This is a genomic window from Deinococcus malanensis, from assembly GCF_014647655.1.
Classification (GTDB): Bacteria; Deinococcota; Deinococci; order Deinococcales; family Deinococcaceae; genus Deinococcus; species Deinococcus malanensis.
The window spans coordinates 283,520-339,837 of sequence record NZ_BMPP01000002.1 but is presented as its reverse complement, the minus strand read 5'-3'; the positions used below and the strand labels follow the sequence as shown (position 1 = coordinate 339,837).

At 66.3% G+C, this 56,318-nt stretch carries 53 protein-coding genes, 1 tRNA gene, 1 pseudogene and 2 riboswitches (2 of these 57 running past the window's edge); of the genes and pseudogenes, 19 read left to right on the top strand and 36 right to left on the bottom strand.

Annotated elements, in window-relative coordinates; genetic code table 11:
- A protein-coding gene (locus tag IEY49_RS04030; protein WP_189004776.1) for a translocation/assembly module TamB domain-containing protein crosses the window boundary here: on the bottom strand, positions 1-961 show its beginning. Its footprint begins 9,575 nt before the window's first position; only the first 961 of its 10,536 coding nucleotides appear in the window; its start codon is at positions 959-961; its stop codon lies off the left edge, out of view.
- Between the two features lie 252 nt (positions 962-1,213).
- Between IEY49_RS04030 and IEY49_RS04025 the strand changes: the two genes are divergently transcribed.
- Complete coding sequence (locus tag IEY49_RS04025; RefSeq protein ID WP_189004768.1) at positions 1,214-1,477, top strand: acylphosphatase; 264 nt, start codon at positions 1,214-1,216, stop codon at positions 1,475-1,477.
- A 343-nt stretch (positions 1,478-1,820) separates the two neighbouring features.
- On the top strand, positions 1,821-2,153 hold the full coding sequence (locus IEY49_RS04020; protein WP_189004766.1) for an HNH endonuclease: 333 nt from the start codon (positions 1,821-1,823) through the stop codon (positions 2,151-2,153).
- A gap of 58 nt (positions 2,154-2,211) precedes the next feature.
- Here the strand turns inward: IEY49_RS04020 and IEY49_RS04015 are convergent, their stop codons facing one another.
- Complete coding sequence (locus IEY49_RS04015; RefSeq protein ID WP_189004764.1) at positions 2,212-2,769, bottom strand: P-loop nucleotide/nucleoside kinase family protein; 558 nt, start codon at positions 2,767-2,769, stop codon at positions 2,212-2,214.
- An 87-nt stretch (positions 2,770-2,856) separates the two neighbouring features.
- On the bottom strand, positions 2,857-3,300 hold the full coding sequence (locus IEY49_RS04010; protein WP_189004762.1) for an OsmC family protein: 444 nt from the start codon (positions 3,298-3,300) through the stop codon (positions 2,857-2,859).
- Positions 3,301-3,380: 80 nt separating this feature from the next.
- Between IEY49_RS04010 and IEY49_RS04005 the strand changes: the two genes are divergently transcribed.
- Positions 3,381-4,214, top strand: a complete 834-nt coding sequence (locus IEY49_RS04005; RefSeq protein WP_189004760.1) for an alpha/beta hydrolase — start codon at positions 3,381-3,383, stop codon at positions 4,212-4,214.
- Positions 4,215-4,296: 82 nt separating this feature from the next.
- Here IEY49_RS04005 and IEY49_RS04000 read toward each other — a convergent pair whose 3' ends face one another.
- Positions 4,297-5,745: an NAD-dependent succinate-semialdehyde dehydrogenase gene (locus IEY49_RS04000; protein WP_189004758.1), complete on the bottom strand. Its 1,449-nt coding sequence runs from the start codon at positions 5,743-5,745 to the stop codon at positions 4,297-4,299.
- A gap of 205 nt (positions 5,746-5,950) precedes the next feature.
- Between IEY49_RS04000 and IEY49_RS03995 the strand changes: the two genes are divergently transcribed.
- From IEY49_RS03995 to IEY49_RS03975, 5 genes are all read left to right on the top strand, one after another.
- Positions 5,951-6,712: a phage holin family protein gene (locus IEY49_RS03995; protein WP_189004756.1), complete on the top strand. Its 762-nt coding sequence runs from the start codon at positions 5,951-5,953 to the stop codon at positions 6,710-6,712.
- On the top strand, positions 6,712-7,425 hold the full coding sequence (locus IEY49_RS03990) for a hypothetical protein (RefSeq protein ID WP_189004754.1): 714 nt from the start codon (positions 6,712-6,714) through the stop codon (positions 7,423-7,425). Before IEY49_RS03995 ends, IEY49_RS03990 begins: the two co-directional genes overlap by 1 nt.
- Before the next feature lie 79 nt (positions 7,426-7,504).
- Positions 7,505-7,891, top strand: coding sequence for a Fur family transcriptional regulator (locus IEY49_RS03985; RefSeq protein WP_189004752.1), 387 nt, complete (start codon positions 7,505-7,507; stop codon positions 7,889-7,891).
- Positions 7,892-8,206: 315 nt separating this feature from the next.
- Positions 8,207-9,580, top strand: a complete 1,374-nt coding sequence (locus tag IEY49_RS03980; protein WP_189004750.1) for an O-acetylhomoserine aminocarboxypropyltransferase/cysteine synthase family protein — start codon at positions 8,207-8,209, stop codon at positions 9,578-9,580.
- Positions 9,577-10,581, top strand: coding sequence for a homoserine O-acetyltransferase family protein (locus tag IEY49_RS03975; RefSeq protein ID WP_189004749.1), 1,005 nt, complete (start codon positions 9,577-9,579; stop codon positions 10,579-10,581). Before IEY49_RS03980 ends, IEY49_RS03975 begins: the two co-directional genes overlap by 4 nt.
- A 216-nt stretch (positions 10,582-10,797) precedes the next feature.
- Here the strand turns inward: IEY49_RS03975 and IEY49_RS03970 are convergent, their stop codons facing one another.
- The 6 genes and pseudogenes from IEY49_RS03970 to IEY49_RS03945 form a co-directional block, all read right to left on the bottom strand.
- On the bottom strand, positions 10,798-12,108 hold the full coding sequence (locus tag IEY49_RS03970) for a glycosyltransferase family 2 protein (protein ID WP_189004747.1): 1,311 nt from the start codon (positions 12,106-12,108) through the stop codon (positions 10,798-10,800).
- A gap of 338 nt (positions 12,109-12,446) precedes the next feature.
- Complete coding sequence (locus IEY49_RS03965) at positions 12,447-13,334, bottom strand: bifunctional 5,10-methylenetetrahydrofolate dehydrogenase/5,10-methenyltetrahydrofolate cyclohydrolase (RefSeq protein ID WP_189004745.1); 888 nt, start codon at positions 13,332-13,334, stop codon at positions 12,447-12,449.
- A gap of 9 nt (positions 13,335-13,343) precedes the next feature.
- Positions 13,344-14,873 (bottom strand): bifunctional phosphoribosylaminoimidazolecarboxamide formyltransferase/IMP cyclohydrolase, encoded by a 1,530-nt coding sequence (gene purH / locus IEY49_RS03960; protein ID WP_189004743.1) that lies wholly within the window; start codon positions 14,871-14,873, stop codon positions 13,344-13,346.
- An 80-nt stretch (positions 14,874-14,953) separates the two neighbouring features.
- A riboswitch (ZMP/ZTP riboswitch) is annotated at positions 14,954-15,041 on the bottom strand.
- 71 nt (positions 15,042-15,112) lie between these two features.
- Positions 15,113-15,337: pseudogene (locus IEY49_RS21330) on the bottom strand (RidA family protein); the annotation flags it as partial.
- A 253-nt stretch (positions 15,338-15,590) separates the two neighbouring features.
- Positions 15,591-16,166 carry a hypothetical protein gene (locus IEY49_RS03950; RefSeq protein WP_189004741.1) on the bottom strand — a complete coding sequence of 192 codons (576 nt, stop codon included), beginning with the start codon at positions 16,164-16,166 and terminating at the stop codon, positions 15,591-15,593.
- A gap of 77 nt (positions 16,167-16,243) precedes the next feature.
- Positions 16,244-16,588, bottom strand: a complete 345-nt coding sequence (locus IEY49_RS03945; protein ID WP_189004739.1) for a winged helix-turn-helix transcriptional regulator — start codon at positions 16,586-16,588, stop codon at positions 16,244-16,246.
- 88 nt (positions 16,589-16,676) lie between these two features.
- Here IEY49_RS03945 and IEY49_RS03940 point away from each other — a divergent pair, with 88 nt between their 5' ends.
- Positions 16,677-17,297 carry a nitroreductase family protein gene (locus IEY49_RS03940; RefSeq protein ID WP_189004737.1) on the top strand — a complete coding sequence of 207 codons (621 nt, stop codon included), beginning with the start codon at positions 16,677-16,679 and terminating at the stop codon, positions 17,295-17,297.
- A gap of 73 nt (positions 17,298-17,370) precedes the next feature.
- On the opposite strand, the gene IEY49_RS03935 is transcribed toward IEY49_RS03940, so the two are convergent.
- Both IEY49_RS03935 and prfA read right to left on the bottom strand, forming a co-directional pair.
- Entirely contained in the window at positions 17,371-17,865 is a 495-nt protein-coding gene (locus tag IEY49_RS03935; RefSeq protein ID WP_189004735.1) for an NUDIX hydrolase, read from the bottom strand.
- The gene (prfA, locus tag IEY49_RS03930; RefSeq protein ID WP_189004733.1) at positions 17,852-18,952 is read right to left on the bottom strand and encodes a peptide chain release factor 1; all 1,101 of its coding nucleotides are present in this window, start codon (positions 18,950-18,952) and stop codon (positions 17,852-17,854) included. The genes IEY49_RS03935 and prfA overlap by 14 nt, the downstream gene beginning before the upstream one ends.
- A 196-nt stretch (positions 18,953-19,148) precedes the next feature.
- On the opposite strand from prfA, the gene IEY49_RS03925 reads away from it, so the two are divergent.
- Positions 19,149-20,111 (top strand): homoserine dehydrogenase, encoded by a 963-nt coding sequence (locus tag IEY49_RS03925; protein WP_189004731.1) that lies wholly within the window; start codon positions 19,149-19,151, stop codon positions 20,109-20,111.
- 66 nt (positions 20,112-20,177) lie between these two features.
- Here IEY49_RS03925 and IEY49_RS03920 read toward each other — a convergent pair whose 3' ends face one another.
- From IEY49_RS03920 to IEY49_RS03885, 8 genes are all read right to left on the bottom strand, one after another.
- Positions 20,178-20,606 carry a CoA-binding protein gene (locus IEY49_RS03920; protein ID WP_189004729.1) on the bottom strand — a complete coding sequence of 143 codons (429 nt, stop codon included), beginning with the start codon at positions 20,604-20,606 and terminating at the stop codon, positions 20,178-20,180.
- Positions 20,603-21,928: a glutamate-1-semialdehyde 2,1-aminomutase gene (hemL, locus tag IEY49_RS03915; protein WP_189004727.1), complete on the bottom strand. Its 1,326-nt coding sequence runs from the start codon at positions 21,926-21,928 to the stop codon at positions 20,603-20,605. The genes IEY49_RS03920 and hemL overlap by 4 nt, the downstream gene beginning before the upstream one ends.
- A gap of 127 nt (positions 21,929-22,055) precedes the next feature.
- The gene (locus IEY49_RS03910; protein WP_229780610.1) at positions 22,056-22,742 is read right to left on the bottom strand and encodes a hypothetical protein; all 687 of its coding nucleotides are present in this window, start codon (positions 22,740-22,742) and stop codon (positions 22,056-22,058) included.
- Between the two features lie 103 nt (positions 22,743-22,845).
- On the bottom strand, positions 22,846-23,463 hold the full coding sequence (locus IEY49_RS03905) for a thiamine diphosphokinase (protein WP_189004723.1): 618 nt from the start codon (positions 23,461-23,463) through the stop codon (positions 22,846-22,848).
- Complete coding sequence (locus IEY49_RS03900) at positions 23,460-24,476, bottom strand: ABC transporter ATP-binding protein (protein ID WP_189004721.1); 1,017 nt, start codon at positions 24,474-24,476, stop codon at positions 23,460-23,462. Before IEY49_RS03900 ends, IEY49_RS03905 begins: the two co-directional genes overlap by 4 nt.
- On the bottom strand, positions 24,473-25,984 hold the full coding sequence (locus IEY49_RS03895; protein ID WP_189004840.1) for an ABC transporter permease: 1,512 nt from the start codon (positions 25,982-25,984) through the stop codon (positions 24,473-24,475). The genes IEY49_RS03900 and IEY49_RS03895 overlap by 4 nt, the downstream gene beginning before the upstream one ends.
- 32 nt (positions 25,985-26,016) lie before the next feature.
- Complete coding sequence (locus IEY49_RS03890) at positions 26,017-28,233, bottom strand: phospholipase D-like domain-containing protein (protein WP_189004719.1); 2,217 nt, start codon at positions 28,231-28,233, stop codon at positions 26,017-26,019.
- Positions 28,234-28,356: 123 nt separating this feature from the next.
- Entirely contained in the window at positions 28,357-29,385 is a 1,029-nt protein-coding gene (locus tag IEY49_RS03885; protein ID WP_189004717.1) for a thiamine ABC transporter substrate-binding protein, read from the bottom strand.
- Positions 29,386-29,433: 48 nt separating this feature from the next.
- A riboswitch (TPP riboswitch) is annotated at positions 29,434-29,530 on the bottom strand.
- A gap of 56 nt (positions 29,531-29,586) precedes the next feature.
- On the opposite strand from IEY49_RS03885, the gene IEY49_RS03880 reads away from it, so the two are divergent.
- The 8 genes from IEY49_RS03880 (at position 29,587) to IEY49_RS03845 (ending at position 37,242) form a co-directional block, all read left to right on the top strand.
- Positions 29,587-30,771 carry a CynX/NimT family MFS transporter gene (locus IEY49_RS03880; RefSeq protein ID WP_189004716.1) on the top strand — a complete coding sequence of 395 codons (1,185 nt, stop codon included), beginning with the start codon at positions 29,587-29,589 and terminating at the stop codon, positions 30,769-30,771.
- Complete coding sequence (locus IEY49_RS03875) at positions 30,768-31,190, top strand: NUDIX domain-containing protein (protein WP_189004715.1); 423 nt, start codon at positions 30,768-30,770, stop codon at positions 31,188-31,190. Before IEY49_RS03880 ends, IEY49_RS03875 begins: the two co-directional genes overlap by 4 nt.
- Before the next feature lie 71 nt (positions 31,191-31,261).
- Positions 31,262-31,738, top strand: coding sequence for a MarR family winged helix-turn-helix transcriptional regulator (locus IEY49_RS03870; protein ID WP_189004714.1), 477 nt, complete (start codon positions 31,262-31,264; stop codon positions 31,736-31,738).
- Positions 31,735-33,336, top strand: coding sequence for an MDR family MFS transporter (locus IEY49_RS03865; protein ID WP_189004713.1), 1,602 nt, complete (start codon positions 31,735-31,737; stop codon positions 33,334-33,336). The genes IEY49_RS03870 and IEY49_RS03865 overlap by 4 nt, the downstream gene beginning before the upstream one ends.
- A gap of 175 nt (positions 33,337-33,511) precedes the next feature.
- Positions 33,512-34,780, top strand: coding sequence for an NAD(P)/FAD-dependent oxidoreductase (locus IEY49_RS03860; RefSeq protein ID WP_189004712.1), 1,269 nt, complete (start codon positions 33,512-33,514; stop codon positions 34,778-34,780).
- Complete coding sequence (locus IEY49_RS03855; protein WP_189004711.1) at positions 34,777-35,409, top strand: VOC family protein; 633 nt, start codon at positions 34,777-34,779, stop codon at positions 35,407-35,409. The genes IEY49_RS03860 and IEY49_RS03855 overlap by 4 nt, the downstream gene beginning before the upstream one ends.
- A gap of 151 nt (positions 35,410-35,560) precedes the next feature.
- A complete protein-coding gene (locus IEY49_RS03850) occupies positions 35,561-35,950 on the top strand; it encodes an NUDIX domain-containing protein (protein WP_308424636.1) in 390 nt (129 codons plus the stop codon).
- Between the two features lie 143 nt (positions 35,951-36,093).
- Entirely contained in the window at positions 36,094-37,242 is a 1,149-nt protein-coding gene (locus IEY49_RS03845) for a GGDEF domain-containing protein (protein WP_189004709.1), read from the top strand.
- A gap of 103 nt (positions 37,243-37,345) precedes the next feature.
- Here IEY49_RS03845 and IEY49_RS03840 read toward each other — a convergent pair whose 3' ends face one another.
- The 4 genes from IEY49_RS03840 to plsY form a co-directional block, all read right to left on the bottom strand.
- The gene (locus tag IEY49_RS03840; protein ID WP_189004707.1) at positions 37,346-37,975 is read right to left on the bottom strand and encodes a rhomboid family intramembrane serine protease; all 630 of its coding nucleotides are present in this window, start codon (positions 37,973-37,975) and stop codon (positions 37,346-37,348) included.
- 69 nt (positions 37,976-38,044) lie between these two features.
- Complete coding sequence (locus tag IEY49_RS03835; RefSeq protein ID WP_189004705.1) at positions 38,045-39,064, bottom strand: aspartate-semialdehyde dehydrogenase; 1,020 nt, start codon at positions 39,062-39,064, stop codon at positions 38,045-38,047.
- 162 nt (positions 39,065-39,226) lie between these two features.
- The gene (locus IEY49_RS03830) at positions 39,227-39,541 is read right to left on the bottom strand and encodes a hypothetical protein (RefSeq protein WP_189004703.1); all 315 of its coding nucleotides are present in this window, start codon (positions 39,539-39,541) and stop codon (positions 39,227-39,229) included.
- A gap of 116 nt (positions 39,542-39,657) precedes the next feature.
- Complete coding sequence (plsY, locus tag IEY49_RS03825) at positions 39,658-40,251, bottom strand: glycerol-3-phosphate 1-O-acyltransferase PlsY (protein ID WP_189004701.1); 594 nt, start codon at positions 40,249-40,251, stop codon at positions 39,658-39,660.
- A 98-nt stretch (positions 40,252-40,349) separates the two neighbouring features.
- Between plsY and IEY49_RS03820 the strand changes: the two genes are divergently transcribed.
- Positions 40,350-40,439, top strand: a tRNA-Ser gene (locus tag IEY49_RS03820).
- A 210-nt stretch (positions 40,440-40,649) separates the two neighbouring features.
- Here IEY49_RS03820 and IEY49_RS03815 read toward each other — a convergent pair.
- From IEY49_RS03815 to mutL, 12 genes are all read right to left on the bottom strand, one after another.
- A complete protein-coding gene (locus tag IEY49_RS03815) occupies positions 40,650-41,978 on the bottom strand; it encodes an alginate O-acetyltransferase AlgX-related protein (RefSeq protein WP_189004699.1) in 1,329 nt (442 codons plus the stop codon).
- An 883-nt stretch (positions 41,979-42,861) separates the two neighbouring features.
- Positions 42,862-44,130 (bottom strand): cation:proton antiporter, encoded by a 1,269-nt coding sequence (locus IEY49_RS03810; RefSeq protein WP_189004697.1) that lies wholly within the window; start codon positions 44,128-44,130, stop codon positions 42,862-42,864.
- Between the two features lie 12 nt (positions 44,131-44,142).
- On the bottom strand, positions 44,143-45,489 hold the full coding sequence (locus IEY49_RS03805) for an ArsB/NhaD family transporter (protein WP_189004696.1): 1,347 nt from the start codon (positions 45,487-45,489) through the stop codon (positions 44,143-44,145).
- Positions 45,490-46,066: 577 nt separating this feature from the next.
- Positions 46,067-46,405, bottom strand: coding sequence for a hypothetical protein (locus IEY49_RS03800; protein ID WP_189004695.1), 339 nt, complete (start codon positions 46,403-46,405; stop codon positions 46,067-46,069).
- A 237-nt stretch (positions 46,406-46,642) separates the two neighbouring features.
- The gene (locus IEY49_RS03795; RefSeq protein WP_189004694.1) at positions 46,643-47,863 is read right to left on the bottom strand and encodes an MFS transporter; all 1,221 of its coding nucleotides are present in this window, start codon (positions 47,861-47,863) and stop codon (positions 46,643-46,645) included.
- A 48-nt stretch (positions 47,864-47,911) separates the two neighbouring features.
- Complete coding sequence (locus IEY49_RS03790; protein ID WP_189004693.1) at positions 47,912-48,331, bottom strand: cobalamin B12-binding domain-containing protein; 420 nt, start codon at positions 48,329-48,331, stop codon at positions 47,912-47,914.
- A gap of 69 nt (positions 48,332-48,400) precedes the next feature.
- A complete protein-coding gene (gltX, locus tag IEY49_RS03785; RefSeq protein WP_189004692.1) occupies positions 48,401-49,840 on the bottom strand; it encodes a glutamate--tRNA ligase in 1,440 nt (479 codons plus the stop codon).
- A gap of 60 nt (positions 49,841-49,900) precedes the next feature.
- Positions 49,901-51,598: a thiol-activated cytolysin family protein gene (locus tag IEY49_RS03780; protein WP_189004691.1), complete on the bottom strand. Its 1,698-nt coding sequence runs from the start codon at positions 51,596-51,598 to the stop codon at positions 49,901-49,903.
- 84 nt (positions 51,599-51,682) lie between these two features.
- Positions 51,683-52,387: a hypothetical protein gene (locus tag IEY49_RS03775; RefSeq protein WP_189004690.1), complete on the bottom strand. Its 705-nt coding sequence runs from the start codon at positions 52,385-52,387 to the stop codon at positions 51,683-51,685.
- Between the two features lie 181 nt (positions 52,388-52,568).
- Positions 52,569-54,413: an ATP-binding protein gene (locus tag IEY49_RS03770; protein ID WP_189004688.1), complete on the bottom strand. Its 1,845-nt coding sequence runs from the start codon at positions 54,411-54,413 to the stop codon at positions 52,569-52,571.
- 138 nt (positions 54,414-54,551) lie between these two features.
- A complete protein-coding gene (locus tag IEY49_RS03765) occupies positions 54,552-55,016 on the bottom strand; it encodes a hypothetical protein (protein ID WP_189004687.1) in 465 nt (154 codons plus the stop codon).
- Positions 55,017-55,103: 87 nt separating this feature from the next.
- On the bottom strand, positions 55,104-56,318 hold the 3' portion of the coding sequence (mutL, locus tag IEY49_RS03760) for a DNA mismatch repair endonuclease MutL (protein ID WP_189004686.1). 441 nt of this gene lie beyond the right edge of the window; only the last 1,215 of its 1,656 coding nucleotides appear in the window; the start codon falls outside the window, past its right edge; the stop codon is at positions 55,104-55,106.

Below are 56,318 nucleotides of genomic sequence, written 5' to 3'. Positions count from 1 at the left end.
TGGCATAGCCCTTGACCCGCACGGTGCTCCAGCCGCCAGCGGTGACGCGCAGTTCCATGGGGCCTTCCCCGACCGTGTCCAGGGCTTGCGCCAGGCCCGAGACGGTCGGCCGGGCGTCGGCCGTGACCGTCCAGTTGCGCGCCTTGAGGTCCACGCTACCGTTTGCGGTGACGGGTCCATTCCAGCCGCGCCCGGCCAGCTTGAGGCCAATCTGGTCGCCGCGGTGTCTGGCGCTTCCGGTGATGTTCCGCACGACCACGAAGCGCGCGTCAGGAACCCGCAGAGCACCGCCGCGCAGGTTGAGGTCGCCGCGAATCGGGCCCTGGCCCACCAGATAGCGGCCCGTGATGCGCCCGGCGGTTACGCCCGGCCAGTAATGGTTCAGAACGCGGGCATCGGCGTCCACATCAATACGGTAAGTGTTGGCGCCGTTTTTTTCGCCGACCACCACATTGGCATTCAGCTCGCCCTCGGTGGTGCGGCCGCGGACAGCCAGCGCTCCATCCTGGGTGCGGGAGGCGCTGAACGAGCCGTTGGGTATATTCAGCCCCTGGCCGTTCACGTTCACCCGGGTGCCGCGAACGTCCACGCCGCCCAGAACAACCCTCCAGCCGCTGTTTTGCTGCTTGTCATTGCCCGCCAGCAACTCGCTCAGCTTCAGATTTACCGTTGCGTCGCGCACCGCCACATTCAGGCGCACCGTACGGGTTCGGGGATCAATAGCTGTGACCCGGACATCAGCCTGTTTTGCCTGAGCACTCAGCCCCGGCATGGTTACGCGGGCCCCCCGCAGGCTGGGAGACCACAGCGTACCGCCGACCCCCTCGGCGCTTATTCCCGCGTCCTGAGCCAGACGAGAGAGCGCCCAGCGTCCCAGCAAGGTGGGCGAATACGCTACCAGCGAGCCCAGCACGACAGTTACAAACAGGAGAATCCAAGGCCAGGCGGGCCGACGGCGCACGCTGGTATGCTCCTCGCCCGCTGAGGGGGTAGGCAGCTCAGGTGGCACAGAAGGTCCGGTGTTCACTTGTCACCGGCCCGCTGCGTCACACACAGGCAGAGTTTCTTGGTACGGTCCGGCATTCATTGCATTCTAGGGTTCCTCATATGAGGTGCGCTGTGCCTTTTCCTCACCCTCACGTCAGGCTTCACCTCCTTGACAGCGAAAGCCCGAGCACGCTTTGTCGTGCGCCGGGCGTTAGCATGGGCCGGTATGCGCCTCACCGCCCTGATTTCCGGCACCGTACAGGGCGTCGGATACCGCCGTTACGTCCAGCGATATGCCCGAGACCTGAAGGTCAGTGGGTACGCCGAGAACCTGTCTGATGGCCGCGTCGAAGTGGTGGCTGAGGGCCATGACCCCGATCTACAGCGGCTGCTGCACTGGATTGGCCGCGGTCCTCCCCACGCCCGCGTGCGCGAGGTGCAGACCCAGTACAGCGAGGCGACGGGCCTGCGCGACTTCCATGTGTACTGATAGTTGTAGGCGAGGCTAAGGCTTGACCCCGACAGAGGGTCAATGGAGTAAACCGGACGGAAATGTGCCCCGCCCATCAATGGAACGAATTATCAGTGTAAGCAGGCGGGGCCAGCAGTCCCGATTGGCCTGTCCGCTCACGAGAATGACCTTGAGACCAGAAGCCTCAGGCGAAAGGGTCAACGATATGGGTCCGAACAATCAGGTGAGGTTCCGGTGCTTTTCGCAACCAGGCCGAGCACAAAGCGGCTCCCGTGAAGACCTGGGCTGACCATACCTTACAGACAATCACGAAAAGCGGGCAGCCCGGCAGCACAGGCTCGTTTTACCCTAAGCTACGAGGATGGCCCGCCGTCAATCCAATTCCACCTGGCCCGATCCCACACCCGAGGCGGAGCCGCTCGCCTGTGCGCTGTGTCAGCGTGAAACCCCGGTCCTGACGCAGCACCATCTGATGCCGGTCCTGGCAGGGCGCCGCAAGGGCATGAAGGTTCAGGACCTGCCCACCGTGGGCCTGTGCTCGGCCTGTCACGGCTACGTTCACAACACGTTTTCCAATGCTGACCTGGCGGGACCCTACAGCTCACTGGAGGCCCTTCAGGAACACGAGGGGGTTATCAAATTCGTCAAGTGGGTCCAGAAACAGCCTGTATCCAGGGCAGTCAAGGTCAAGTAGAAGAGCCTGGTGCCTGGTTCCCGGAAGGGCAGGGGCGGGGCTGAAAAGCTCTGGCAATTCAGGTGGGTACGCCGGCATTACTGGCGATCAGCCGGGCCGCTTCAGCTGGGGAGACAACCGCCGTATCGATGCGCAGGGCGCCCGGCAGTGGCGGCAGGAGGCCCTGGGTATCCAGAGTCCGGCGCAACTGATCCGGGTCGCGCATTTTGGCCCGCTGTAGTCGCTCGGGCAGGGTAAGTCGGCGGCAGAGCTCATCCGTGTGGCACTCCAGCCAGACCGGGACGTATTTGGCCTGCCGCGCCTGAGCCACCTCCCGGATACGCTGCGCTGTGGCCGCACCCTTGTCCTGGGCATTGTGGTAAGCCGTAAAAATCTGCTGCACGTCGGGCAGAGCCATGCGCGCCGCCTGCAGCCCCAGGGCCCAGACCCGGGTTCCCAGTTCCTGAAGTTCCGCGGGAATGGGCCGCAGCCCGTCGGCACCGTACGGCTTGTACACTGCGTCGCGGAACAGGTGATTGTCCAGCAGCACCGCGCCGGTCAGCAGGGCAAGCTCCAGGCCGACGGTTCGTTTGCCACTTCCGGGCGCGCCGATCAGGTGATACACGACAGGAGACATGGAAGCAGGGTAGGGCTAATCTCTTCGCCACCTGCCAAACGGCGAGGGGCCCTGATATTCACCCAGGGCCCCTCGCGGTCAGGGGTGTTATTCGAGGACGGCTTCGTGGGTGATTTCCACGTTGCCTTTCATGACCCGGCTCAGGGGGCAGGCATCGGCAGCCTGGGCCACGTGCTTTTCGAATTCGGCCTGATCAATATTGCCGACCTTCCCGCGGATGGTCAGGCGCATGGTGCTGACCTTGAAGCCGGGGCCATCCTTGACCATTTCGCAGGAAGCCTCGGTGCGCAGGTCCTCGGGCTGATGGCCGTGCGCCGCCAGCATGGCAGAAAGCTGCATGGTGAAGCATCCGGCGTGGGCAGCGGCCAGAAGTTCTTCGGGGTTCGTGCCGGGGGCTTTGTCCTGCTCGAAGCGAGCCTTGAAGGAGTAGCCGTTTTCCTTCAGGGCGCCGCTTTCGGTGCTGACCGTCCCGTTACCGCTTTTCAGGTCTCCGAACCACTGGGCGTTTGCCTTTCTCGTGATGTCTGCCATGGTTCCCAGTCTGCGGGCTGCGGGTGATGCCTGGCATGGGGTGCTGTTTACCCGAACTTCATGCCCGGTACACTGCCGGGATGACATGGCAGCAGTGGAACGTGACCGGAGCACCTGTGGCCGGGTTCGTCTGGAATGCCCCCAACCCACGTGGGGCGGTGCTGCTCTCGCATGGCGTGGGCGAGTACTCCGGGCGCTATGTCGAGCGGTACCACGCCCTGATTCCGACCCTGGTCTCAGCGGGATTTACCGTCTATGCCTATGACCAGCGTGGCCACGGTCAGTCTGCCGGGCGGCGCGCCGTGGTGGATATGCGGGTGCTGGTCGAAGATCACCTGCTGGCGCGGGAGGCACTGCGCACCCAGAGTGGACCGCTGTTCGCCTTCGGACACAGCATGGGTGGCCTGGTCACGGCGGCCAGCGTGGCCCGTGATCCACGCGGACTAACCGGCGTGATCCTGTCCAGCCCCCTCTTGCTGGTGGGCGAGGATGAGTCGCCCCTTATGAAGAAGGTGGCTCCACTGCTGGCCCGCGTCGCGCCCGCACTGCCAGTCACGGCGCTGGACACGGGTGGGCTGTCGCGTCTGGCAGACGAGGTCAGCGCTTATCAGGCCGATCCCGGTGTGTATCAGGGAAGGGTACCGGCCCTGACTGGCGCGAGCATGCTGACGCTCAGCACGCGGCTGTGGGCGCTGTACGACCGCTGGACCCTGCCGACCCTGGTGATTCACGGCTCCGCCGACCGCATCACCGACCCACGCGGCAGTCAGCGGTTTGTGGACGCTATTGCCAGCACCGACAAGACCTTCGCGCGACTGGAAGGTGGGCACCACGAACTGCTCAACGATGAGTGCCGTGCCGAGGTCCGTGACCGGATCGTGGAGTGGCTCCAGGCGCGCAGCCCACAGGCATGACCCTCTGAGCTTCGGGCTGTCCCTGTTAAAAATGCAATAGAGGCGCACCTGACCGGCCGCCTCCATCTTCTTGAGTCCAGCGTTACACGCCCATCGAGATGAACTTGATTTCCAGGTACTCGTCCAGGCCCCAGTGCCCGCCCTCACGGCCCACACCGCTGTTTTTCATACCGCCGAAGGGCACGTTGGGCGCGCCGTTGCTGGGCCCACCGTCGTTGATCCCCACGATGCCGTATTCAAGTGCCTCGGCCACCCGCCAGGCCCGGCTCAGGCCGCGGGTAAAGGCGTAGGCCGCCAGACCGTATTCACTGTCGTTGGCCAGCCGCAGCGCCTCTTCCTCGGTGTCGAAAGGCACGATGGGCGCCACCGGTCCGAAAGTCTCTTCGCGCAGGATCAGACTGCCCGGGTCCACGTTGGTCAGAATGGTGGGCTCGAAGTACAGCCCCCCCGTGGCCCTGCCGCCCACCGTGGCGACCGCACCACGGTCCAGGGCGTCTTTCACGTGGGCCTGAATCTTGTCCAGTCCAGCCTGCTCCACCACCGGCCCGATACGGGTCTGGTCGTCCAGGGGATCGCCCAGCGTGAGCTTGGCAGTCCGGGCACTCAGCAGCCGGGTGAATTCCTCCATCACCGAACGCTGGACATAGATCCGGTTGGTGCAGATGCAGGTCTGCCCGGCGTTGCGGAACTTGCTGCTGACCACCTCACGTGCGGCACGTTCCAGGTCGGCATCCTCGAAAACCAGGAAGGGCGCATGGCCGCCCAGTTCCAGAGAGACGCGCTTCATGGTCCTGGCGGCCTGCTCGTACAGCAGCCGGCCCACCGGAGTGCTGCCGGTGAAGGTTAGCTTGCGCACTCGGCTGTCTTCCATAAACGGCACCGTGAATGCAGCGGCGTCATTGGTGGGCAGTACCTGCAATGTATTGGCTGGACCGCCGGCCTCCAGCCACAGTTCAGCCAGATACAGCGCGGTCATGGGGCTCTGCTCGGCGGGTTTGAGGATCATGACGCAGCCGGCGGCCAGGGCCGGGGCGGCCTTGCGGGTAATCATGCCGGCCGGGAAATTCCACGGCGTCACCGCGTACACGATGCCCACCGGCTCCGCACTGGAAAAACCCCGCTTGTTGCCCAGGCGCATGGCGATGCGCTCGCCGCCGATGCGGCTGGCTTCTTCCGCGCACCATTCGATAAAGCTCGCGGCGTAGTGCACCTCGCCGCGCGTCTCGGTGATGGGCTTGCCCATCTCCAGGGTCATCAGCCGGGCCAGCTCTTCTTTGTGCTCCAGCATCAGGTCATGCCAGCGGCGCAGCACCTGCCCGCGTTCGTAACCGGTGGTCCGCCGCCAGTCACGCAGCGCGGTCTCGGCGGCGTCGATGGCACGCCGGGCGTCGTCGGCGGTGCAGTCGGCCACCGCGCCGATACTCTGGCCGTTGCCAGGGTGAAAGATCTCGAAGGTTCGTGGGGTGGTGTGCCACTCGCCCGCAAAGTAGGCCATCGTGCGGGTCACGGGGTCAAGCTGGGTGGTGGTCATACCTCAGTGTGCCTCAAGCCTGAGCCCCTGAAGGTGCCTGCGTCCGGGGCGACCGGACCCTCCCTGACCACCACGACGACCCACGTGAGGGCCCAGGGCCCACAGAATTGAGGATTTCTTGGGCCTGCCGGGAGACTGAAGCCGGATTCACTATGCTGGAGCACAAACCGCCTGCCGTCATGGCAGGCCACCCGGAGGATGAAGCATGGAAGAACGCAAGAGCATGGGAAGCGCACTGGTCGATGTATTCGACGCAGGCGTTACCCTCGTGAAATCGGAGATCAACAATGTGGCGCGCAAGGTCGGCGACGTTGCCAAGGCCAAGGGCATCGGCGTCGTCATGCTGCTGGCGGCGGTGGGACCGCTCGTTATGGGCCTGATCTTCCTGATTCTGACGGTCTTCTATGGCCTGATGGCTCTGGGTCTGCCGGCCTGGGCCGCTGCCCTGATCATCGCTGTGCTGAGTCTGGCGGTCACGGGTCTGCTGGTCATGATGGGGCTCAAGAAGCTCTCTGCCGAGGTGCCGAACGAGGAGCCGCTGGTGGACCGCGACCCATCCACCATGACCGAGGACGAGCGTCTCGAGGCGCAGTATCAGGCCGAGCAGCGCGCTGCAAAGCAGTCCAGCCAGTCGGCCACGGTTTCGGCCCCGATCAGCGGCTCGCAGGTGGCTGCCGGCACGACCACCTACGGCGTCGGCTCGGATCGTCTGTCGGCAAACGATGTCGAGGGCCACGCCTCCGGGATGCAGAAGACCGCCAACAGTGAACCCGTACCGGTGTATGAAAGCACGCCGTCCGGCCAGCCACAGGTGTATGGCAACAACCTGAACAAGAAGCTCCAGGGTGACGATGAGCACGGCCATGATTCCGACGTTCAGCACCCGGTCGTGCTCAAGGACCAGCCCGGTATCACAGTCAGCACCTCGCCCACGTTCAAGGAAGACATGAAGAAGGAGGGGTACTGATGGCCGACCAGCCTAAACCCGCGCAGCCCATGCCTTACACGCCGGTGCCCCAGCCCATGACCGAGCGTGAGGCCGCGCGTGCACGCCTGCGCGCCAGCGTGGACGCCCTGGCCCGTGAAGCCAGCCTGCAGGCCCAGTTGCAGAAAGAGCCGCTCAAGATGCTGGGCGGTGCCTCGGCCGTCGGCGCGGTGATCGGCATGGTGATGGGCCGCAGCCTGCGGCGCAGCAAGAAGATCTATGTGCATGCGGGTAGCCCCGTCAAGCACCAGAAAGCGCTGGTCAAGGCCCAGAAAAAACAGAGTGGCCAGAGCGTGGGCGGCGCCCTGGTGGCTACACTGGGCACCCTGGCGATCCGCACCCTGACCCAGAAGGTCCTGACCCCCAAACTTGAACAGCTGTCGGATTCGATGCTTCATAAGGCCGGCCAGCCTGGCGCGGCCCATCCCAAGGCCGTGACGAAAACCAGCACCGTGCCAACTGTTACCACTCCTGGCATGCCGGTCAGGGTCACGCCCTCTAGTGCCGGAGCAGCCACACTTAGCAGCACGGCCACCAGCACCACGAGCAGCGCGGCTGCCGGTTCCGATACCAGCCCGGCGGCCTCGTTCCTGAAACATCCCGGTGTGGTGCCAATGCCGGAAAGCCACGTCGAGGCCAAGGCGGTGGGCACCCCGATTGCCCCCGAGGAGCGCTCCAACCCCAACGCCCGCTGAATTGTCTGCTCCTGGCAGCCTACCGCACAGGTGGGCTGCTTTTGATTTGGCGTTCTCAAAATTTGCTATGCTGCCCGGCATGACCGCGACCCGCAGCACCCGCCAACGCGACGTGATCTCCCGCGTGCTGGACGGCGCGGAAGGCCCGCTGACGGTGGGGGAGGTGCTGCGCCGCGCCCAGACCGACCTGCCCGGGCTGGGCATCGCCACGGTGTACCGCACCCTGAAGCTGCTGACCGAGCAGCGGCGCATCCACCCGGTGGCCCTGGACGGCGAGACGCTGTATGAGCCCAGTGGGCGGGGTCACCACCATCATTTTTCGTGCACCAGCTGCCACCGGGTCTTTACGCTGCACAGCTGCCCGCTGAGCCTGCCGGCCGGCAGCGTCTACCCCGGAGGCTTCGTGGTGGAGGCCCATGAGGTCACGCTGTATGGCCGCTGCCCCCAGTGCGCCGCCACTGGATGACCCCGCGCTGAGCCACCTGTCCGGACGTTTGCCTTGACCGCCCTTGCCCCGGGGCGGTAGTTTGTTGGATAGCTCCCGCGTGGAGCAACCCACTTCAGAGCGCCCGAGAGACCTGGCTCGTCGACGGCGCGGCAACCGGACCTCATCGCGTCACGGTGCCCCAGCCAGCCCACCGCACGTTAACGATGATGCCTGCGCGTGGGAGCAAGAGGGAAGGTCACGCGGATGAAACGCGCCCCTTCTCAGTACCGAGAGGGGCGCTGCCTGTTAGCGCCCCCACAGATCCCGTCCCATTTTCTGTGAGGAGGCCACACCATGGCTCTGAAATTCGAGACCCTGCAGGTTCATGCTGGGCAGCAGCCCGATCCCACGACCGGTGCCCAGGCCGTGCCGATCTATGCCACCAACAGCTACGTGTTTCAGTCTCCCGAGCACGCCGCCGACCTGTTTGGCCTGCGGGCCTTCGGGAACATCTACAGCCGGATCCAGAACCCCACGACCGCCGTGTTCGAGGAGCGTGTGGCGGCGCTGGAAGGCGGCGTGGGCGCCCTGGCGGTCTCCAGCGGTCACGCCGCACAATTCGTGGCGATCACGACGCTGGCCCAGGCCGGAGACAACATCGTGGCCAGTCCCAACCTGTACGGCGGCACCATCAACCAGTTCCGCGTGACCCTGCGGCGCCTGGGAATCGAGGTGCGCTTTACCGGCAAAGACGAGCGTCCCGAGGAGTTCGCGGCCCTGATCGACGACCGTACCCGCGCCGTGTACCTGGAGACCATCGGCAACCCGGCCCTGAACATCCCGGATTTTGAGGGTGTGGCGGCTGAGGCCCACGCGCGTGGTGTGGCGGTCATCGTGGACAACACCTTCGGCGCGGGCGGCTACTACTGCCAGCCGCTGCGGCACGGGGCCGACATCGTGACCCACAGCGCCAGCAAATGGATCGGCGGGCACGGCAACGGGATTGGCGGGGTCATCGTGGACGGCGGCAACTTCAACTGGAACAACGGCCGCTATCCCCTGATGACCGAGGCCTCGCCCAGCTATCACGGTCTGAACTTCTGGGAGACCTTCGGCACCAGCAATCCGCTGGGCCTGCCCAACGTCGCCTTTATCATCCGCGCCCGCACCGAAGGCCTGCGGGACCTGGGGACCACCCTGGCTCCGCAGCAGGCCTGGCAATTCCTGCAGGGCCTGGAAACGCTGTCCCTGCGCGCCGAGCGCCATGCGCACAATGCCCTGACCCTGGCCTCCTGGCTGGCCGCCCACCCTGACGTGAGCCGGGTGACCTACCCTGGCCTGAGCAACCACCCCCATTACGACCGTGCCCAGCATTATCTCCCGCGTGGAGCGGGCTCGGTGCTGACCTTTGAACTGCGGGGTGGCCGCGCGGCAGGCGAGGCATTTATCCGCAGTGTGAGACTCGCGCAGCACGTGGCCAACGTGGGCGACACCCGGACCCTGGTGATTCATCCGGCCAGCACCACCCACAGCCAGCTCGACGAGCAGACCCAGGCCACGGCCGGCGTGACGCCAGGGCTGATCCGCGTCTCGGTCGGGATCGAGCACATCGAGGACATTCAGGAGGATTTTGCGCAGGCGCTGGCCGCTGCCCCTGACCTGCTGCCCTCGGGTGACGAACCAGCGGTGCTGACCGGAAGCCCCTCGCTGGTCGGGGATGAAGGGTGACGGCCCTGATCCACCCTGCCCACCAGACGCCGCCCGCTGCTGCGGACCGATGTCCGGTTCAGCAGACGGTGACCCTGTTCCGGCATGAACCGCTGCTGCTCGATTGTGGTCAGGCCGTGAACGACGTGCGGGTGGCGTACCACACCTACGGCGAGGCCCGCGAGGACGCCACACTGGTCCTGCATGCCCTGACCGGAAACAGCGCCGTTCACGAGTGGTGGCCGGAGTTTCTGGGTAAAGGTTGCCCCCTGGACCCCGAGCTCGGTTTCGTGGTGTGTGCCAATGTGCTGGGTGGCTGCGCCGGAAGCACCAGCCCCGGTGAACTGCCCCCGGTGGGTGGCGGGGACGCCCCCCTGAGCCTGCGCGACATGGCCCGGGTGGGGCGTGCGCTGCTGGAGCACCTGGGTGTGCGGCGGGTGCGGCTGGTGGGCGGCAGTATGGGCGGCATGCTGGCTTACGCCTGGCTGCTCGAATGCCCGGACCTGGTGGAAAGGGCCGTGATTATCGGCGCGCCGGCACGGCACTCGCCGTGGGCAATCGGCCTGAACACCGCGGCGCGCAGCGCCATCCAGGCTGCGCCCGGGGGAGAGGGCCTGAAGGTCGCCCGGCAGATCGCCATGCTGTCCTACCGCAGCCCCCAGAGTTTTGCACTGACGCAGGCCGGGCAGCGTGCTCCCGGGACCCCGGCCATCACGTCCTATCTGCAGTATCAGGGCGAGAAACTCCACGCGCGCTTCTGCGAACGCAGCTACGTCGCGCTGACCTGGGCGATGGATACTTTCCAGCCGACCGACGCCGAGCTGCGCAGCATCCGCACCCCGGTTCTAGCTGTGGGAATCAGCAGCGATGTGCTGTATCCGCCTGCTGAGGTTCAGGCCTGCGCCGCGCTGCTTCCCTGTGCCCAGTACTGGGAACTGGACAGCGTTCATGGCCACGACGCCTTCCTGATGGACGCCCAGGATCTGCCCGAGCGGGTCGGTGCCTTTCTGCGCGGCCACTGACCCGTCTGGCAACCGAGCAAGGCAAAGGCCGGGCTGCTTGGGCCACGGCCTGAAGTCGGGTGGGGAGTCTCAGGGCCCGGTCATACGGACTCCGATTGAGTCGTTTGCAAGAACCATTCAACCCGAGCAAGGCGAGTGGGAGAAAAACGGGTTCCGGGCGTGGAATTGACAAACCGGCGCTCTTCCGGTTTATCAATGAAACAGACGGAATCCGTATCAGTCGCTGGCAGTCAGCGTGCCGGGGCCTGCTGCGAGCGGCTCAGCGTGGCGCACGCTCTTGTACCAGGTATTCCGGCCCGTAAAGTGGCGGTAGAAGGCCAGCGGCAGGGACCATAGCGTGATTGCACTGAAAATAGGCAGCGTGCCCATGATGTACGCGACCGAGGTCCATGGCAGCTGCTGCTCACGGCGGTAACGGACGGCCCAGTTCAGCTGGAAGCCCAGCGGCAGGACCGTGAAGACCAGGCCTACCCAGCCGGGCGTGGACAGTCCCTGGACCTTCAGCACCCTGCGCAGCGGCTGCGTGCCCATGCTGAGCAGCAGCGCCGCGTTCAGCCAGGGTCCCAGGATCAGATAGGTGAAATCGATCAGGGTGACTGGGTGCGTGCCGCTGCGCACGAGACGCGGCAGGTAGGGCAGGCATTCCATGGTGCCCTGGATCCAGCGGGCCCGCTGACGCATGAACGGCACGGCATCGATCATGCCCTGCTGCCCCACATGGGCGGTGAGCATGGCGATACGGTGCCCTGGGTTGTCCAGCCGGATCTCCAGCGCGCTGCCAAAGTCTTCAAGCAGCACATCGGGCCAGGGAAGCACCCCACGGCCAAGCTGATGGGCCACGTAACTGGCGCGCATGCACTGGCCATTGCCTGTCAATGACGCCGTGCCGGCCCAGTGACGGACCCGCTGGTAATGGCCCAGGATGAAGTTTTCGAGATCCTGCTGCACCAGCAGAATGCGCGCAATAAAGCCCCGCGAGCCCGGCAGCGGGATTGTGGTCTGCCGGTAGCGCATCCAGGCCTGGGCGGCCATGACCTGCGGGTCCAGAAAGGCCCCACGCACCTGCGGCGCGAAATCCGGACCAATCCTGCCGTCGGCGTCGATGCCGATGAGAACTTCCTGACTAAGGTCTCGTCCCTGCAGCGGTCCCTGGAGCAGCTGGGCCACGGCCCAAGTCATGGCCTTGCCCTTGTTCTGCCGGGCATCCGGAAACTCGCGCCGCAGCAGCTGCACGCCAGGGTCGTCCCCGGCCACACGCTGCACAATCTGTGGGGTCTGGTCGTCACTGGCGTCGTCGATCACGACCACGCGCGCCTCCGGAGCCATTTCACGCAGGTTCCGGAGGGTCGGTTCGATGACCTGCTCCTCGTTCAGGGCCGGGACCAGAAAGGTCAGGCTGGCGCCCTGGTCGGCCCTGGCAGTAGGCAGCTGGCGGGGCGGAATGACGGCACTGGCCAGTTGCTGCGCGGCATACAGGCCAAACGAAGCCAGGCCGATGACATCAAGCAGGGTCAGGAATTTTCTCAAGGGGTCTCCTGTCGTCACGCACGGGCGTGAATTCTCCGGACACTATGTCATTTCACGCCGTGGTGTCATTTGTCAGGACGTGCCTGGACCCCGGACAAGCTTCCTTTGCCGGGTCAGCACGGTCATCACAACTCCCCGCGGCTCCCTGGGATGATGCCGGAAACCACCGAGGATCTGCTCAGACCAGGTAACGCCGCACAGGATCGTTGCGGGCTGACCCGACCCCACAGACGAAGATCTCAGCGCAATCGAAAGAACTATGGCTTCTGGACCTGAGGCTTGAAAGGATCTATCAAGATACCCTGTCCGACTGAGACAGCCCGGAGTTCTGCCCGAAATCAGTCGACGTTCTCGCCCCGCTGAAGCTTCACGGCGCGCACCAGATTCTGGTACATCAGGGCGCTCGTCAGCGGGCCGACGCCGCCCGGGACGGGAGTCTGGGCCCGCACCGGCAGTCCGGCTTCGGCGTCCCCGACCACCTGCTTGCCCTGCACGTTGATGCCCGCGTCGATGATTACCTGATGCGGCTGGACGTGCTCTGCGCGCAGCAGCCCCGGATGACCGACCGCCACGACCACGGCGTCCATGGGTGCCAGGACGGCTTCCAGGCCACGGGTGTGTTCGTTGCACATGGTCACGGTCACACCGCGGTTGTTCAGCATGAAGGCCAGCGGGCGGCCCACGGTACGCCCCGGGCCGACTACCGCGATGCGCTGGCCGCGCAGGTCGTCACCCAGAACTTCGCGCAGCAGGAAGCGCACGCTGCGGGGGGTCGGCGGCAGGATCGCCTCGGCCTCGCGGCCCGCCGCAATCAGGGCAAGGTTGGCTGGGGTCAGCCCTTCCACATCCTTGCGGTGCGCCACGTGGAGCAGCGCGGCGTCGGCATCCAGGCCACCGGCCAGAGGCAGTTCCAGCATGATGCCGTGGACCCCTGGGTCTGACGACAGCTCACGCAGGACCCCGTGCAGCTCATCCTGGGTGGCGTGTGCGCCCAGATCGCGCACCTGCAGGTCCACGCCGAGCTTGCGGGCCTGCCGGGCCTTGCTGTGCACATAGACCAGCGAGGCTGGATCGCTGGAAGCCAGTACGCTGACAAGCTGGGGTTGGAAACCGGGCGCCTGCGTGGCCCAGCCGGACAGGGCGGCCCGGACCTCCTGGGTGACCCGGTTGGCCAGGGGTTTACCGGACAGGGAGAGGGCCGGCAGGGAAGGGGAAGGCTCAGTCACGGCCGCTCCCTAATGCCGGAAGTGGCGCGAACCGGTAAAGACCATGCTCACACCCAGGTCGTTGGCCGCAGCAATCACTTCCGGATCGCGTTTGGCGCCTCCAGGCTGCAAGATGGCCGTCACGCCGGCCTGCGCGGCCAGCCGCACAACATCATCGAAAGGAAAGAAGGCTTCACTGGCCAGCACGGCGCCCTGGGCCTTCTCGCCCGCATTCGCCACCGCACGTTCTGCGGCCCAGATCCGGCTGACCGCTCCGGCTCCCAGGCCGACAGTGACGCCGCCTTTTGCCAGCACCACCGCGTTGCTGCGCGCGTGCTTGACGGTGGCCCAGGCGAAACGCAGGTCAGCCCACTCCTGATCGGTGGGCTGGCGCGCTGTGACCACCTCCGGGCACAGGTCGTCCCAGGGACGGGTATCGCGCTCCTGCACCGCAAAGCCGCCTGTCAGGGGCCGCACGTCCAGCACGCTGAGGTTCCCGGCGGCGGCCACCAGCACGCGCAGGTCCGGCTTCTTCTCGGCAAACCATTCCACGGCGTCGGGGGTGACTTCCGGCGCGATCAGCACCTCCAGGAAGGTGCCGCGCATGGCCTGGGCGGCCTGAAAGTCCACGGGACGGCTAACCGCCACGACCCCGCCAAACACACTCAGGGTGTCGGCGTCACGGGCACGTTCCCAGGCGCTACGCACGTCGTCGGCGACCGCCACGCCGCAGGGGTTGGCATGCTTGACCGCCACGCACACTGCGCCGTCCTCCCGGCCGGCGAGTTCCTGACACAGGCTCCAGGCGGCGTCCGCGTCGGCGTAATTGTTGAAGCTCATCGGCTTGCCGGCCACCACCTGCGCGTCGATCACCGGGCCCCGCGCCTGCCCCCAGCGGTAGATGGCACCGGGCTGATGTGGATTCTCACCGTACCGGACCTGCGCCACGCGGCTGAGGTCCAGGCTGAGCTGCTCCGGCAGCCGGGTCGGCAGCTCATTGGCACTGCCGTCGAGGTAGGCGGTGATGGCCGCGTCGTACTCGCTGGTGTGGCGGTAGGCCTTGGCGGCGAGCCGGCGACGGTCGCTGTCCGGCACCTCGTCCTGGAGGGCCACCGGGTAGTCGGCTGGATCCACCAGCACCAGCACGCCGCTGTGGTTCTTGGCCGCGGAGCGGATCATGGCCGGGCCGCCGATGTCGATGTTCTCGATCACCTCCGGGTCCGGCGCGCCGCGCGCCACCGTTTCGCGGAAGGGGTAAAGGTTGACGCAGACCAGATCAATGGTGCCGAACCCCTGCGCCTCCAGCTGCGAGAGGTGCTGCGGCTCGCGCCGGGCCAGGATGCCGCCGTGAACCGCTGGGTGCAGTGTCTTGACCCGGCCGTCGAGCATTTCCGGAAAGCCCGTGACGTCGCTGACCTGGGTCACGCTGACACCCGCCTCCTGCAACGCGTGGAAGGTTCCCCCGGTGCTCAGGATCTCCCAGCCGCGCGCCGTCAGGCTGCGCGCGAACTCCACCACGCCTGTCTTGTCACTTACCGAGATCAATGCCCGTTTTGTCATGCTCGTATCCTCCGCTGTGCTGGCCTGAGGTGCGGGTCCCGGCAGACCACAGACCGGAACGCGCCTGCATGTGCAGGCGAAGTTCCGACCCAGGCGCGCGATCCATTTTGAAGTTCGGGTGACTCCCCCGTGGTTGTCCCACGATCAGCGCCAGTTGCCCCCCGCTCATGGCTCAGCATACAGGTGAGCTGGGGACCCGGAGGCCAGACCCGTGCACAAGTCACGCCGTGACGGCGATGTTACGGCCCGGCAGCGATGGCCTCCACTTCAATCAGCAGTTCGGGGTGCTCCAGTGCCGCCACCTGCACCGCCCTGCTGGCCGGTGGTGAGGCAGTATTCACGAACTCCTCGTGCACGGCCCGCATCTCGGCCAGATGGTGGAAGTCTGTCAGGAAGAAGGTCAGTTTCACCACTGCATCGAACGTCAGGTCCACGGCGGCCAGAGCCTGTCGCAGATTTGCGAAGACCTGCCGAGTCTACGCAGTGAAATCGCCTTCGCCGACGGTGCGCCCCTGGGCGTCCACCGCGATCTGCCCCGACAGCTATAGCGTGCTTCCGCCCTGGACCTGGGCGAGATGCGAGTACCCCGGGGTCTGCCCCAATTCCGGAACATTCAGGAACTGAACTACAGGTGCCTCACTTCTCAAGCGCTGCCTCTCTTCCGTTCGGTGGCGACCAGCTCAGTGTGACATTCGTGACCTCGCGCACGGCGCAGCTTCAATTGCTGTTGCCGCTGCCGTCAGGACCCGGAGTGGGCGGTGTTTCGTGAGTCACAACCACTGTGCTGCTGGCGCCCTGGCTTGCGGCGCCGCCGATCACCTGCCGCAGCTCCTCGACCACGGCACGTTCTCGGTCGTTGACCTGTTCGCCGCCTATGCCCAGGAAGCCGCCTTCCTTGGCGGCCCCGGCAGTGCGCTCCACAACCTCGATCAGCATCTGACGGTACGCGGCGGCGTCCTCCTGGCTGGTTTTGCTGCTGACCAGCCAGATCGCCTGCCGCACCCCTTCAATGCTCTGAGCGACAGCTTCTTCCATGTTGCGGGCCTTTTCCTGCTGTTGCAGGGACTGCGTCTCGGCTGGGGAGCCCATCAGGTCCGCTGCCATGGCTTCCATCAGGGGGGTGCGGCCTGCACGGCTGACGTGCTCGCGCACGCTGCCGGCGATGGCCTGCGCTTCGGCCAGCAGCCCGGTAAGTCCACTGGGGCTCGCAGCTACCACGGCGGCTCCGGCCCGGCCGGGACCGGTCATGACCTTGAACCACTCGTCTGCCGTGAAGTTGTCTTTTACGCTCATAAGGCCAGCCTAGTGACCGGCTGGCCTTATGCGTATTGCGCTTTTATTCACTCCGGCTCATGTGGGTGCCGCGAGGTTCAGGTCAGGGCAGGCTGAGGTTCGTCGAGCAGGTGCTCACGTGCCCAGCTGTCGATGGCGACAATCACGGCCTGCAGTTCCTTGCCAGCCGGGGTAAGGGTGTAGACACTGCGGGCCAGTTTGCCGTGAGTGTCCTCGGTGCGTTTGCGGATCAGATCGAGGTGCTCAAGATGTTCGAGGCGTTGCGTCAAGGTGGCGCTGTTACAACCGCCCACGGCGCGGGCCAGCTCGTTAAAGCCTTTTTCGCCGTCCAGCAGAGCACGCACGATGTGCAGCACCCACTTCTCCTGCAGCACGCCGATGGCCCGGTACACCGGGCAGAAGGCAGAGTGCGAGGTGGTCATGTCCATACTGTACACCCAAAACAGAATCAAATTGCTGCAGTCATTACACCGCTTGACTTTTCAAACTACTTTGCCTTATGTTACACCCATGACTGCTACCGCCACCCAGCCCCTGACCGCTGTTCAGGCTATCGAAACCCGCCGCAGCATCCGCAAATTCGTGCAGGAGCCCATCGACCAGAACGACCTGCGTGAAGTGCTGCGCCTGGCCAGCCTCGCTCCCAGCGCCTGGAACGCCCAGACCTGGCGCTTTGCCGTGGTCCAGGACCCCGCCGTCAAGGAGCAGCTGCGTGAAGCGGCCTATGGTCAGGCCCAGGTCACCAACGCTCCGGCCGTGATCGTGGTCTACAGCGACATGGAAGACACCCTGCAGACGGTCGAAGAGACCGCCCACCCCGGCATGGGTGAGCAGGGCCGCACCGGCCAGCGCGCCACCTTCGACGGCGCCTTCGGCAGCCTGGACGTCGCACAGCGCGGCCAGTGGGGCCTGACTCAGGCCAATATTGCCTTCAGCTTTCTGATGATCGCCGCGCGCAGCCTCGGCTACGACACCGTGCCGATGCTGGGCTTCCAGCCCGACAAGGTCAAGGAAATCCTGGGCCTCCCCGAGCACGTGCAGTTTGCCGGTCTGCTGCCCATCGGGAAGCGCGCCGAGGAAGGCTTTCCGCACCACCGCCACAGCATCGACCGCGTCACCAAATTCTACTGAAGTCAGTGAAAGGAACAGGCCCGGGGATTAGTCTCCGGGCCTTTGTGTTGTTCCAGGCTTGCCCACGGCGCTCCTAGCTTCTGGGTTTCAGGGCCGGAATCCGCAGGCCGCCCCGCCCGTCCCAGCCCTTGAAAGCGTAGAACCGCCCTGGCTCACCGGTCTGCAGGTAGTCACTGAGAGGCTCGCGCATGGGCGGCGAATCGAGCTTGTCCAGCGCCTCATCGATAGAGCAGAAGCGGGCCTCCACGATGAAGCCGTCCGGGTCACTGGGGTTGAGCAGGCCTTCCCAGGTGGCCTCGAACGCCACCGCGATGGCGCGCTCGCCGCGCCGCTCGTCTTCGATATGCACGGTGTAGGCCATGTGCTTGATGCCGGTGAGTTTCAGACCAGTTTCTTCAAAGATCTCGCGGTACAGCGCCTCAGGCAACGTTTCGCCGGGCTCGACCACCCCACCGGGCAGGGTATGGCGGACCCGGCCGTGGCCCTGCCAGTCGTTGCCCACCAGCAGCACCCGCCCGAAGCGGTCACGCAGCACGCCGGCGGCCACCAGCAGGTCACGCCGCGCCATCACGCGCCTCCTCGGCAGAGGCAGCCAGCAGCTGACGCTCGCGCTCATCGCGCGCCAGCGCCGCCACCACCGGGGCCAGGGCGCCACCCATGACGCTGTCGAGCGGATGGTTCTTGCTGTCGCCCTCCAGCCGGTGATCGGTCACGCGGTTTTGCGGGTAGTTGTAGGTGCGGATCTTCTCGCTGCGCTCGCCGGTACCCACCTGAGCCGCACGGTCACGCGCTTCACTCGCCTCGCGGGTGGCGCGTTCGCGCTCGGCCAGTCGGGAGGCCAGTACGACCAGCGCCTTTTCACGGTTCTTGATCTGAGAGCGGCCGTCCTGGCACACCACCATGATCTCGTCCGGCGTGCCAGCCCGGTAGACCGCCCGGACCGCGCTGTCGGTGGTATTGACCCCCTGCCCGCCGGCCCCCTGTGAGCGGAACACATCGATGCGCACTTCCGAGAGGTCCAGCTGAACCTCGCCGTGCTCCGCTTCCGGGAGCACCGCCACCGTGACCGTGCTGGTGTGGATCCGGCCCTGCGACTCGGTGGCGGGGACCCGCTGCACGCGGTGCACACCGCGCTCCCATTTGAAGGCCCGGAAGGCGAATTCGCCGCTGATCTCGGCCACCACCTTGCTGGCGCCGCCCAGGTCCGATTCGCTGGCGTCCAGCACGTTCACGCGCAGTCCCTTGTCCTCGGCGTAGCGGGTGTACAGCCGCAGCAGGTCCATGACAAACAGCCCGGACTCCGCGCCACCGGCGCCGGCCCGCAGTTCCAGAATCACGTTCTTGACGTCGTCGGGATCGGTGGGCAGCAGCAGCACTTCCAGTTCGGCGTCAATCTGCTCCAGCCGGGCCGTCGCCTGCGTGATCTCGCTCTGGGCCAGCTCGCGCATGTCGGGGTCCGAGAGCAGTTCCTGGGCGCCTTTCAGGTCCGCTTCCAGGGCGTCGCGTTCCCGCAGCAGGGTGACCAGTGGCAGCAGCTCACGGTGACGCCGGGTCAGCCGGGTATACGCCTGTGGGTCAGCCAGCGCCGCGGGGTCTCCCAGCGCACGCTCCACCATGCCGAACTCGGCAGCCAGTTCAGAAAGCCGCCCACTCACGGACCCGACACAATCCGGCCCGGCGACCTGCCCGGCGGACTCCCATTACACGAAACCAATGAATTCACAGGAAACATGCCGTGCAGTGTACCGCCCGCGCCCCAGGCGCCGACTGAAGGTGCACCCAAGACGTCCTTAGCCCCACGCCTAACCCGCCCCGCGTCCCTGCCCTGACCCGCGCGTTAGCTTTGGGTCCATGAGAACCGTCACCATCGGCATCCTGGGCAGCGGCACCGTAGGCCAGGACGTCCTGAAACTGATTCAGCGCCGGGAAAACATCTTCACCGACCTGGGCGTGCGCATCGAGGTTGCCGGCGTGCTCGTGCGCGACGTGAACAAGCCACGCGACGTGCCGCCGGGCACGCGGGTCACCGACTGTGCCGACTTCCTGCAGGAGTGCGGCGTGGTCATCGAGTGCATGGGAGGCATCGAGCGCCCGCTGGAACTGCTGCGGCCCTACCTGCGCTCGGGACGGGCCGTGATTACTGCCAACAAGGCGCTGCTGGCCGAGCGCTGGGACGACCTGCGCGAGCACGCCCTGGACGGTCGGCTGTACTACGAGGCGTCAGTCATGGCGGGCACGCCGGTCATTGGACCCATGAGCACCGTGCTGCGGGCCAGCACCTTTACCCGGCTGCAGGCAGTGCTGAACGGCACCTGCAACTACGTGCTGGGCCAGATGGAAGAGGGGCGGCCCTATGCCGATGCCCTGGCCCAGGCGCAGGCCCTGGGATACGCCGAGGACCCGCCGACCCTGGACGTCGGTGGCTTTGACACCGCGCACAAGCTGACGGTCCTGGCCCGCTTCAGCGCCGACGGCAACTTTTCTTACAGCGCCGTGCAGGTGCAGGGCATCGAGGACGTGACCCTGGCGGATATCGAGGACGCCCGTGCCCAGGGAGAACGCATCAAGCTCGTGGCGCAACTGGAGAAACAGGGCGGCACCTGGAAGGCGACGGTCGCGCCACGGCGTCTGCCCGCCACACACGCCCTGTGCACGTCGGGAGCGAGCCGCAACGCCATGATCTACGAAGGCGAGGAATGCGGCTCACTGATCTTCGCGGGCGGCGGCGCCGGAGGCATGGTGACGGCCTCAGCGATGGTAGGCGACCTGCTGGACTACCTGCTGGGTTTTCCCGGACACGTCCCGCTGCACTAACGCTGAGGTTCTGATGGGTACGAACCGGGGGCCTCCGTCACGGCTGGCCCCCGATTCGCGCGCCGCTTACAGCAGGGCGCGGTGGTCGGCCAGCATGCAGCGGTCCTGAATCACGTCAATACCGCGTGCCGTCAGTTCCCGCGCGACCTCGTTGTTTCGGATACCCAGCTGGAGCCATACCACCCGGGGCAGCGGATTCATGGCCAGAATGTCGCCCAGGTGCAACCCGACCTTGTCACTGCGGCGGAAAATCTCAACGACGTCTACCGGCGCCGTGATTTCACTCAGAGACGCAACTGCCTTATGCCCGAAATAGCTCTCACCCCGGTCGGCGAGCGCCGGGTTCACCGGAATGATCGTGTAGCCCTGGCGGTGCATGTATTCCGGAACGTAGTGGGCAGCCTTGGTGCTGTCGCGGTGGAAGCCGACCACAGCAATCACCTTGTTCTCCGTCAGGACGCGAACAATGTCCTGGGTGCCGTGCAGTAGCGTCATACAGGTGTTCCCCCATAGGCGGCGCGCGCCGCTTCCAGCGTGACGTTCAACTCCCTGTCCGTGTGTGCGCCGCTTACGAAAATGCTTTCGAACTGCGACGGCGCCCAGTACACCCCGCGCGAGAGCATGCCCTGGAACCACCCAGCAAAGCCCGCCGTGTCACTGCGCGCGGCCTGGACGTAGGTGCGGATACTTCCGTCCGGGACGTCCTGATGAAAGGCGGTCAGCATGGAGCCGACCCGGTTGATGCTGAGCGGCACGCCCGCTTCTGTCGCAAGGCCGCGCAGTCCGGCCGCCAGCGCGGCCGTGTAGGCCTCCAGCCGTTCGTACAGCCCTGGATCGGCTTCCAGCGTGCGCAGGGTGGCCAGCCCCGCTGCCATGGCCAGCGGATTTCCGCTGAGGGTGCCGGCCTGATACACCGGGCCCTGCGGGGAGACGAAATCCATCACGTCGGCACGGCCGCCATAGGCCCCGACCGGCAGCCCCCCGCCGATGATCTTGCCCCAGCAGGTCAGGTCCGGTTCCAGCCCCAGCAGGCCGGTCGCTCCATTCAGCGACAGACGGAAGCCGGTCATCACCTCGTCGGCGACCAGCAGCGCGCCGGACGCCTTGACCCGGTGCAGCGCCGCCAGGAAGTCGGGCGTGGGGACCAGCACCCCGGCGTTGCCCACCACCGGCTCGAAGATCACGGCGGCGATCTCATGACCACGCAGGCGCATCAGGGCGTCCAGGGCCTCGGAGTCGTTGTATTCACTGACCAGTGTCAGGGAGGCGTACTCTTCCGGCACGCCGGCACTGCTGGGGGCTGCGGCGCCCAGGACCCCAGAAGCGTTGGTCAGCAGGCCGCTGCCGGCCTCGACCAGCAGACCATCGGCGTGGCCATGGTAATTGCCGCGGAACTTCACGATGAACTTGCGGCCGGTAAAGCCGCGTGCGAGCCGCAGGGCACTCATGGTGGCCTCGGTGCCGCTATTGACGAAGCGCACCCGGCCCGCGCCGGTCAGGCGGGTGACCAGTTCGGCCAGTTCGACTTCCCGCTCTCCAGGAGCGCCGAAGCTGGTGCCACCGGTCAGGGCGGTGGCAATCGCCTCGCGGATAACCGGGTGGTCATGGCCCAGGATCATCGGTCCCCACGAGCCGATGTAATCGACGTACCGGGTGCCGTCCATATCGGTCAGGTAGGCGCCGTGAGCCTCGCGGATAAAGCGCGGCACGCCGCCCACACTTTTAAAGGCCCGCACCGGGCTGTTGACGCCGCCCGGCGTGACAGCGCGCGCCCGCTCGAACAGTGCCTCGGAGCGCGTGGTGGTGGATGAAGTCATGAGCCTCAAGGTAACGGATACGCATGAGCGGGCGGGAATGCTCGGGCTTCAAGCGGCCTTGACCTTCCGGCAGGGAAAGGGGCAGAGGCCCGGTTCAGGGACCTCTGCCGCGCGGGCGTGGTCGGGGTTACAACCCCAGCAGTCCTGCTGCCGAAGTGGCCAGCAGCTCCTTACGGAACGGCTCCACCAGGGCCTTTTCCTGGGCGGTTGCCGTCTGCACCGTGCCGTTCAGGTCCGGCAACTGTCCGCGTTGCAGCGCCTCGGCGGCGCGCGCAAAGTCCACATTTGGTAGCCCCAGGGCGCGGTTGACCGCCGAGCGTACGGCCGCGTAGCGCTCAGGGCTCAGGTTCTCGCGCTGCAGGGCCGCAGTCTGGGCGTTGCGGGCGGCAGCCACGCTGCCCCCGGCGTTGCGCAACACGCCGACGACCTGCAGCAGGTTGGGGTTCTGTCCGCTCTGGATATCGGTCCAGACCTCCTGCAGTCCGGTAAAGCTGGTGCCCAGAGCCTGGCGCACATCGCGGCGGACACGCACGAATTTCTGGACCTCGGCCCGGGTGACCGGCGCATTCACGTCGCCCGTGGCCGCAGGAGCCGCGTCGTTGCTGGTGCCGGACGCTGCCTCGTTGTTCGCTGTGTCGTTTCCGGGCAGCTGCGGCACGACGACCCCGCTGTCATTTCCCTGACCTGACGGATTCTGCCCCGGCTGATTCTGGCCGGTCTGGCTCTGGGTCTGCGGCGCCCGCCAGCCGTTCAGGAAGTCCTGCGCAGGACGAATCACCACGAACCACGCCAGTGCACCCAGCAGGGCCAGCACCAGCAACGATCCGCCACCACAACCAAGACAACCGCATCCGGGACCACGCCTTCTCATGCCTTCACCCTACGCGGCCAGAGCGCGGCGGGTTCCAGAACCTCTCTTAATGGTGCACGGCCGTGACCAGCGCTGCTCCCCCCTGAAGGGAGACGGTGACCGCCGTGTGGGTGGTCTCGTTGCTGACGGTCCAGCCGCTCCCCAGCGGCACGTCAGCCCGCTCCAGCGGCCAGCGGACACCCTGCAGAGTCAGGCCGGTCAGGTCCGTGCAGGCCAGCACACTCAGCGTGGTTCCGGGCGGCAGTTCCATCGACACGGGAGAGGCAGGCAGCAGCGGCCAGGCCCACTCGTCCCCGCTGGTCAGGCTGACACTCAGGCCTTCGCGCGCCAGGCGCAGGCTGCCCAGCATCAGCGCCGCCGCGTGATCGAAGCGCCCGCCGAACGCGCCTATGAACACCAGGGTTCTGGCACCACGGGCCCGGGTCACCCTGACCGCCAGTTCGGCATCGGTCTCGTCCTTGGCCGCGGGATGAACCTCGCGGGGGGCGTCGAGCAGCAGGCCTTCCGAGGAATCGAAGTCGCCGACCCATACGTCCACCCGTGTGCCCAGCGAGGCTGCGTGGCGTGCCCCGCCATCTGCCGCAACCACCAGATCCGGTACGGGAAGGCGAAGCAGCGTGTGGCCCGGAGTGAGCCGGCCGCCTACCAGAATCCATGCGATCACGACGGCTCCCTGAAGACGGATGGCGGGCTCTCGCGGTCGTCAGGCAGCGTCAGCACCTGTGCGAGATCGAGTTCGAGCTGCAGCATGTGGCTCTGCGCCAGCGCGCGTTCACGGGCACTGAGATGCAGGGTCAGCGCGCCCAGCGGATGACGGACCGTCACGGTTTCACCCAGCTCCGTGACCTGCCGCGCCGTGACCCTGCAGCAGTCTCCCTGGCCGAGCCGTATGGCACTTTCCGGGATCAGCCGGGCCATGCCGTTCTGGCCTCCCAGCACATTGGTATGCCCCAGGAAGGAGGCCACCCAGGCGGTCGCGGGCCTCGCAAAAACCTCGGCGGCGGTGCCCTGCTGCACAATTCGGCCCGCGCGCATCACAGCGACCCGGTGGGCCAGGGCCAGGGCCTCGCGCTGGTCGTGGGTCACCAGCAGGACCCCGGCCCCGATCCGGGCAAACAGGGCGTGCAGGTCGGTGCGTAGCTGGGCCCGCAATCTTTCGTCCAGGTTGGACAGGGGCTCATCGAGCAGCAGCAGCGGGGAGCCGGTGGCCACGGCGCGCGCCAGCGCCACCCGCTGCTGCTGACCGCCGGACAGCTGGGCCGGACGGCGGGCCTCCAGGGCCGACAGGTCCACCAGCGCCAGCGCCTCGCGGGCCCGGGCCTGAGCAGCCGGACGACGTGCGCCGCGCATGCGAGGGCCGTACGACACGTTGCCCAACACACTCAGATGCGGAAACAGGGCGTAGTCCTGAAAGACCAGCCCCACGTGACGCGCTTCGGGAGGCAGGCTGCTCACGTCCCTGCCTCCCACTTCGACCCGGCCGCTGTCCAGGCGTTCCAGGCCCGCGACGCCGCGCAGTACGGTGCTTTTGCCGCAGCCCGACGGCCCCAGCAGCGCCAGGGTTTCACCTGCTTGCACGCAGAGCGACACGTCCGCAGCGGCTTGCACTGGCCCAAACGCCTTGCACAGGCCCTGGACCTGCAGGGCCGGACCGGACCCCCGAGACTGCTGAGTCACGTGACCTCTCCTTCGCCGCCGTCCAGCACCCCGAAAGCCGCGGTGGACAGCAGCAGCAGCACGGTGGCCAGGGCGCAGGCCTCGCCCAGATTGCGTTCTCCGGGCCGGCCCAGGCGTTCATACAGGCCGGTGCTCAGGGTGGCCCACTCGGGACGGGTCAGCACCAGTGTGGCGCCGAACTCGCCCAGCACGGTGGCCAGGGCCAGGGCAGCCCCCCCACGCAGTGCCGGCAGGGTCAGTGGCAACGTCACACTGCGGTGCGCAGGAATGGGCCGCGCGCCCAGGGTGCGGGCCGCTTCCAGCAGTCTGGGCGGCAGCGCCCGCAGCGCGGGCAGCAGGGAGCGCACCACCAGCGGCAGGGCCAGCAGCGTATAGGCTGCCAGCAGCATGGGCAGCGTGGCTGCCAGCACCGGGTAGGCCAGCAGGTACCCGGCCGCCAGGGAGACAGGCGAGACCATGAGGGGCAGCAATGACAGCACATCCAGCAGCCTGGAGCGGGCCAGCCAGGCTCCCAGCGCGTACAGCGCGCCCAGGAAGCTGGCCCCCAGCAGGGCTGCCGCCGCAAAGCGAAGGGTATTGCCCAGCAGCAGAGGAGTGCCCTCGTCACTCAGCACGCCCTGCCAGTAGCCTAGGGTGGGACCGGTGGTGCCCAGCAGCCCACGCGTCACCACGGCCAGCAGCGGCGCAAAGCAGATCAGCACGGTCGCGCCTCCCAGCAGGAGGATGCCCCCCAGGGCGCTGCCCCTTGCGCGGGGAAGCACAGCAGCCGGCACCCCCTGCCCCCCATGAATCAGCCGGGTATAGGTCCAGGTGGCCAGCAGGGTCAGAAGCAGCTGTCCGGCAATCAGGGCGCTGGCTTCCGGCAGGCGCAGCTGCAGGGCGGTCAGCGTGTAGATCTCCACCTCCAGCGTGGCGTAGCGTTCGCCGCCCAGTGCCAGCGGCAGGCCAAAGCTCAGGGCCGAATACAGAAACACCAGGATGGCCCCCGCAGCCAGGCCCGGCAGCGCCAGCGGCAGGGCCACGCTGAGTGCTGAGCGCCATGCCGAGGCTCCCAGGGTTCGCGCGGCCCCGAGAAGCCCGGGCGGCACCCGCGAGAACCCCCCGTAGGCCAGGCGTACCATTACTGGAAGGTTGAAAAACAGGTTGCCCAGCACCAGCAGCGTGGGGGTCTCGCTGAGGTCCATTCCCGTCCAGCGGGTGACCCAGCCGCGCGGGCCCAGCAGCGCCGAGAGGCCCAGCACCGCGACCAGGGTCGGGGTCACGAACGGGAGCAGCAGCAGGCGCAGGAACAGCCGCTTGCCCGGCACCTCGAACCGCGACAACAGGTAGGCCAGCGGCGCGCCCAGCAGCAGGGCCAGCACCGCCGTCCCGCTTGCCTGCGCCAGGGTCCAGACCAGCCGCCCCTGGAAATACGGGTCGCGCCAGACCTCCAGGTTCAGGCCGCCTTCGAGCAGGGTGCGCGCCAGCGGCACGGCCAGCAGCAGCGCGGTAAACAACAGGGCCGGCATCGCCAGCAGCCATCCCGTCACCCGGGCGCCCTTCACGGAAGAGCCTCGCTGAGCCAGTCGGGCATTTCGGCAAGGGGCGCCTGCTCCCAGAAAAAAGCGAACTCACGGGCAAATCCCGCTGACGCTGCGGGTGCGGTGGTTGCCAGAGAATACTCGTTGAGCCCCCGCGCCTCCCAGGACGAATAGTGCAGATTCTGGCTGCCCACCACCAGCATCCTGCCGTCGAGCAGCATGGTCTTGGCGTGGACCGGTCCCGGGAACCAGCGGACCTGCAGGCGGTGTTCCAGCCCTCGCTGACGCAGCAGGCGTTGCAGCCCGGCCACACCGATGCGGTTTTCCAGCCCCAGATAACCGTGCTCATACAGCAGGGCGCGAATGGTCACACCACGCTGGGCGGCGCGCACCAGCGCGGTCATCCAGGGCAGGGCGTCTTCCGGGCGGCACAGCTGCGGGTTGAGCAGCGCGAGGTTGCAGCGCAACCGCATGCTGAACGACACCTGCATCAGGTCAATGGTCTGCTGCGTGGCATCGATCATGCCGACCAGCGCAGCGTCGGCAGCCTGAAAGCCGGCGCGGCGGTAGAGGCTGAACACCCGGTCGTCGCCGGCGGGCCTCAGCGGCAGCCGGTCGGTACCCTGGGGATGGTCGGGACGGGCCAGGTCTCCCAGCGAACACGAGGACACTTCTGCCTGCGTGACCCCGGGAGGACAGGTCAGCAGCCGGCTCCGGGCCCACAGGTCGTCAAAGACGTTCAGACCGTCGGCGGCCACCAGCCCGCGTACCTGCAGGGCGAGGTCACGCAGGTTGCCGCCGCGTCCTTCGGTGGTTCCTGAAGGCAGGTGCAGCGGCCCGACGTTGAAGCCCATCACGGTCAGGACCTCGCCATCGGTAACCAGCAGCTTGGCGTGGCTGTGGGGAAAGGTTCCCGCGTAGTTGGCGATCTGGACCTGCCAGCGCCGCGCCGGGTCTGCGAACGGCACCCCGGCCGCAATCAGGGCGCGGGCTGCCCCGTATACCTGTGTGCCCCATTCCAGGGCGCCGGGCAGCGGAAAGTTGCCCAGGGCGATGCGCACCGTGACGCCATCCGGGTAGCGCTCTGGCTGAGCCTGCACCTGCGTATAGAGCTGTGCGACCGCCTGGGCCAGCACCCGCCCCGGTTCCTGCCGGGGGTTGTCGTCCCATTCCATCACGGCCAGCAGCACCTCCCGCCGGGCCGAGGCGATCTGCGCGGCCAGACCGTCATAGCCCCCGTTCGGTGTCGCACGGAGGGTGCTGAACGCGGGGTGGGGAAGGGGCACATGCAAGAAGCCTTCGAAAGCGTTGCCACATGAAAAGTCGGGCCGCCCACTCTGGGTGGTAACCTTCCAGGCCGCACGCTCCAGCGGATCGGTCGGTGCCGGGCAGCCGGGGGCCGCGCGCTGTGGTATGGCCAGCGGCACCGCGTTCGTGGGCCGTGAATGGGCAAACGCCACCACCTCGCTGCCCAGTCCCCACACCCCCAGGCCGACCAGCCCCAGACTGGCCAGGGTCAGCTTGAGCTGACGGTCGCTGGCCCAGTCTCGTGGAGCGTCCACGGCGTCGTTGATGCCGCGCGCGATCAGCAGGTCACCGACCACCTGCGAGGTCGTTACGAAAGCTGCCAGGATAGTCAGCAGCGCTGAGCCGCCTCCCGACAGTGCATCGGGGATGCCGGCGGCCCCCAGCAGCACGCCCGCGCACAGTCCCACCGCGCCGAAGCCCAGCAGCCCGCCCAGTGCTGGCCGCCACGCCTGTGAGGCGCGGACCGTCAGCAACCCCAGGACTCCGCCGCTGAGGCCCCCGTAGACTGCGCCCAGCAGACCAAGCCCTAAGGTCAGCTGCGCCAACCCCAGGGTCTGCCCCAGCGCCCCTTCGTGATAGGCGCCGGCGAAGGCCAGCAGCCCCCCTACCGGCAGAATCAGCAGTCCGGCTGTGCTTCCGGCCGCAATAGCGGATCGCCAGCGCGCCTGCGACCGGGTCAGGCCCAGGCGGGGAATCGGCAGCCCACGGGTGGACAGCGCCCCCGCCAGCGCAAAGCCCACGATGACACTGAGCAGTGCACCGAAGGTGCCCACGACCGTGCGCACATAGGGCTGATCGCCTGGCACCAGCGCCAGCACCAGCGTCACAGCCCCACGTGCCAGCAGCACGCCTGCCAGCAGTCCGGCCAGCGCCGACCAGGCCAGGCGGCGGATGGTCAGGGGTGGGCGTTCGGTCGGCAGCAGGCGCATCGCGGCACCCAGGATAGGGGTGAACGTGGCGCCGTCATACGGACCTGAAGAAAAACCGGGTCTGCACCTCGGCGCCACCTCCGTTTACTGCGGCAAAAAAGGCGTTCTCGGCCCTGGCCCGGATCAGCGGGCCCGCAGCACCTGGGTGATCCAGGCGTCTACCAGGCGCTGGGGGTTGGCGGTGACATTCGGTGCGGCCGCCCTGACGTCCGGCTGCTGAGCGAAGCGGTACACCGGGTCGAGCCTGGTTCCACTGGCTGCCGGATACACCCACATTCGGGTGGGAATATCCGCCTGGACCGGCGCGCTGAGCATGAAGTCCACGAACTTGCGGGCCAGGGTTCCCTGCTTCGTGCCTTTCAGGATGCCGACCCCTTCGATCTGCAGGTAGGTGCTGCCGGGCAGGAACAGGTTGGCGGTCGGGCTCTGGGCCGGCAGCTTCTTGGGATCATAGCCGTCGGCGTAGAACACTTCCGCAGCGGGGCTGCTGGCGTAGCTCAGCACGATGGGATATTTCCCGCCGTTGCGGCTGAACTCCTTGTAGTAGGCGTCGCTCCAACCACGGGTAACTTTCAGGCCGCCGGCCCGCGCGGCTTTCCACCACGCCCACGCACCGGCTTCGCCGTAGTGGTTTACGGTGGCCAGCAGGAACGCCAGGCCAGGGCTGCTGGTCGCCGGGCTGCTCACCACGGTCAGGCGCGCGTACTCGGGCTTCTTCAGGTCATCCAGTGTGCGGGGCAGTGCCAGGCCTGCTTTCTCGAAGTAGGCCCGGTCGTAGTTCAGGGCCACGTAACCGTAGTCCACACTGGTCAGGAGGCCGGTGTCGTCCAGCCGGTAACGGGCGGGCACACCGGCCTGGGCCGGTGACCGGTAGGCTTCCAGGATTCCGGCCGTCCTGGCCCGGGCCAGCAGGCTGTTGTCCAGGCCGTAGACCACATCGGCCACTGGCGCGCGGCGGGTCAGGATCAGGCGGCTGAGCAACTCACCCGCGTCGCCGCCCTTCACAAAGCGTACGCGGGCCTTGTTGGCAGCCTCGAACTGAGCGATCAGTTTCTTGTCCACGGAAAAGCTGTCGTGGGTAATCACGGTCAGGGTGCTCTGGGCACCGGCAGCACCCAGCATCAGCAGGGCAGAACACAGAATCTTACGCATAGAAAATCCCCTCGCGTCACGAGAGGGGAGGCGCAGGCCATGACTGACGCCGTGGCCTGGTCACACTCCCTCCGCCGGTATGACCCGGTTCAGGTTCCAAGGGTTTTTCTCAGTCCTGCTCCTCAGGACACCCCCGGTGACGCACCCGCGAGCATAGCGCAGGCGTAGGCTGCGGAGTATGCCGCGACTCCTGGTGGCCTCTTGAACCTGCGCAACCGTGCCGCCCCTGTGCTGCTGGTCCTGGGCATCGTCCTGGTGGCCCTCAACCTGCGCCCGGTGATTGCCGGGTTCGGTCCGCTGCTGGCGCCTATCCAGCGGGATCTGGCGGTCAGTGCGGCCACCGTCAGTCTGCTGACCACCATTCCGCTGCTGTGCTGGGGCGCGCTGGCCCTGGTGGCTCCAGCGCTGGCCCGCGCCCGAAGTGCCGAAGTGGTGATCCTGGGGTGTCTTGGACTGATTGTCCTGGGCGCAGCGCTGCGTGCTGGTCCCACCTTTCCCTGGATTCTGGCCGGGACCCTGCTGGTGGGGGCCGGCATCGCGGTGGTCAATGTGCTGCTGCCCAGCCTGATCCGGCGGGATTTTCCCGGCCGTCTGGGCCTGATGACCGGGATCTACACCACGGCTGTCGTGGGTGGGGCCACCGTGGCGTCGGCCGTGGCGGTGCCTTTACAGGGTGCGCTGGGCGGCTCGTGGCGGCTGGCGCTGGGCGTCTGGGCAGGACTGGCTGTCCTGGGAGCCCTGGCCTGGTGGCCGGTCGTGATTGGGCGACCGGTACGCAGCGGCCTGCAGCCCATGCCATCCGGGCGGGTGTGGACCAACCCGGCGGCACTGCCGCTGACGCTGTACATGGGCACGCAGTCACTGGTGTTCTTCACCTGGCTGACCTGGCTGCCCAGAATACTGCTGGACCGTGGTGTCAGCAGCGCCGAAGCTGGGATGTTACTGTCACTGGGCAATCTGGTGCAGCTTCCGTTTACGCTGGCAGTGCCCGTGCTGGCCGCACGCCTGCCTTCCGCCCGGCCGCTGGTGGTGGCCCTTAGCACCGCCTTCGCGGCCGGGCTGGCTGGCCTGCTGCTGCTCCCCCAGGTCCCCAACCTGGTGTGGGTGCTGCTGCTCGGGGCGGCGTCGGGCAGTGCCTTTCCGCTGGCGCTGTACCTGATCGCCCGGCGGGCCCGCAATACGGCTGAGGCGCCCGGGCTTTCGGCCGTAGCGCAGGGGTATGGCTACCTGCTGGCCGCCACCGGCCCCTTCCTGTTCGGAGCGGTGCATGACTTCACGGGTGACTGGAGCCCGCCGCTGATCCTGTTGCTGGGGTTCACTGCACTGGTCCTGATCAGCGGATGGTGGGCCAGTGGAGAACCTGCCGAACGTCTGGAGGTCGCATGAGTTTCTTTCTGGTCGCCTGGCTGGTCGTTCTGGACCCGGCCGGACGTGTGCTGCTGGGACGCCGGGCTGGCGTGGCCTATGCAGAAGGCCTGTGGGGACTGCCGGGTGGCCGGGTCGAGCGTGGAGAGGCGCTGGCCCACGCCGCGGTCCGGGAAGCGGCCGAAGAAGTGGGACTTCATGTCGATCCGGGTCGTCTCAGCCCCCTGGGGGTCGCCCGGTACGACCTGGGGGAGGCTCATGGCGTGGACTTCCTGTTTGTGGCCCGGATCTGGGAGGGCGAGCCTGCGCCACTCGAAAACACTTCGGAAGTCGGCTGGTTTCACCCCGGCGCCCTGCCGCCCGACAGCCTGCCCTGGCTGGCAGATGTTCTCGACACGCATCTCAGGGCTGGGGTCTGGCTCTCCGAACAGCTTGGCTGAGGCAACAAGGACTGACAAAGAGACCCGGCTCACGTGATGATGTCCTTCCATCTGGAATAGTTCCATCTGGAATGAACAGTGCTGAGCCCTCCCCTTCAACCGAGACGGACGAGCTGTACACGCTGGTCCGCACTGTGCTGCGGCTGTCGCGGCGGTTCAGGCAGACGCTGGATGAGCCGCTGGAGCAGGCGCTGGGCCTGAATACCAAGGAACTGCTGGTGCTGGCGGCCATCATGGACGGCTTTGACACGCCGGGGGCCGTGGCCTCGCGTCACAGCCTGCCCGCGCCGACCGTGACGCGCATTGTGACCAAGCTGGTGGCCTCGGGGCTGGTCGAGCGCATCAGCGACCCTGGTGACCTGCGCCGTCAGCGCCTGCAACTGACCGACGCAGGTGCCCGGACGCGCGCACGAACCCGCGCCACTGCACAGGACATCGTGCAGGCCCACTTCGGGCACCTGCCGGCCCCGACCGTGCACGCGGCCCTGGAAGCCCTGGCCGTGCTGGACGCCGCCCTGGCACGCCCCGAGGCGGAGGCCCTGGCATGAGGGCGCCCGTCCCGCCTGCCGACCGCCAGAAACTGCTGGCCTTTGCCGGCATCCTGATGGTGCTGTTCCTGAGCAGCCTGAACATGACCGTGGTGGGCAGCGCCATGCCTAGGGTCATTGCTGATCTGGGGGGCTTTGACCTGTATGCCTGGGCGTTCACGGCCTATTCGCTGACCACCACCATCACCATTCCCATTGTCGGGACCGTGAGCGACCGCTACGGACGGCGCCCGCTGATCCTGGCCGGCATTCTGGTGTTCTCGCTGGGCAGTATGGCCCTGGGATTCGTGCAGAGCATGGAAGGACTGATTGCCCTGCGCGCCGTGCAGGGCATCGGGGGCGGGATGCTGATGGCCATGAGCTTTACGGCCATCGCGGACCTGTTTTCGCCTATCGAGCGCGGGCGCTACCAGGGATACACGGGCGCGGTGTGGGGAATCAGCAGTGTGGTGGGGCCGCTGGCGGGCGGATTCCTGACGGACCACCTGGGCTGGCGCAGCGTGTTTTTTGTCAACCTGCCTTTTGCGCTGCTGGCCCTGTGGTTTATCTGGCGCTATTTCCGGCTGCCGGCGCCCACCGGTGGCGGACATTTTGATCGTCTCGGGGCGGTGCTGCTGGCGGGGTCGGTCACCACCCTGACCCTGGCCATGTCGTGGGGCGGCGCCCCGTACGCCTGGACCAGCCCGCGCATCGTCGGACTCCTGGCCGCCACGCTGGTGCTGGGCCTCTGGTACGTGCGCCACAGCCGCCAGCAGGAGCGGCCGCTGCTCGATCTGCGGCTGCTGCGTGACCGGGGCATCGCCATTGCCTCGGTGGCCGGGTTTTTCGTCAGCGCCGGCATGTTTGCCGCAATCCTGTACCTGCCCCTGTACATGCAGGGCGTGCGGGGCAGCAGTGCCGCAGGCAGCGGCCTGGCCCTGGCGCCCCTGATGGGCGGCATGATCCTGACCAGCACCCTGGCGGGACAGCTGGTCAGCCGTACCGGCCGCTACAAGCTTCTGATCATCGGCGGGGCGCTGGTGGCCACTCTGGCCCTGCTGCTGGCCAATGGACTGGGGATGACCACCCCACTATGGATTGCGGTGGGCATCATGGTGCTGCTGGGCCTGGGCCTGGGACCAGTGAACAGCCAGCTGACCCTGGCGGTCCAGAACGCCGCGCCGCGAGAACAGCTGGGCAGCGCCACGGGCGGCAACCAGTTCTTCCGGCAGATCGGCGGAACCCTGGCGGTCAGCCTGTTCGGGGCGCTGGTCAACCGCCAGCTTGCGGCCAACCTTGACGCGGAGTTGCCTGCCCAGGCGCGCGCGCTCCCGGCCCCGCTGCAGGAAGCCCTGACCAACCCCAACCTGCTGACCAGCCCCGAGGCCACCAGTCGTCTGCAGGCCGGACTGACCCAGCTGGGCCAGGGCGAACTGATGGCGCCCATCGTGCACGCCCTGCGCAGCGTAATGGTCGGCGCGATTGACCACGTGTTCCTGATCGCGGCGCTGATGGTGTTTATCTCCTTCGTGGCGGTGCTGTTCCTGCCGGAGCAGCCGCTCAAGGGTCGTGTTCCTGCAGGTCGGACGGGACGGCAGCAGGGCGCCGCGACCGACTGAGTCATTCGGGCTGCCGGTCCCTCGAAACAGGGCCGGGGAACAGGCTGTCTGCAACCCCACTGGTTGCCGGCCACGGAAAGCAGGTCTGAACCTCCGGAAACAGCCCGCGCTCCATGAAGGGATGGCGCCCTGCGATCTGTGCCCTGCGTGTCCCCGCTTCCTCTAGCCTGCATTCATGCTGGATGTTCTGGTGGTGGGAGGGGGCCTCTCAGGCCTCAGTGCCGCGCGGGTGCTCAGGCGTGCCGGGCAGCGGGTGCGCGTGGTGGAAGCCGGGTCGCATCCTGGCGGGCGCGTGGCCACGCGTGTGGTGGATGGGTTCACACTGGACGCCGGGTATCAGGTGCTGTTTCCGGCCTACCCGGCCGTGCAGCGTCAGCTGAACCTGGCGGCGCTGGATCTGGTGCCCCTGCCCTCTGGCGCGGCTATCCGGCGCGGCGCCCGCGTGGACGTGGTGGGTGACCCCCTGCGCGACCCGGCCGGCCTGCCGGGGACCCTGACCACCCGCGTCATTCCGCTGGGTGACAAGCTGCGCCTGGCCCGGCTGGCCCTGCAACTGCGTGGTCCGGCGCCTCACGCCCTGTTGCGCGGTCCCGACGAGACCACCGAGGCGTACCTCAGACGCCAGGGGTTCAGCGACTCAGCACTGGACACATTTTTCCGGCCGTTCTTCGGCGGCATCTTTCTGCGCCGAGACCTGAGCACCTCGGCGCGGCTGTTCCGCTATTACTTCCGCATGCTGATCGATGGGGGAGCCGCCCTGCCGCGCGGTGGAATAGGGGCCATTGCCGCGCAACTTGCTGCCGGGCTGGAGCTGGACACCGGGGTGCGGGTCAGACGGCTGGCTGCGCACGGCGCGCATGTCACGGCCGAGACCAGTGCCGGGGACCTCGACGCGCGGCAGGTCATCGTGGCCACCGATCCTTTCGTGGCCCAGGAACTGACCGGCGAGCCCACGGCGCGCGGCCGGGTGAGCAGCACCTACCTGTACTACGCCACGGCCCAGGCCATCGACCCGGAAACGAGACTGCTGCTCAATGCTGCAGCGGACGGCCTGATCAACAATGCCCAGTGGACCTCCCAGGCGGTCCCGGGCCGCGCCCCGGCCGGACAGCACCTCCTGACCGTCAGCGTGCTGGGTGAGCCGCACCAGGACGACGCCGCGCTGGACCAGCAGGTGCGGGCAGAACTGGCCGGCTGGTACGGAAGTCAGAATGTGGCCACACTGCGCCTTTTGCACGTTGAGCGCATTGCATACGCGCAGTTTCCACAGCCGCCGGAATTCGCCGCGACCCTTCCCGGACATGCCACCCGTCTGCCCGGAGTGTTGCTGGCCTCCGAGGTCACGTCCATGAGCAGCCTGCAGGGCGCCCTGGAAAGCGGCGAGAAGGCTGCGGCTATTGTGCTGGGCGACCTCGCGGCGCAGAGCCGTCCGAGGGGCGCGTGACCGGGCGCGGGATCGGCCCCAGCCGGGCCCGCCTGGACCATCTGGTGGTGGCGGCCCGCAGCCTGCCTGCGGGCCGTGACTGGCTGGAGGGCCGTCTGGGTGTGCCGTTGCAGCCGGGCGGTGAGCATGACGCGTTCGGCACCCACAACGCCCTGCTCTCCCTGGGTCCAGACGAGTACCTGGAGGTCATTGCGGTCAACCCCGCTGCGCCTGTTCCGCGCCGGGCCCGCTGGTTTGCCCTGGACGACCCGGCCATGCGCGCGCGCCTGGAAGCGGGGCCCGCCCTGATTCACTGGGTCGCGCAGGTGGATATCCTGCCCCCGGACCAGGAAGCCCTGGACCTCAGCCGCGGCGAGAACCGATGGACCCTGACCGTGCCGGCCGGTGGACAGCTGCCGCTGGGCGGGGTCGCGCCGTCCCTGATCACCTGGCACACCCCGCCGCCCCCCACCCGCCTGATCGATCAGGGGGTGCGGCTGGCGGTGCTGCGCCTGGGCACTCCTGATCCCGATGGTCTGCGTGCGCGGCTGGACCGGATGCACTTTTCGGGCCCGGTGGAGGTCTATGAGGCACCTCAATCGGAACTGGGCGCCACACTGGACACGCCCGGTGGACCGGTCACCCTGTAAGGCCTGTGCCCCCGTGAGACGATAAGGACCTTGAGGTACGCTCCGCCCGACTCGTCCTGGTTGGTATTCGAGGCCGGAGGGACTCCTCGAGCACCACAGTGCCGGGGCGGTCGTTCTACGCTGGATGGAGGACAGCTGACATGTCGCCCTGGTGGTCGAAAGTGGGGAGGTGTGGCAGCTTCCCAAAGGTGGGATCGAAGACGGTGAGTCGCCTCGGCAGGCGCTTTTGCGCGAATTGAGAGAAGAGGCCGGTCTGAGTGACGTGCAGCCAGTGGCAGCGCTGGGCGTCCTGGAACGCCTGAACTATGCACGCACCTCCTGGCAGGTGACTTCCTGTGTCCTTGCCACGACCTCAGGGGCCGGCAGACCCCCTCTTGAACCTGGATTCAAGCTGGAGTGGAGCCCCCTGGGAACGGCACCCGCCCTGTTCTGGCCCGAGCAGACTGATCTGCTCAAGGCGGTCGCATCAGGAATGGCGGCCGGGCGCTGGGAAATTGGGCCCGCTTCACCGCTCGCCCCCCCGGTGTACCCCAAAGGGTGAAGGGTGCTCGGTATGAAGCTAAGTGGTAAGATGAGAAACACATGGCATACGGCCTAAGTGCGGTGGTCATCCCTGAGGCGGGATGAGCAGCGGGTAGTCGACCTAACGTAATGGTTGTCCTGGCCAGAGCCCGGGACTGGGTGATGGATCTGAAAGACGTTGTCCGGAAACCGCCACTGAGAGCCCCGCCCCTTCGCCGGATACGCGCTGCGCTGGCTCAGTATCTGCTGCACGACGAACTGCAGGAAGAAATCATCCTGCTGCGGCGGATGTTCGTGATTATGGCGGTGGCAGCCCTGGTGGGCATCCCCGGGGCGCTGTGGGTGCAGGCTCCCGACTACGATCCGCTGGACCGGGTGGTGTTGCCCCTGTGCGGTCTGATGTATCTGGTGCTGCTGATCACGGTGCTGTCCGGGCGCGTGGACCCCCGCCGGGCGTTCGTGCTCAGCTTCCTGACCAACGCGTCGTATCTGCTGCTGGCCTACAACCACCAGTTCCGGGTCTTTGCCCCGCAATACGGCGTGCTTAGCCAGAGCACCTACTGGTTCGCGGTGCTGTACGTCGCGGCCTTTCTGATCTTCCCTACACGGCTGGCCCGGTATTTTGTGCGCGGCATCCTGGGGCTCACGATTGCTATTACGCTGGGTCATCTGTTGCTCACCCCTGAACTGCTGCGCAGCCGGGAACTTCTTGGAGGCATCATCCAGTTTCTGCTGGCCGGGGTCGTGCTGACCAGTATGCAAAGCCGGTTCGGTACCCTGCGTGACCGCCTGAGTGCCGTGCAGATCGCGGCGTCGTGTGACGCCCTGACCGGAGCGGCCAATCGCCGCGCCGCCGAGGAACATCTGCAGGCTCTGCACCGCGCCGGAGAGCCCTATACCGTCATTCTTTTCGACATCGATCACTTCAAGGGCGTCAACGACGAACACGGACACGCCACCGGTGATCTGGTGCTTGTCAACGTCACGCGCAGCGCCCGGCAGCTTCTACCTGACTCTGCCCTGTTTGCGCGCTGGGGTGGCGAGGAATTTCTGATTGTGCTCCCGGCGTTGCCCAAAGAGGAGGTCTATGAGCTGCTCAGGACGTTGCGTGGGCAGTTGCGCCACCAGAGTTTCGGTCCGCAGGAGGGTGTCACCGCGTGTTTCGGGGTGGCCCATGCGCGGCCCGGCGAGACCCCCGAGCAGATCGTGGCCCGTGCAGACGCGGCCATGTATGCCCGCAAGAACCGGGGGCGCAATGGCGTGGAGTTCTCGACAATGACCCCAGAGACGGCAGCTCACCTGATGCCCTGAGGGCACCTCTTGGAGCCCTCAGGGCTGTGGCCTTGCCAACCACCGCCCGGTACCAGTCCGCCGGAACCGAACCACAGTGCGCAATGTGGCACCGGGTTTTTCTTCAGCGCAGCGGCGCGCGGCCGGGTAGCGGTGGACGCTTCCGGTGCAGCAGCGCCGCGGCCAGCAGCCCGGCCAGAAACCCGAACAGATGGGCTTCCCACGACACGACCGGGTTACCAGGAAGCACGCCCCACAGGGCCCCGCCGTACAGGATGAAGGCCACAGCGGCCATGCCCAGCGCGGCGGGCGTCCGCTCCCACCATCCCACGCCCAGCAGGTAGGCGAGGTACCCGAACACCAGGGCGCTGGCACCCAGGTGGGTGCTGTTGCCGCGGCCGAACAGCCACACCAGCCCGCCGCCCACCAGCACGATCAATAGGGTGGCCACCAGAAAGCGCCCCACCCCCCGGACTGCGCTCATGAACGTCAGGACCGCCAGCGGAACCGTATTGGCCATCAGGTGGGCAAAGCCCGCGTGCAGGAAGGGGGCGCTGAGGACATGGACCAGACTGTCGGGGTCGCGGGGCTGAATGCCGAAGGCGTCGAGTTGCCCGCCGAAGGCAAACGTGTCCACCACTTCCTGGGTCCACAGGCCGCCGGTCAGCGTGGCCGTCAGAATCGTGGCCGCCACCGGGGAACCGGCGCGCCGGGCAGGGGAGGGACGAACAGCAGGGGAACCGGGCCGGCGCATACCACGCAGTCTAAGCGCCCCGTAAAAAAGCTCCCCGCAGGGAGCCTTATGAAAGGTGGTGAGGTGTTCTCAGACCGGCTGCCGCTCCTTGAGGGCGCCGTGCTCCTGCAGGTATTCGGCGATCTGGACAGCATTCAGGGCCGCACCCTTGAGCAGCTGGTCGCCGGCCACGAACAGGTCGATGCCTCCATCGAACACCAGCGACTCGCGGATGCGTCCGACCTCTACGTCGTACTTGCCGCTGGCGGTCAGGGGCATGGGGTAAAGCTTGCCGGCCGGGTCGTCACGGACCTCCACGCCGGCCGACGCGGCGAGCAGTTCGCGGATCTGGGAGGGGGTGGCCGGGCGCTCGAGCTCCAGCGTGATTGCCTCACTGTGGGTGCGCAGGGTGGGGATGCGCACGGCGGTGCAGCTGACCCGCACCGAGTCGTCGCCCATGATCTTGTGCGTCTCCCACACGACCTTCATCTCTTCCTTGGTGTAGCCGTTGTCCTGGAAGCTGTCGATGTGAGGAATGACGTTAAAGGGGATAGGGTGTGCAAAGACCTCGTTGGTCGCTTCCTGCCCGCCCAGCACGTGCCGGGTCTGCTCGACCAGCTCGTCCATGCCTTTCTGTCCGGCGCCGCTGGTGGCCTGGTACGTACTGACGATCATGCGCCGCACGCCGTATTTGCGGTGGATCGGCGCGACCGCCACCACCGCGATGGCCGTGGTGCAGTTGGGGTTGGCGATGATGCCCTGGTGTTTCAGGGCCGCTTCCCCGTTGACCTCCGGGACCACCAGCGGCACGTTGTCGTCGTAACGGAAGGCGCTGCTGTTGTCGATCACGACCCCGCCGCCCCTAATCCATTGGTGTGCCAGTGCCTTGCTGACGCTTCCTCCGGCCGAGGCCAGAATCACGTCGGCGTCGATAGGCCCTTCGGGAGTCACCTCCACTGTCAGTTCCTGGCCCCGGAAGGTCAGCCGGCTTCCGGCGCTGCGCGGCGAGGCATACAGCAACAGCTCGTCAAACCTGAGCGCCGAGCGCTCCAGCACCTGCATCAGTTCATGACCAACCGCCCCGGTGGCTCCAACAATCGCTACGCGCATCTTCCAACCTCCCAAACGAAAACCGCCCGCGCATGTCCTGCGGGGCGGCGCTGCACAAGGCGGGCCACCCTTAAGGGGTCATGGTCTCCGCCAACGCGCTCATGCCCTGCAGGGTAGTGGCTGCCGGGCCAGGGGGTCAAGCCAGCGATCTAGAGGGCCTTCTCACCTGCGCCGGCGCAGCAGCCCCAGCAATCCGCCGCCGGCGCGTCCGCTGTCGCGTGCGGCGGGCCCGGGGATAACGTCCCCCAGCGTGATTTCGGGGGCCGGCATGGGCGCCGCTTCCCAGCCGTAAGGAGTGGCGATCAGCCCCCCCAGCCGGCCGGCGGCATAGATGGCATGTTCCCGCTCCTCCTGTTCGGTGCGGGCGCGTGGATCGGCGAGTGCTTCGAGCATGGCCAGCAGCGAGTCGTCATCGCAGGACCAGCATCCCTGCGAGAACTCGGCTTCCTTGCCGTAAATTCTGATTCTGACGGGCATCCGTGAACTCCCCACCGTGAAGGTCAATGCGCTCTTTGATTGTGGAGCGTCCACATCATAGCGCTCCTGCTTCCAGCTGGATGTGCCCGGCTACCCCACAGGAGGGGGGTGGTGCCTCAGCTCTTGTCGCCCAGCCGCCTCTCGGTGCCGGCCCGCAGGCGGTCCACGTTGTCACGGTGCTGCCAGATCAGCAGGGCGGCCAGCACCACCATCACGGCCATAAGCCATAGTGGCCGGCCCAGTGCAATAGCCACGACAGCGGCATTGACGGCGCCCAGAATGCTTCCCGCGCTGACGAAGCGCGTCAGCCACATACATCCCAGACCCAGCACAAAGGCCCCGGCGCCCACCACCGGATCGATGGCGGCAATGGTGCCGAAGCTGCTGGCTACCCCCTTGCCTCCCCGGAAGCGCAGAAACGGGCTGAAGTTATGCCCTACGACGGCAGCCACTCCGCATAGCGCCGCCCACATGGGGTCCAGGCCCAGGGCACGTCCCAGCCAAACCGCCAGGGCTCCTTTCAGGATGTCGAACACGGCCACGGCCAGTGCCGGGCCCTTGCCCAGCGAGCGCAGGACGTTGGTTGCGCCGCTGTTACCACTCCCCACGGTGCGGATATCTACTCCACGTGTACGCGCGACCCAGGCCGCCGCTGGGATGGAACCGATCAGGTAAGAGGCGGCCACAGCCAGCACCACGATGAAGATCACAGCGACATTGTATGCGCCTGTCTCTCTGCGCCGGCCACCCAACAGGGACGTGCCTTCATTTGCAATTCGTGCGCGCCTCCGCTAGATTGGCTGCCGCTGGAACGGTGTCCGAGTGGTTGAAGGAGCACGCCTGGAAAGCGTGTATAGGGGCAACTCTATCGAGAGTTCGAATCTCTCCCGTTCCGCCAGCAGCACGACAGAAACCCCCGAGCATCTGCCGGGGGTTTGTTGCTCCCTGATAATCCAAATAAGAACCGGAACATGCCTGCTCTGGCCTCTTAACCCTTCCTCAAATCCCCGGACCCAAGACTGGGCAGTGCGGATGCGGGTGGCCGCCGCATACATGATTCGGCTGTCAAGTACGCACATTGAGCCAGGGGCCGTATCAAGCCGTGCCATCACTTCACCCTGTCGCCGGCGGGGCGGCACACGGACACGGCGATCTCACCTTTTGGAACTGCGGGAAATCGAAGGTTGAGTTGGGTCAAGGAAGCCGCGGGCACGGGGATGAAAAAGTTTCCGTTGTTGGTCGTTCGCTCGTTCAGCACAACCTGAGTGCCTGCGACATCCAGTTGTCGGATGGAGCGGTCCGACACGCGGATATGAAGATACCCGCCAGCCGCGGGTGTCATGGGCCGGGGCAACCTCAAGGTCACCGTCTGGCCTTTTGGCCGCACGGATCCTCTGAACATGCGCTGCCTTCCTGTGCAAGGCCCCTGCGCAGCGGCGGCCAATCTCGCCAGAAAGCCGGGCTGCGCGATGCCGGTCTCAAACTCCCAGATCAATACCTTTGGTGGCATTCTGGTGTACTCCCCGGTCAACAGGTACGTTTCCATCGGGCCTGCGGCGCCCCCGCCGGGCAGCGCGTGAACCACCACATCCCGCTGCAGGTAAAACCGAAGGAGCGTGGCGAAGGACGGTTCCCGGCTATGGCTGTCGCCCACCAGTGCAATGCCTGGCTCTACGTCGCTGAGGAGGTCGCCCCCGGCGCCGGGGTACTTGGTGACACGCGACACGTAGGCTTCAGGCAGAAGGGTGAGGTTACACAACTTGCGAAGCACCGTGGCGTAGGACCCATAGGTTGTTTTCTCGGGCCTGTCCTGTATGGTGACCGGCACTTTGGGAAGGGCGGGGTACGCAGGAGTGGTCCGGACATGATTGGCAATGTCCTTGGCCACCAGTCCCGCGAACTGTGGCGTCCAGTGGTGGTCATGCTTGAAGTAGAGGGCCTTGCCACTCTGGTCACGAAGGCCGAGACCGACGAGATCCACGGCGTACACTCCTGCCCGCTGGAACGACTGCACGTACTCCTTGTACCGTGACCGCAGAAAATTGATATCGACGGACTTTCTGCGCAGCGTGCGAACATCGACCCTGTCATACTCGAGGAGGCCCTTGCCGGGAATCACGACCACGATAAGTTCAGTGCCGCGCGCCCGCAGCACATCCCTGAAACGCACGAGTTCGTCGCGCAAACCACCGCTCAGACCGGGTGGGCTGTTCTCAAAGCTGTAGTACCCGTAGAGCCGGCCGTCGCGGCCCTGGTTGACAATCAGGGCCCAGGCATCCTTGGAGTCGTAGTTGCGGACATCGTAGGCGGCCTGGCAGACCTTCCAGCCGCTGGTCTGGCTGGGGCTGGACTCCTGGCCGAAGGCCAGTGCTGCAACCAGGGCAAGTCCGCACAGAACAGCAGCGAGGAAACGGAAAGGGCCAGACCGGTTTCTCATGTCCAACCTCCAGGGGGAGACGGGCGGAGCAGGAGGGCATTGTGGTTCAGCGTTCCGAATGGAGGGGCTGTTCCACGAAGCGCTTGGGAATTTCCCAAATTACCACCACTGGGGGCAATTCGCAAAGCCCCGGGCCTCGCAGGGAGCGGCGCGGTGGACCCCTCCCCGCTGCCGGGGACTTTGCCATTCTCAGACGCTGTGCCGGCGCAAGTGCCCGTGTTTGCCGTTCGCAAATGGGCTGCCTTGGATTGATGTCTGCGAGTAATTCATGACGGAATCAGTCTTCTGGTCCCGAAAGTGTCTGCGGTTTCTTGTCTGGCACAACTACAGCACTCCGGTTCACTGTAATCGTCAGGCTCCGAAGCTAACGAGGCTCTTGTGATCTGCTCCACCCGCTGGAGATGTTATGGCCCCGGCCCCGGTCCCAGCCTTTGGCTTCTGGCACGTCCTCAGTACCATGAAAAATTGCCGATTGGTCCGTCAGGATGTGGCTCTGGAAAGTGGAACCGAATAATGGGTGAGCAATCTTTTCGATTCGTCTCCATTGGAATCGAGCGTCAGGGCAAAGGAATGTTGAAAAACCACGTCAGGTGGCGGAGATTCTGATATTTTCTGGTTACGTTGGTCGCTTGATTTGCCCTGTGCACGTTTTATAAGGAGTACCCCCGAGGTAACCCTATCCAGAGTTCGAATCTCTCCTGCTCCACCGCCAGCACGACAGAAACGCCCGGATTGTTGCCGGGCGTTTCGTGTATCTGCAGGCCGCGTTGACATCGCAGCTTCACAATGATGGAGGACCGTGGGGCGTTAATCCCTCAAGGTGTTTTGTTCCAGGTGGCCTGTCAGCAGTGTGCTGGAGCACTGCTGAATGGGGAACTTTGACTCAAGCTGGCTTCGCGGCGACGTCACTGCCAGCGCTCAGCGCCAGCCGGCCCACTGTCAGGCCCTGCACGATGATGGAAAACACCACGATGACGTAAGTCATCACCAGAAAGAGCTCACGTGCTGGGCCAGCAGGCACCGTAAAGGCCAGGGCCACGCTGATCGCGCCCCGTAAGCCTCCCCAGATCATCAGCCGACGGGTAAACGGCGAGAACACATGTCTTTTGCCCAGCAGCATGAAGGGAACCTGTACGCTGATGGCCCGGATCAGCAGCACCAGCGGGATCGCAATCAGCCCAAGCAGCAGCGCCTGTGAACTGAAGCGCACCACGACCACTTCAAGGGCCAGCAGCGTAAACAGGAAGATATTCAGCAGCTCATCGGTCAGATGCCAGAAGCTGTCGAACTTCTCACGGCTGGAAAGGGCCGCGGGCCTCCGGTCGGTCAACGAGCCGACCAGCAGTCCTGCGGCAACGGCGGCCAGTGGTGCCGAAACGTGCAGATGGGTTGCGACGGCCGTACAGGCGAGGACCAGCCCTAGCGTGACCAGCACTTCCACGACGAAATCGTGGACCGAGCGCAGGGCCAGGTACCCCAGAGTGCCCAGGACCGCGCCCAGCGCCAGACCGCCCAGCGCTTCCTGTGCGAAAAACCCCAGCACCCCTGCCGCGCTCAGGTCAGGGCCGTGTGCTCCGCTGGCAGCGGCGGCAATTCCGGCCAACACAGCAAAGGCAACCACGCCCACCCCGTCGTTGAACAGGCTTTCGCCCGCCACCAGCGTCTCGATTTTCTTGGGCACCTTGGCCTGCTTGAGCATGCCCAGGACCGCCACCGGGTCGGTAGGGCTGATCAGCGCACCAAACACCAGGCAGTACACCAGCGGGATCTGCAGCCCGAACAGCCCCAGCAGGCCGTAGACCGTCAGGCCCACCAGCCCGATCGAGAGCGCGGTGGACAGCAGCGCAAACGACACCACCGGTCCCCTGAGGCTCCACAGGGCGTGGGAGTTGACGCCCAGGGCTCCGGCAAACAGCAGAAACGACAGCACCCCTTCGAAGACAAAGTCGTCGAATTCAATGCCGCGCACGACGTCCACGGCTTCCAGGGCCAGGGGGACGTTCAGGGCCACCAGAACGAAGACCAGCATGCTGACCAGCAGGCCGCCGACCGTCACTCCGATAGAGGCCGGAAGCTTCAGAAACCGGGCATTGAGATAGGCAAGAGCGGCCGTGACACAGACCAGCAGGGTCGCCAGATCAAGAATTCGCATCAGGTTGACTCCTCAACTGGTCAGCTGGAACACGAGGTAGTAAAGCCCGAGCGCCAGGGCCACGGTCACCAGGGCTATGGGTGTGGCGTAACGCATGAACTGCCCGAAGCCCAGGGGATGACCCTCGCGGGCGGCGATGTCTGAAACGACGATGTTTGCAGAAGCACCGATCAATGTCAGGTTGCCGCCCAGGCATGCGCCCAGGCTCAGTGCCCACCACAGAGGGTCCATGCGCGCACCCATGGTGGTTTCCAGCTCTTTCAGGACGCTGGCCATGCTGATGGTGAAGGGAATGTTGTCCACGAAGCCACTGATGATGGCGCTCGAAAAGCCCACCAGCAGAATACCCAGTCCGATGTTGTCGCCGATGGCGCCGGTCAGGGCGGTGGCCACCTGTTCGAACACCCCGACATGTTCGAGCGCACCCACGACGATAAACAGCCCCATGAAGAACAGCAGGGTCGCCCACTCCACCCGCTCAAAGAGCTCCACGGGAGAGAGGTCGGCAATCAGCAGCAGGAAGGTACTGGTCGTCAGCGCAACCAGACCGGCTTCCAGACCAATCGGGTGACCCACCATGAACAGGACGAGCGTAATGGCGAAGATTACCAGGGCCTGCTTCATCAGCTTCGGATCGGTCTTGATCGGCCGGTCGTCGGTGAGGATCTGCTGAAGCCGCGCACTGGCCCCGGCGGTCGCCAGGTCTCCGCGAAGCTTCATCAGCAGATGCATCAGGGCAATTCCTGCGAACGTGGCAATCGTGGCATACGGAGCGACATTTACCAGGAACTCGCCGAATCCCTTGCCCGCCACCGAGCCGATAATGATGTTGGGGGGGTCTCCGACCAGGGTGGCCGTGCCCCCGGTATTGCTGGCCAGGATGACAGCGATCAGGTAGGGAATCGGTTTCAGTCCCAGCCGGGTCACCACTGTGACGACCACCGGTGCCATGAACAGCACTGTCGTGACGTTGTCGAGGAACGCACTGAACACGGCAGTCAGCAGACTGAAAATCCACAGCACGCGCACCGGTTCGCCCCGGGTCAGGACCATGGCGCGCCGGGCCACGAGATCAAAAAACCCGCTGCGGCTCAGGACATTGACGATATTCATCATGCCGAACAGCAGGAAGATGGTGTTGAAGTCGATACTGCCCCAGGCCTCGTCTGGCGTCAGCAGCCCGACCACCATCACCGCGCAGGCGCCGAGAAGCGCAGCCACCGTGCGGTGCACGTACTTCTCGAGCAGAATCATGACGTAGGTGATGACAAAAAGGGAAATGGCGAGCACCGTCAGTGTGGAGTCACTCAGGTTCAGGCCCAGGGTCTCGGGCAGGGTCTGGTGGGTCGGTTCAGACATGGCTTATCCGGGAGACAAAAGACACCTGAACACGATGTGCACGGTCGTTGGTGCGCCGATCACGGTGGGCGCCGGCCCAGCTGTGAATACGGTGCGAAACCCCGGATGCTGATCCAGCAGGGTGCAGGGCTGAGTGTGGGTATGGCCATTGTGGGGAAGTGTTAATCATGGGATTTTCTGAAGCCTCCGGGCACTAAAGAGATAGGAGGAGCCTGTAAGCAGACTCCTCCAGTTCGGCGTATGGTCGCCGGCACCCGTCACGATGACAGGATTGTGGGTTCAGTGTACATGGTCACTGTGTCCGGACCACGGGTGTTGCCCCCAGACCAGCAGCCACCCAGGTGGTGACTGCATGGGGAAGGCGCTGATTCCTCCCAGACTGAAGCTCTATGCCCGGAATGCCGGGAATTCTGCTCCCTGCCCGAAACGACTGCCTGAGTGAAGTTTCAGGCCCTCTTCGGCAGGTCAGCGGCACCGGGGCGGCGTCTTCCAGGGGCTGACTCTTTCCCGCGTCGCCAGAGTCTTATGGGTGACGTCCAGTGAAGGCAGGGTCAAGCACTCTGGCCCCGAACAGATTTCAGGTGGCGTCCTGCTGAGGAGCCGGCGAAGCAGACACGATCTCACCGCCCCACTCCTGGTCATCCTCGTCGGGAAGCACCTCATGACCGGTGACTCCTCCGCGTCTGAGGAAGCTGGTCAGGATGAAGCTGTTGTCGGGCATGCCGTCCAGGCTGTAGCCTCCGCCCGCCTGGGTGGTGTGATGGCGCAGCGTATGCTGATCCACCTTATAGGTCACGGTGACCTCATCGCCGCTTTTCAGGCCGGTATGCCCGCCGTCGACGACCCTACCTTTGAAACAGCGGTTTTCATCGTAGATTTCACCATACCAGCGGCCTTTCAGGACGAAGTTGCTCATGGGTGCAGGTCTCCTTGGTGTGGAAAGGTCGGTGCAGACTGAGAGGAGGCAGACGCTGTGGCTTTTCCGGCTCTGTCTACCATCCAACAAGTACATCCTGAAAAGCTCAAAAGCGTGAGGACCGTCCAAATCCCGTGCGAGGCCCCCGCTTGGCCTGCGGCGCCGGAAGTCCAAAAGAAGCGGCGGACACGTGAAATGCTGTCCGCCGTTTTGTGTGGCCAGGGGAGACCTGCCCGTCTATACCGCGCCCGAGGGCTCAGGGCTGGGCGGCACCCCTGTGGACCTTTTCCCGGCCCGCCAGGCACTCAGCAGTGGCAGCAGAGACAGTGCGGCGCAGGTCAGGGCCAGTGCCGGAAAACCGGCGCGGGCAATCAGCAGACCGCCCAGCAGCGTGCCCGTGCCGGAGGCGACATACCCCAGGCTGTCGGTCACGCCCTGCGCGGCCGGGTAACGGGTGAGGAAGCGACTGCCGCTGACGAATACCAGATTCCAGCCCAGACCCAGCAGAAACATGCTGGCCCCCAACCATGGCGTGCCGGGGCCCAGCGCACTGAGGGCGGCCGCGACCAGCAGCACAGCGCCCGACGTGTACCCGAAACGCATGCCCAGGCGGTCCACCAGCGGACCCGTCAGCCACCCAAACCCGAACATGCCGGCAATGTGGGCACTGATCAGCCCGGCCACCCCGGCATGGTCCACTCCGGCGTGGTGTGCCCGCAGCGGAGTCAGGCTCATCAGGGTCACCATGACTCCCTGGGCAGTCGCCAGGCCCAGGGCCGCGCTCCGCACTCCCGCGATGGAGAAGGTTTTCCGCAGGGGTGGCCGGGCTGTTCTGACTGCGGCTGGCTCCTGGCTGGCGGGTGGGGTCCACGCCCGCATCAGGGCCGCGGCCACGCCCAGCAGCGCAGCGGCCACCAGCCACCCGGCGATCTCGGCGCTGGTGCCCAGCCGCACTCCCAGCTGCTCGACCCCCGAAGAGGCACCCGTGATCAGCAGGGACCCCGCCACACTCATCAGCATCAGCAGGCCCAGGGCCGACCCCCGCCGCTCGGGGGCCACACATTCGGCAGCGGCGTACCGTGCCTGCTGGTAGCCCCCCTGGGCGGCGCCCATCAGTGCGGCGCCCATCAGGAACACCGGCACCAGCCCGGCACGCGCCCCCAGAAAACCGGTCAGGGCGCCGCTGACCCCCAGGGCAAAAGCAGCGGTGAGCCCGAACCGCCGCCCACGCGACAGCATCAGGGCACCGAACAGGCCTGCGGACAGGGCCGCCGCCGCACTGATCAGCGTGGCCGGCAGGCCGCTGAGGTCCTCACGGCCCAGCCCGCTCATGATCACGCTGGCCAGGATGGTGCTGACGGTGGTTGCGCCGGTGGCCAGCGCCTGCGCTCCATACAGCGGAAACAGCCGGCCCACCGCCGAACGGGCAAGGGAACGGGCTGACGCCGTTTCAGTCATGCCGATGTCCGGTTATGGCTGGGGGCTGTCTCTGCTGAAGGCAACGGATCAGGAGCCCTGTTCCTGCCAGCGGCGCTGCACCTCGGTGCGCAGGTACTCTGCCGCGTCCTGGGTGCTGGCGCCGGGCGTAAAGACCTTACCCACACCCCATTCCTTGAGCTGCGGCAGGTCCTGGTCCGGAATGATGCCGCCACCGAACACGATGATGTCCTCGACACCCTTCTCGCGAAGCAGCGCCATGACTTCGCGGAAGTAATGCATGTGCGCGCCCGACAGCACGCTCAGGCCGATGGCGTCCACGTCTTCCTGCACAGCGGCGTTGACGATCATGTCGGCCGTCTGGCGCAGCCCCGTGTAAATCACTTCCATCCCGGCGTCGCGCAGGGCGCGGGCCACCACCTTGGCGCCCCGGTCATGGCCGTCCATGCCGGGCTTGGCGATCAGAACCCTGATGCGGCGATCTTCCATTCGTGCTTCCTCCTAACGAGCGTTTGGTGCATTCTACGCGTCCCGGCGCGGTGCGGGTGCTGTGCGGTTTCAGCTGCGGGCGGCGCGTTCGATCCGCGAAACCACACGCTCACGGCCCAGCGTTTCAAGCAGGTCCGGCAGGTCGGGGCTTTCCATGGTGCCGGCCACGGCGGCGCGTACCGGCGGCATGACCTTGCCGAGCTTCAGGCCCTGCTCTTCGGCATAGGCCTGAAACGCGCTCTTGATGCTCGCAGCGTCGAAGCCGGGCAGGTTCTTAAGGCGCGAGGCCAGGTCCGGCAGCAGGGCACGGCCTCCTTCAACGGCTTTCTGGGCCTTCTCGTCCACCGGGTAGGTATCGGTCCAGAAGTAGGCGGTCTTGTCCATAAAGTCTGAGAAGACCTCGATGCGTGGCGTCATCAGGCGGGCCACGGCGCGGAAGTAGGGGTCTTCCACCCCGCTCACGCCGGGCAATTCCACCTTCTGACCCGACAGGTGGGTGTGCAGGCGCCGCGCCACCTCGTCTTCACCCAGCACCTCGCGCAGGTATTTGCCGTTGTACCAGCGCAGCTTGTCCAGACTGAACACCGGGCCGCCCAGCGTGACGTCCTCCAGGCGGAAGACCCGCGCGAACTCGTCCAGATCGAACACCTCCAGGCCGTCCGGGTGGGTCCAGCCCATGGTCGCCAGGAAGTTCAGCATGGCCTCCGGCAGGAAGCCCTGCTGCTGGTACCACTCCACGCTGGTGGGGTTCTTGCGCTTGCTGATCTTGCTTTTATCTGCGTTGCGCAGCAGCGGCATGTGCGCCCAGACCGGCTCCGGCCAGCCGAAAGCGCGGTACAGCAGCACGTGGATGGGCGTGCTGGTGATCCACTCCTCGGCGCGCACCACATGGGTCACGCCCATCAAGCGGTCATCCACCACGTTGGCCAGGTGATAGGTGGGAAAGCCGTCGGCCTTCAGGAGCACCTTGTCGTCGATCTCGCGGTTCTGGAAATGAATGGGGTCGCGCAGGCGGTCATTGACCACGGTTTCGCCCCCGCGGTCCACCTTGAGCCGGATCACGGCGGGCTCGCCCGACTCCACCCGGCGCTGAGCCTCAGCCGGGTCCAGCTCGCGGCTGGGAATGGCGATGACACGCCCCTGGGCCTGCGCCGCCTCCCGCAGGGCGGAGAGCTCCTCGGGGGTCTCGAAGGCGTAATAGGCATGACCGGAAGTCACCAGCTGACGGGCGTAGTCGCCGTACAGGTCGAAGCGCTCGGACTGGCGGTAGGGGCCGTTCTCTCCGCCCTGCAGCGGGGACTCGTCGGGGGTCAGTCCGAGCCACTGCATCATCTGAAAAATGCGTTTCTCGCTGTCGGGCACGTAGCGATTGCGATCCGTGTCCTCGATGCGCAGGATGAACCTCCCGCCGCCCTGGCGCGCGAGGGTGTAGTTGAACAGACCGATATAAGCGGTCCCCACATGGGGGTCACCGGTCGGGCTGGGAGCAATGCGGGTCACGACAGACATAACGAACAGAATAAGGGGCGCGGCAGGACCTCCGTCCAGCGCGCCCCTCCCGCCTGAAGGTCAGTTGTTACGGATAAACTCCACGATCATGACCCCGTCGGCGTCGTCTGAGCCCCGTTTGCGGAACTCACGGCGGACCAGATCGGTAGATCTGAGTTCTTCGGCGACGGCCCGCAGGTCGATGACCTCATTCCACATGCCGATCACGTCGTCTCCAGTCATATCCCAGTCCATCAGGCGGCCAACCAGAGTCATGGTGCGCGTCTCCCCGTAATTGAGGGTCAGAGGGCTGCTTAAACCATTCAGGTTGAGCGTCTGTCCCTTGTAAAGATCCACCCGGTCGCCTGACCCGAGACGCCAGATTTGAGTGCCGTTCACCGCGACTTCTCCGTAAACGTCGTCATAGCGGTTGTCTTCTGGCTCGATGGACCGGTACGAGACCCGGACAGTCGCTTTCACGCTGTTGGGGTTGCACACCGATTCGGCAAACTCGCCCGTGCTGGAGGACGCGGCGTAGGTGCCGTCCATAAAATTGCGGGCCGTGAAGCTGATGGGTACCAGGGTGCGCGGGTCGGACGTGTTCTGGAAGTACTGGGCCAGTTTCTGGGTGCGGATCAGATCGACAATGGCCTGCTCGTTGCCGCCTGCGGCGTACACATTGAAACGACTGTCGCTCAGCACTTTCTCTGCTTCGGCCTGCACGCTGGCGCTGGCACCTGAATACGAGGCGTCGAGTGCTGCTTTCATCTGCTGCGAGGTATAGCTGCTGGTCATTTCGACAAACAGCAGCCGGCCGTAGGTAATGGAGTCGATGTACGCAGCTGAGGCACTGGGGCCGGTCACGGCGGCGAGATCCTCGGCGGTGGGGCTCTTCAGGAACGCTTCGGCAGCCGTGCGCCCGCCCAGATCAGCATTCATGGTAAACGCGTTCTGCACAAAGACGGCAGACACACGGTTCTGCCGGTTCTCCGTGCTGTAGCTGCCGGCGGCCTTGACGCTGTAGCCGATGCCACCGGCCTTGAGGCCCAGCTTGAGGGCAGAGGTTTCGGCGCTGCTCTGCTCGGTTCGCTCATAACGGACGGTAGACCCGAAGGGATTTCCGACCATTCCCTGACGCACCCCCGCAACCGCCAGATTGTAGGCCGTCTGGTGGGGCTGAATGGTCGCCGAGCCGGACACGACGGGCAATGTTGAGGTGATTCGGTAGGGGTGGCGGCGTTCCTCGGGAATATTGATGGCGGTCATGCTGCCCAGTTCCAGGCCGGCGGTCCGCACCAATGAGCCCACCCACAGCTTGTCCTGATCCAGTGTTTTCATGGCGTGTTCAGGAGGGGCGGCGCGCAGGCTATACCGCTGGACAGAACAGGCCATGGGTCCACCTGGCGTGTTCTGGACCACGTTGACCGGCGCGCCAACTTTGGTGATGGGGGATGCGATCACAGGAATGATGAAAGTGCGCCGGGGAATCTGTGTGAACTGAATCTGGGCCTGCGTGATCATGTTCATCAGTTCTGCCCTGGGCAGCTGATCGAGCTGCCGCAGGGTCATGGGCCGCGCAATGGGCAGGGGCCGCAGCGGCTGAACGATGGTTGGCGCAGGGCGTACCGGTTGCACAGGCTGTACCGGCAGGGGCCGCACCTGAGCGCCTCCCCAGGAGTGCACAGAAGCGGTCATGACCAGCAGGCAGGTCGCTCGCCGGGTCCATCCGGCGTGGGCAGAGGCGGCGCGGAACCGGGCAGGGGGGGAAAGGTCGGTCATGGGAATCCTCCAGAAATGCAGTAGTGACGGCACAGGACGCTGAATGCGGCGTCCTGCAGCGGCAGGTGATGTTCAGCTCTGGCTTTAGCGCTGACAGTCGAGGCGCACGCGGAAACTGGGGTCTGCGACGGTGTAGCGCAGGGCCGTGTCACGGCTTCTGGCTTTCGGGTCCAGAATGAACACCAGTTTCTGTGGCTGTCCCTCGCCACGCTTGCCAAACTCTTTGCGGACCACGAAGCCTCCGCCCGGGGGCAGGGCTTGCCGGATCGCCAGAGACCAGGCGTCCCCGGCACTGGAATTCGTCAGGGTGTTGCCGTCGGTGGTGGACAGACTGAGCTCCTCGCTGTAGATATCGATGCCGGTGGCCGCGGTGGTGCTGAGCCGTTTGCTGGTGCCGTTGCGAACCTCGATGGTCACGCCCCATTGCCGGCCCAGGTCCTCGACCTTCTGCACCCGCAGCCGCAGGACGCCGTTAAACAGCTGCTCACCGACGCAGCCCTCTACCGCATTGGCCTGATTGGTGCCCCCCGGAGCCTGAGGGACGGTCGCCGGACGCGCGGCTCCGGGCAGGGTCAGGCTCAGCGTGCCCGGCGTGGTGGTGGCGGTGATGCCCGAGGCGCGCAGGGCGTCCAGAGGGACGTAGGTTTTGCCGCCCACCACGATGGCGCGGCCTGAAACTGGCCGGCCATTGATGACTACATTCCAGCCTGACTGGGTCTGAGCCAGGGCCATGCCCAGCATCAGCACACCCACAACTGCCCTGCGCCTGCCTTGCCGAATCACCTTCATCCTTGCACCTCTCCTTGAAGTAGTTCTGTGGATTTAGGACAGCTTAGGAATGTGGGCGTGGCAACAGCGTGGCAAAGCGCTGCCCAGCAGTAACTCATAGGGATCAGCGCCCCGGCACCTGAGTAACGGGAGCGGCAGGTATGCCCGGTTAACGGGTGTCCCGGGCTTGTTCTAATGCCGCTCAGGACATCAGACGTGGTTCGACCTGCGCGGGACTTCGGACGGTGTTCTCCTGAAGCGCCGAGAGAACCCGTGCCTGCAGAAGGCGGCGACTGGCCAGCGGCAGCCCGGCCAGCACAGCCGCCGCGATCAGGTCGTAGGCAAAATATTCCCCCTGCCAGAGCCCCACCTGACTCAGCGTCTGCAGGTCGGGTGTCAGGGCGAGGGCATCGGTGTTGAGCACCTGAGCGGCCAGTTCCAGACTGAAGGCACTGCCCGCCACCGCCGCCACCTGTGCCAGCCGCAGGGCGCCCGCCGGCAGGTTGTCGAGCCGCCGCTGAAGGATGGCCCCGGTCTTTCCAGGCGGTGGCAGCTGGGCAGGCAAACCCTGAATCAGCTGGCCCTGGTCCAGCAGATGCCGTGCCGTTTCCAGGGCAAACAGCGGATTGCCTCCGGTATAGCGGTGCAGCGGCGCGCACAGTTCGGCCGCCTGTGCGGCGGGCAGGCCCAGCCCCTGCAGCAGCGCTGCGAGGGCCGCGCGCGACAGCGGCTGCACCTCGATCAGGACCGCCGCCCTCCGGTCGACTTGCATCTGCACGGCCTGCCACGCGGCACTGGACAGTTCACCGCGCTCAAAGGTTGCCAGCACCCGCAGCGGCGGCCAGGGGGGAACCGGCGGCCCGGCGGTAAAGCAACTGCCGAACTCGAAGCTCTGGGGGTCAAACAGATGCAGGTCGTCGGTGGTCAGGGCCACCCGGTCACGGGTGCCAAGGGCCAGCAGGGCCATGCCAGCCTCGAACAGGCGCAGCCGGTCCTCGTGTGCCGAGACCGGCGGGAGCGGCTCGTCCCACAGGCTGGGGATCAGCCTCGACAGTTCCCGGCGGGCCCAGGGCGCCAGTTCTCTGATCAGACCAGGTTGCCGCTCGAACATGCGACGCAGGCCCCGCGCAATGGAGGCGTACGGCACCCCAACATCGCCGGGACGACCGTTGTTCGGCACCGAGGCGCCCTTGGAGGCCACGAAGTCAAGCATCAGCCGCGTTTTTCCGATGCCCGGCTCGCCGCACAGGTAAGCCGTCTGCCCCTGTGCCCAGGCCACCTCCAGCTGGGCCCATTCACGTTCGCGGCCCACCAGCGCAGGAAGGGACGAGGGAAGCACGGGGGAGGGCGTGCCACGCAGAATTTCCTGGGCCAGCGCCACCGTTTTCGGCAGTGGTTCCAGCGCCAGTTCGTCGGCCAGCACCTGCCGCAACCGCGCGAACTGCCGCAGCGCTGCTCCACGCTCGCCCAGCAGAGCGTGCAGGCGCATCACCTCCTGATGGTGGGGCTCGGCCAATTCATCACCGCGCAGGAGTTGCTGGCGAAGGGCCAGGGCAGCGCGGAGCTGTCCGGCTTCCTCCTCGGCCCGGGCGCACGACGACAGCAGGGCCTGCCGGGTGGACGTGAGTGCCTCGCGCCGCCGGATCACCCAGGCCTCGAATTCTGCGGCACAACGCAGGTCGAACCCCTCCAGGAATTCTCCCCGCCACAGGGCCAGGGCGGCGCCGTGCTGGTCGTCCTGGCAGTGGGCTTCGAAGGCCGGCACGTCGCAGGTGTGGCCACCCGGGTCCAGCGCCACCGCGTCGGTGGACGTGACCAGCAGCTGGCCCAGAGGCGACTGGCGCAGCCGGTGCAGTTCGCGCCGCAGGTGGCCACGAGCACGCTCCTCGTCCGTGTCGCCCCACAGCAGCTCGGCCAGCACGGCGCGGGAGGTCGCCCCCTCCAACGCCAGGTACGCCACCAGCGCAAAGGCCTTACGGGTCGGCAGCGTGACCGGCTGCCCCTCCAGATACAGACTGGATTTGCCGAGCAACAACACCTCAACCATGTTTGCGCCCCCACCTATCATGCCCTGTTCAGGGGCTGGCGGGTGGACAGAACCGTCCCGGGAAATAAACCCACGGCGCCTGTGCCTGCCGCACATCATCGGTGTGGCAGGCACAGCCTGAGGCTCACCGTTTCGGCCTTAGGGATTTAGAGGTGGGACGACCTGCCGCAGGGTCGGTGGTGCGGCGGCTTTCCAGGGCGTGACGCTGGCCAGAATCCGCAGCGGAACCTGCTGGCCCCGGGCACTGGTAAGGTACGCCACGACCGTCCACTGGCCGAGTTTAGGAGCGGTGTTGACCACCTTGACCTTCAGGCCACTCCGGGTAAAGCCGCACAGATCCTTGCGGCCGTACCGGGAGGCCGACCCGGGGTTGGCGAAGTACGAGTAGCTCAGGCAGCCGTCGCTTTCCACCGTGAACTCGGCTTTCGGATCGGCGCCGCCGGGCCCGGCCGTCACGTTCTGCGCAATCGCCTGCGCCGGATGCGTCACCAGCGCGATGGACTGCGTGCCCGGCGGAGTCGCCAGCTTCAACTGAAAGCTGGCTGGAGCTGCCTGAGCAGCAGACATGAACACAAGCGCCGGCAGCGCAAGGAAACGAGGCATGGCGCACCGAGTCTAGTGGGAGGGTCGGGCAACCGCACGCACGTTTAGCCGACCCTGGGCGCCCAACCAGCCCGGCAGCATGTCCCGCTAACGCCCGGGCATCACGGGCGGCTCGGCCGCGTCGCGCCCACGGGCCACGTCGCGCACGCCGCGCCGGCCAAAGGCATGCGCCAGATCACGCTCGGCCAGACGCAGGGTGGTCGGGCGGCCATGCGGGCACGACCAGGGCTGCTCGCAGCTGCTCAGGGCAGCCAGAACCTGCTCGCCCAGCTGCAGGGTAAGCATGCCGGCTTTCAGGGCCGGTGCGCAGGCCAGCCTGGCCAACACGTCGCGCCGGGGGTCCGGGCCGTCGCCAAGTGCCGCTTCAACAATCTGTTCGTGCAGCCGGGGAACGGGCAGCGCGGCCAGCGTGGCCGGAACGGACCGCAGCCGCGCCAGCCCGGCACCAAAGTCCTCGATGGTCAGCCCCCAGCCGCGCAGTTCTGCCGCCCGTTCGTGCAACCGCGCCAGCTGTCCCGGAGTCAGATGCAGCAGTTCCGGCTCCGGAAGTTCATGCGGCGGAGCTGCCGTCAGGTCACGGGACAGCTGCTCATACAGCGCGCGCTCGTGGGCGGCGTGGGCATCCACGATCCACAGGTCGCCCTCGCCCTGGGCCAGCAGGTACAGGTCCTGATAGAGGCCCACCTGCGTGAGCTGCGGGAAGCTGCTGTGCCGCGGGGTCGTTTCGTTCTCGGTGGGCGGACGCAGCGCCGGCGCGCCGCGCGCCAGCGGCTGACCTGCCAGGGCCTGCGCCACCGCTTCGCGGACCCGGGAAGCGACTTCGGCCAGATCGGCAAGGGCCACGACCTGTTTGGCGGGGTGGACGTTCGGATTCTGGTTCTCGGGTTCGACGGTGAGGTCGAGCACGCACAGCGGCGCCACTCCGGCTGGAATCAGTTCGGCCAGTCCTTCCATCACGGCCTTTTCCAGTTCGGGGGCCGCCTGCACGGGCCGGCCGTTGACACTGAAATGCATCCGGTCGCGCCGCGCCCGGGTCAGTTCCGGGCGGGACACCACGCCGCGCACCCCTGGAGCGTCCACACCCACAACCCGGTTGGCGCTGAGCGGACCGTACACGCTGGCCACCGCGCCCCGGTGGTCGGAAGGCGCGTGCGTCAGGCGGGCTTCCCCGTCCACCGTCAGGCGCCAGTGCAGGCCTGGATGGTGCAGCACATAGCGCCCGATCAGCGCCGTGATCTCCCGGACTTCCGTAGCGGGCGGCGCCTGGGTTCTCAGCCGGGCCGGTAGGTGGGCAAACAGCCG

Bases quoted from the DNA above. Each gene is read 5' to 3' on its own strand.
- IEY49_RS03865 (WP_189004713.1), top strand. From the start codon at position 31,735: ATGAGGGCGCCCGTCCCGCCTGCCGACCGCCAGAAACTGCTGGCCTTT.
- IEY49_RS03810 (WP_189004697.1), bottom strand. From the start codon at position 44,130: ATGCGAATTCTTGATCTGGCGACCCTGCTGGTCTGTGTCACGGCCGCT.
- IEY49_RS03790 (WP_189004693.1), bottom strand. From the start codon at position 48,331: ATGGAAGATCGCCGCATCAGGGTTCTGATCGCCAAGCCCGGCATGGAC.
- hemL (WP_189004727.1), bottom strand. From the start codon at position 21,928: ATGACTTCATCCACCACCACGCGCTCCGAGGCACTGTTCGAGCGGGCG.
- IEY49_RS04000 (WP_189004758.1), bottom strand. From the start codon at position 5,745: ATGACCACCACCCAGCTTGACCCCGTGACCCGCACGATGGCCTACTTT.
- IEY49_RS03835 (WP_189004705.1), bottom strand. From the start codon at position 39,064: ATGCGCGTAGCGATTGTTGGAGCCACCGGGGCGGTTGGTCATGAACTG.
- IEY49_RS03765 (WP_189004687.1), bottom strand. From the start codon at position 55,016: ATGCCTCGTTTCCTTGCGCTGCCGGCGCTTGTGTTCATGTCTGCTGCT.
- purH (WP_189004743.1), bottom strand. From the start codon at position 14,873: ATGACAAAACGGGCATTGATCTCGGTAAGTGACAAGACAGGCGTGGTG.
- IEY49_RS03860 (WP_189004712.1), top strand. From the start codon at position 33,512: ATGCTGGATGTTCTGGTGGTGGGAGGGGGCCTCTCAGGCCTCAGTGCC.
- IEY49_RS03920 (WP_189004729.1), bottom strand. From the start codon at position 20,606: ATGACGCTACTGCACGGCACCCAGGACATTGTTCGCGTCCTGACGGAG.
- IEY49_RS03830 (WP_189004703.1), bottom strand. From the start codon at position 39,541: ATGCCCGTCAGAATCAGAATTTACGGCAAGGAAGCCGAGTTCTCGCAG.
- IEY49_RS04020 (WP_189004766.1), top strand. From the start codon at position 1,821: ATGGCCCGCCGTCAATCCAATTCCACCTGGCCCGATCCCACACCCGAG.
- IEY49_RS03775 (WP_189004690.1), bottom strand. From the start codon at position 52,387: ATGAAGGTGATTCGGCAAGGCAGGCGCAGGGCAGTTGTGGGTGTGCTG.
- IEY49_RS03780 (WP_189004691.1), bottom strand. From the start codon at position 51,598: ATGACCGACCTTTCCCCCCCTGCCCGGTTCCGCGCCGCCTCTGCCCAC.
- gltX (WP_189004692.1), bottom strand. From the start codon at position 49,840: ATGTCTGTCGTGACCCGCATTGCTCCCAGCCCGACCGGTGACCCCCAT.
- IEY49_RS03800 (WP_189004695.1), bottom strand. From the start codon at position 46,405: ATGAGCAACTTCGTCCTGAAAGGCCGCTGGTATGGTGAAATCTACGAT.
- IEY49_RS03950 (WP_189004741.1), bottom strand. From the start codon at position 16,166: ATGAGCGTAAAAGACAACTTCACGGCAGACGAGTGGTTCAAGGTCATG.
- IEY49_RS03845 (WP_189004709.1), top strand. From the start codon at position 36,094: ATGGATCTGAAAGACGTTGTCCGGAAACCGCCACTGAGAGCCCCGCCC.
- IEY49_RS03995 (WP_189004756.1), top strand. From the start codon at position 5,951: ATGGAAGAACGCAAGAGCATGGGAAGCGCACTGGTCGATGTATTCGAC.
- IEY49_RS03925 (WP_189004731.1), top strand. From the start codon at position 19,149: ATGAGAACCGTCACCATCGGCATCCTGGGCAGCGGCACCGTAGGCCAG.
- IEY49_RS03770 (WP_189004688.1), bottom strand. From the start codon at position 54,413: ATGGTTGAGGTGTTGTTGCTCGGCAAATCCAGTCTGTATCTGGAGGGG.
- IEY49_RS03890 (WP_189004719.1), bottom strand. From the start codon at position 28,233: ATGCGCCTGCTGCCGACCGAACGCCCACCCCTGACCATCCGCCGCCTG.
- IEY49_RS03990 (WP_189004754.1), top strand. From the start codon at position 6,712: ATGGCCGACCAGCCTAAACCCGCGCAGCCCATGCCTTACACGCCGGTG.
- IEY49_RS03875 (WP_189004715.1), top strand. From the start codon at position 30,768: ATGAGTTTCTTTCTGGTCGCCTGGCTGGTCGTTCTGGACCCGGCCGGA.
- IEY49_RS04025 (WP_189004768.1), top strand. From the start codon at position 1,214: ATGCGCCTCACCGCCCTGATTTCCGGCACCGTACAGGGCGTCGGATAC.
- IEY49_RS03885 (WP_189004717.1), bottom strand. From the start codon at position 29,385: ATGCGTAAGATTCTGTGTTCTGCCCTGCTGATGCTGGGTGCTGCCGGT.
- IEY49_RS03815 (WP_189004699.1), bottom strand. From the start codon at position 41,978: ATGAGAAACCGGTCTGGCCCTTTCCGTTTCCTCGCTGCTGTTCTGTGC.
- IEY49_RS04015 (WP_189004764.1), bottom strand. From the start codon at position 2,769: ATGTCTCCTGTCGTGTATCACCTGATCGGCGCGCCCGGAAGTGGCAAA.
- IEY49_RS03795 (WP_189004694.1), bottom strand. From the start codon at position 47,863: ATGACTGAAACGGCGTCAGCCCGTTCCCTTGCCCGTTCGGCGGTGGGC.
- IEY49_RS04010 (WP_189004762.1), bottom strand. From the start codon at position 3,300: ATGGCAGACATCACGAGAAAGGCAAACGCCCAGTGGTTCGGAGACCTG.
- IEY49_RS03870 (WP_189004714.1), top strand. From the start codon at position 31,262: ATGAACAGTGCTGAGCCCTCCCCTTCAACCGAGACGGACGAGCTGTAC.
- IEY49_RS03940 (WP_189004737.1), top strand. From the start codon at position 16,677: ATGACTGCTACCGCCACCCAGCCCCTGACCGCTGTTCAGGCTATCGAA.
- IEY49_RS03840 (WP_189004707.1), bottom strand. From the start codon at position 37,975: ATGCGCCGGCCCGGTTCCCCTGCTGTTCGTCCCTCCCCTGCCCGGCGC.
- IEY49_RS04005 (WP_189004760.1), top strand. From the start codon at position 3,381: ATGACATGGCAGCAGTGGAACGTGACCGGAGCACCTGTGGCCGGGTTC.
- IEY49_RS03945 (WP_189004739.1), bottom strand. From the start codon at position 16,588: ATGACCACCTCGCACTCTGCCTTCTGCCCGGTGTACCGGGCCATCGGC.
- IEY49_RS03985 (WP_189004752.1), top strand. From the start codon at position 7,505: ATGACCGCGACCCGCAGCACCCGCCAACGCGACGTGATCTCCCGCGTG.
- IEY49_RS03805 (WP_189004696.1), bottom strand. From the start codon at position 45,489: ATGTCTGAACCGACCCACCAGACCCTGCCCGAGACCCTGGGCCTGAAC.
- IEY49_RS03895 (WP_189004840.1), bottom strand. From the start codon at position 25,984: ATGCCGGCCCTGTTGTTTACCGCGCTGCTGCTGGCCGTGCCGCTGGCG.
- IEY49_RS03935 (WP_189004735.1), bottom strand. From the start codon at position 17,865: ATGGCGCGGCGTGACCTGCTGGTGGCCGCCGGCGTGCTGCGTGACCGC.
- IEY49_RS03980 (WP_189004750.1), top strand. From the start codon at position 8,207: ATGGCTCTGAAATTCGAGACCCTGCAGGTTCATGCTGGGCAGCAGCCC.